Raw genomic sequence first — 56279 nt, 5'->3', positions numbered from 1 at the left:
ACGAGAATGACCATCCCACCCCGTCCGCCCGTCCCGGCCCGGTCGACCGCGCTCGCCGACGTGCCCGCCCCGCGGCAGGCGCCCGTGGGGCACTCCGCGGACGCGCGCGGGCCCGTCGAGGGCACCGTGCTCGCCGGCCTCGCGTGGATCGTCCGCGAGATCACCCACGTTCCCGGCGTCCTCCGGCTGCGCCACGGCCGCCTGAGCTTCGAGTCGACGCGCGGCGTGCTCTTCGACGCCACGGCCTCCGACCTGGGCCTCGAGCTCGGCCGCTCGCCCCGCGCCGGCATGCACGTCACCGTCGGCTCCGAGCGTCTTCGCGTCTGCGTCGTGCGGCCCCCGGGCTGTGTCGACCCGTGCCGCGACCTCGTCGAGCGTGCCGTCGACCCGGACGACGACGACGCGCCGGTGACCTCCGGCAGCCACGACGCCTGGACCTCCTGGCGTCCCCTGCTCGCCCCGCCGCCACCGGCCGTGACGCGGCCGCGGGCCCGGGTGCGCCGCGCGTTCACCTTCGCCCCGTCCTGAGCGGGGAGTTCGGGCGAACGGGGGCAGGGGCCCTACCGTCCGGCGCGGGTGCTCGAGTGCGCCGGCGCCGGAGCGCCGTCGGCGCCGTCGGCGCTCTCGTTGCCCTCGCCGACCTGACCGCCGACGTCCTCGACGTCCTCGTCGTCGGCCCAGCCGTGCCGCCGTCGGCGACCGGCCGGTGCGCCTTCGCCGTCCCGTGGTGACCACTCCTGGGTCGACGGGCCCTGGGGCGACGAGCCCTGGGACGACAGGTCCTGCGCCGACCGATCCTGCGCCGACGAGCCCTGGGGCGGCCGACCCTCCGACGGTCGGCCGTCCCGGTGGTGCCCGCCGCCCGCGGTGCCGTTTCCGGGCGGCCCGGCCGCGACGAGATCGGGCGGGAGCGGGTCGACCGGCCCGGGCGGACGCGGTACCCGCGCGCCCGGCGGCAGCACCGAGGGCATGCCGGGGGGCTGCCCGGCAGCCTGACCGGGAGGCTGACCGGGAGGCCTGCCCACGGGAGCGCCGTTCGGCGGCTGCCCCCCGGGTGGCACGCCACCAGGACCCTGGCCGGTCGGAACGGGACCGGCCGGCATCCCCGGCGGAGGACCGAACGGGCCACCGGGCATCGGCGGCGGACCGGGCCGGCGAGGCGCCATGCGGGGGTGCTGTCCGGGGTGCTGGCCGGGGTGCTGGCCCGGCGGCGGCCCGGGACGGCGGCGGACCGGCCACGGGATGCCGGCACCGATGGCGTCGACCAGCGGCCGCACCGCCTCGTGCAGGAGGCGCGCGGACTCGGCGTGCTCGGCCGCCCCGCCCTGGATCGGGTCCGGGATCGCGTCGTCCTCGGAGTCGACCGGCGCGCCCTGGCCGCGCTCCGCGAGCGCCGCGGCGACGAGGGCGTGGGCGCGCTCGCGGGGGTCGACGGGCAGCGCGGCGTGGTCGGCGGGGTCGATGCTGCCGAGCAGGCGGGCGAACTCGCGCACGGTGAACGTGCTGCGCAGAGCGCGCGGCTCCAGCTCGAGCACGGCCGAGCGGTGCGAGCGGCTGACGGTGAGGACGAGGTCGGCGAGCTCGACGTCCCGGGCCGGCAGCTGGCGGGCGCGGAAGGCGGCGACGTCGGGGTGCGTGGCCAGGGACCCGAGCTGGGCGCGGGAGAGCGGGTGCATCTCGGAGCCGACGACGGCCCCGGTGCCACCGCTGGCGACGTCGAACCACGACGCCCACCGCGGCCCGAGCCGCATCTCCAGCAGCGCGCGGGTGTGGAAGCGCGCGAACGGCGACCGGCAGATGTTCCCGGTGCAGACGAACAGGAGCCGGAAACGTCGCGGCGCCCCGTCACCCCGACCGTCCATACGTCCGATCGTCGCAGTCCGTGGCCCTCCGCGCGAGCCGTCAGATCACGCGACGTCCGTGTCGCGCGTGTCGTGCGTCGCGTCGTTTCCGGTGCGCACGCCCCTGAGGAGGGCCAGGACGGCCGCGTTCAGGGGCGTGGGCACCCCCGTCCGGAGGCCGGTCGCGACCGCCGCCCGGTGAGGTACTCGCGCTCGAGCGGGCGTCCCGCGAGGCGGTCGTAGAGCCGGGTCGGTGAGCGCACCGCCGATGCTCCCTGCTCCGACCACCGCCGTGCGCGCGCAGGCCCGATCGTGCCCGGCGGGACGGGGCCGCCCCGTCAGCGACGGCGGGTGAACGACTCCAGGTCCACCACCATCTTCGCGACGCGCAGCGACGTGACGACGCCGTCGACCTCCACCGCGGGCCCGCCGCGGTCCTCGCGGTCGAGGCGCTCGAGCAGCGCCTCCGCCGCCGTGAGGTGCGTCGCGGCGAGCTCGGACGCCCCGGTGAGCGCCTCGTCGTCGACCCGCAGCTCGGCGGACCAGCCCTCGTCGGGGATCCCGGCCGCGGCGAGCTCGACGGCGCGCACGAGCGTGCGCCGCTCCGGGGCCCGGGTGTCGTCCTCGAGGGCGGCCAGCTCGGTGACCAGCTTCTCGACGGCCTTGACGAGGTCGGCCGACGGAGCGCCGGCGCCGCGGCCGAAGACCGGCGGCGGGACGACGCCCTCGGGGCTGCGGGGCGCCGGGATCGACGGGCGCTCGGGCTCGAGGCGCGCGCGAGCCTCGCGCAGGCGGGCGGTCAGGCGTCCCCCGGAGGAGTCGACGGGCACGGCCGTCGGTCCCGCGAGGGGCCCGGCGGCGGGCCGGGCCTCGGGGGCCGGGCCGTCGTCGGCGGGGGACGCGGGGGTCGCGGCGTCGGTCGACAACTGCGCTCCTTCAGGGGCGTGGACATGTCACCGCCGGGCGCCCGTGGGCGTCGATCGGTGACACAGGGGTCACCCGGTGGATCGTCCCCGCCAGGGTGACTCGTTGCGGACCGGCGACGGAACAGCCCGTTCGGGGGATCTCCTTCACCCTATAGGCTCCCGACCAGCACGAACGGACGCCGATAGGGGCCATCGATTAGTCCGTCCGGACGCCGATGACTCAGCGCGAGTGGATCATCCCCACCGGCGTGCGGGGCTGCGCGGTCCCGACGGGACGCCGCGGTCGGTGCGCGCCATGAGTGCGCGACGGGTCTCCAGCGCGGCGCCCGCGCTCCCGCGGCGGTTGACGAACAGGACGCCGGCGACGGCCAGGCCGTTCAGCGAGCCGAGGCCGAGCATCGCGACCTCGAGCATCTGCTCGTCGTCGAACGTCCCGCCCGGGTCCGGCGCGTCGAGCTGGCCGCCGTAGGGCGCCGGCACCGCCGGGACGGGGTCCGCGGCGGACGCGGGCGCCGCGCCCAGCAGGAGACCGCCGGCGAGGAAGGTCGGCGCGAGGACGCCCAGGGTCAGGAGCAGTGCGGTGCCTCGGAGCCCGCCGAACAGACGGCCTCGGAGACCGCCGGGACGCGCCCCCTCGGTGCGACCGTCACGATCTGTTCGCTCGCCCATGTGCCGCCCCGTCCGCCCGGTGTGCCGTCGGGCGGACATCGGGGCGGTACGGCCGGGTCGTTACCGACACGAGGCCGCTTCGTGTGCGACACGCCACAACCGTGACCGGGCCGTGACACAGGAGGCGCGAGGCGTCCTGTTCGTCCGGTTTCGCAGCTCAGCGAGCCGCGAGCGCCGGACGGGCGCTCAGACCCGCTCGCCGAGGTAGTCGTCGACGGTCTGGCGGTACTCGTCGTCGCCGACCTCGCGACCGAGCAGGCTGCCCGCGAGGCGACGCGAGAGGCGCGCGACGTCGGGCTGGAGGTCCGAGCTCACCGACGAGCGCTGGGTGGCCAGCTCCTCGCGACCCTGCGCGACGAGGCGGGCGGCCTCGTCCCGGGCGTTCGCGAGGACCTCGTCGTTGCGGCGCTGGCCCTCCTCGCGAGCGGTGTCGCGGATGCGGGCGGCCTCCTCACGGGCCTCGCCGATGCGGGTGCGGTGCTCGGACTGCACGCGGCGGGCCTCGGCGCGGGCCTGCTCGGCGCGCTCGAAGCCGCCCTCGATGCGATCGTGCCGCTCGGCGTAGACCTTCTCGAGGCGGGGCAGCAGCACCTTGCTCATGACGACGTACAGCGCGCCGAACGCGATCAGCCCGATCACGATCTCGTGCCAGATCGGGGTGAGCACGAAGTAGCCGCTCGCCATGGTCATCGTCGGCTGCACCGCCTGTCGGTCGTCGTCGGGCGTCGTCGGAGGTCACCGCACCACGCGCCGACGGGGTCCGCCGGTCGGGCGCTCGCGCACAGTCTGTCCGATCTCTTCCGGGGAGGCGACCCCGGGTCGCGCGGCGCACACGCCCGGGAGCGTCCTAGGGTGCCGCCGTGGGTGACTACAAGCTGGTGGCGGTGGGCACGGACGGCTCCTCCTCGGCCACGTCGGCGGTCACGCGGGCCGCGCAGATCGCCGCGGACGCGGGCGCCAAGCTCCTCATCGTCTGCGCGTACGAGAAGTCGGGTCGCAGCAACGACCGCGACCGGGCCGAGGCCGAGCGCGCGCTCGGCGACGAGGCCTACAAGATCATCGGGGCGAACCCCGCCGAGGAGAAACTGCGCGACGCCCGCGACGTGGCCCGGCGCGCCGGCGCCGAGGAGGTCAACACCGTCGCCGTCGAGGGCGAGCCGGTGCAGGCCATCTGCGACAAGGTCGCGCTGCACCACGCCGACCTCGTCGTCGTGGGCAACAAGGGCCTGGCGAGCTTCGCGGGGCGCCTGCTCGGGTCGGTGCCCGCGGAGGTCTCCCGCCGGTCCCCCACCGACGTGCTGATCGTGCACACGACCTAGCGCGTCGGCGAGGCCTCCTCGAGGACCGGGGCGGCGGTGGCCTGCTCCGACGGCGACGACCGCCGCGGCACCGGGGTGGCGGCCGTCGGCGGGGTGGCCCACGTCCCTGGCACCGTGCAGTACGGCGCGGCGCCGTGGCGCCCGAGCAGCTCGGACAGCGGGGCGTCGGCCAGCACGTCGGCCAGCGCGTGCTCGAAGCAGCGGCGGGTTCCCCGGTCGCGGGGCCGGGCCAGGGCCTCGGCGAGCCGCCGGGTGAGCCGCTCGGAGTCGGCGAGGAAGCCGGTCAGCGAGAGGCGCCCGCGGCCGAGCTCGCGGCGGCAGCGCCCCGCGACGGTGTCGCCCTCGCCGACCACGCACACCTCGACGTCGACGTCACCCGGCTCGAGCACCGCACCGGCCGGCCCGGCGCTGTCGGGCGCCGACATGGCCGCCCGGAAGACGGCGTTGGTGACGCCGTCGGACGGATCGCGCACGAGCGCGGCCAGCAGGTTCCAGCCCCCGCGGCTCTCGAGGACGTCGCGCAGCCCGCGCACATCGACGGTCAGACGCCGCACCCGCACGTCCCCGTCCCGGGCGAGCAGCTGCTCGACGGAGTCGGGCCGCGTGCCCTCCGGCCCCTCGTCGGGGACGACGAGGTGCAGCCGCGGGACGGCCGGGCTGCCCGGGACCTGGGGGTCGATGCCGCAGACCGCGACCTCGGGCGCCGGGGCCCGGACCGCCTCGCGGCTCGGGGTGTCCAGGTACTCCATCCCCGCCATGACCTCCGGCCCGGGGACCTGCCGGCGCGTGGTGCCCGCCGCGAGTCCGGAGGTGGTGGTGGAGGCCGGCGAGGTGGTGGTCCTGCGTGTGGTGGTGGCTCGACGACGGACGAACGGGATGCGCACGGGCGTTCCGCTCCCTTGAGGTCGGGAGCCTCCAAGGATGCCAGAGGAGGGTGACGGTCGCCACGTCGCACGATTCAGCCGTGCACGTCACCCGGACCGCCTAGCGGGCCGGCTCGGTGCCGGATCCGTCGAGGATGCGCTTGAGGTCGGCGAGCGTCTGCTCGAGGCCGGCGCGGATACCCGGGCCGTCGGCACGCTCGGTGTGCAGCGTGACCGTCACCCGCGACTCGACGTCGCCGATCCCGGTCACGAACAGCTCGCCGTGGTAGCCGCTGACGTGCTCGGCACCCCAGCGCAGGCTCCGCGCCTCGGCATCGGCGTGCATCCAGGCCGTGCCCTCGTAGCGCTCGCCCTCGACGTTCGCGACCACGGCGACCTCCTCGGGCCCCGTGCTCGAGGCCTTCTCGAGGCCGCTGAAGTACTCGGGAAGGTGCGAGACGTCGGCGAGGTAGTCGAAGACCTCCTCGGGAGGACGGCGGACGTCGGCGCTGTGCTCGTAGTCACCCATGGCCGGGGCTACCCCGCTCCGCCACCTCTCAGCCCTGGGCCCTCTCAGCGCACCGCGGGCGTGATCGTCGCGCCGCCGCCGAACCCGGCCACCCCGGACGCCTCCGCGCCGAGGCCGAGATAGGCGTTGACCAGCACCGGGGCGGCGCCGGGGCGGGTGTCGCGGTCGGCGCCGGTGCGCGCGTCCAGCACGACCGGGCCGTTCACCGTCGTGCCGTAGACCGCGCCGTGCCACGCCGTCGTCAGGCGCGGGGCGACGCGGTTGGCGCCGGCGTCGGGCAGCTCCCACAGCGGGGCGGCGGTGGTCGCGTCGACGGCGAACACGCGGGTATCGCCGCCGCAGACGGTGGTGGCCGCCTCGTCCCACACGCAGCGCGGCGGTGTGTAGGAGCTCCCGACGTCCACCGTGCGCACCTCGGCGCCCCGCGCGTCGACGAAGCGCAACGACGCCGAGGGCGCGGCGAGCGTCGTCGCCGCGGTGCGCCCGGAGACGACGGCGAGCCCCGGGCCGGCGGGAGTGATCTCCGGGGCGCGCAGGACCTCGCCCCCGAGGCCGCCGGCCATTTCGGGGCGGCGCAGGCCGGTCACCGCGTCGAGGGCGACCACGGTCGACGCGGCGTAGGCGCGGCTCGCGCCCGGCGCGGTCGCCACCCCGAGTGCGGTGCCGCCCGCGGGCCCGTCGGCGAGCACGGCGTCGACCGCGACCCCGTCGGCGCTCCAGAGCACGCGCTGCGTCGTCAGGTCCACGCCGAGCGCGGACCGCTGGCTGTCGGTGCTCGCGGTCAGGACGGCGACGCCGGCGACGACCCCGGCGACGGTCATCGCGACGGCCGGCGGGCGCTCCGTCCACGGCAGGACCGTCGCCGCGTTCCACCGCAGCGCGCCCGTGCCCGCGTCGAACGCGAGGAGGTCCACCGAGAGGCCGGGCGGCGTGGTGCCGGAGCCGGGCACCACGCTGGCGCCGCCGACGAGCACGGCCCCGTCCGCGGCGGCGACGGGCCGGCCCGCGACGAAGCGGTCGGGCGGCGCGGCCGGGCCCGGGATCGCGGCGCCGGTGGAGTCGGCGTGCACGAGGCGCCCGCCGTCGGTGGCCCAGATCGTGGTGCCGACCAGCGCCGCCGGCAGGTCGTCGTCGTCGCGGCCGAACACCCGCGAGCCCGAGCCGCCGAACAGCGTCCCGGTGGGTGCCGCGAACCCGAGCGGCGGGTCGAAGGCGGGCGGTGGGGCGCTGCCGCCGGCATCCGGCTCCGCACATCCGGCGATCAGCAGGGCGGCCGCGAGAGACCCGGCCGCCGTCGCGAGCAGGCGGCGCCGGAGGGACACGGCGGCAGCGTGTCATGCGCCGGCGGTGACGGCCCCGGCACACCCCGGCGGCGGACTACTCGCTCGGGACCGCGTCCTCCGACGAGCGGCGCGGGGCGGCCACGGGCAGCGGGCCGGTCGCCTGGGCGAGGCGACGCTGGGCGCGGGAGATGCGGGCGGCGAGCTCCGCGGCCGCGGCCTGCTCGGACTTCTGCGCCTTGCGCTCGGAGCGGGAGAGGCGCCGTGCCGGGTCGGGGGCAGCGGCGGGGCCTGCGGCGGGGGCGTCGACACGGCGGCGCAGGAACGACATCGGGTTCTCCTCGATCACCTCGGAGGGAGGTCTCGCAGGAAGTGTCGTCGCGGCCACGCAGGACGTGACACTGTTCCACTCCATCGTGTCGCAGCTGTGGCCGTGTCCGGTGGAAGATCGGGATGCACCCGTCCTGACCGGCACGAATCGGTCATCCCGCTCCGTGGTCAGGGCCCCCGGGGCACCGTCCGTCAGGCACTCGATCCCGCGATGAGGTCGGCCGCGCGCTCGCCGAGCAGCAGGGCCGTGGCGGCCGGTCCGCGGCGCGGCACGGTGGGCAGCACCGAGGTGTCGACCACCCGCAGACCCGCCAGCCCGTGCACCCGCAGTTCGGGGTCGACGACGGCGCCGGGGTCGTCGGCGAGGCCGAGCCGGGTGCTGCCGCAGAGGTGCGCCGACGTCCCGAGGTGCGCGCGGATCCAGGCGTCGAGCCCCCGGTCGTCGAGCCCGCGCTCCGCGCCGAGCGTGAACCCGGCGGCCGCGAGCAGGTCGCCCCCGCGGCGCACCGCGTAGCGCATCCGGGCGCGGTCGCGCTCCGAGGCGAGGTAGCGGTGCTCGAGGCGGGGCGGCGCCGTGGGGTCGGGCCCGAACGTCATCGACCCCCGGCTCTCGGGAGCCTGGAGCGCGCACATGATGTGGCACGCGCCGCCCGGGGCGAAGGGGCGGGCGAACAGCAGGATCTCGAGGTCGCCCGCCGGGTCGTCGCCCCCGTCGAGGTGGACCGCGGCCTGGGCCGTGGGCGCCTCGGGGTGCAGGCCGCCGGTGTCGGTGGAGGTGTCGGTGAAGGCGAGGTAGACGTTCGGGTGGTCGGTGTAGCCCTGCCCGACGCCCGGGCGCTCGTGACGCACCGGCAGGCCGGCGGCGCGCAGGGCGTCGGGCGGGCCGATGCCCGAGACCGCCAGCAGCTGCGGGGTGAGCACCGAGCCGGCCGCGAGCACCACCTCGCCGGCCTCGATGCGCTCGCCGCCCACGGCCTCGACGCCGACGGCCCGGTCGCCGTCGAGCAGCACCCGGGCGACGGTGACGTCGCCGCGGACGGTGAGGTTGGGCCGCGCGAGGTGCGGGATCACGTAGGCCATCGCCGCGTTGACCCGCACGCCGCGGCGGACGTTGCCCGGCACCAGGCCCGCGCCGGGCGGCTGGTCGCCGTTCTTGTCCGGCTCGGAGGGCACCCCGATCCGGGTGGCGGCCGCGAGGAAGCGCTCGGTGACGGGCGCGCGCATCTCCCCCGCCGGCCGCACGACCGGCATCGGGCCTGCGTCGCCGTGCAGGGGCCCGCGCACGTCGTGGTCGTGCTCGCCGCGGATGTAGTACGGCAGCGTCTCGTCGTACGACCAGCCCGGCCACGAGTCGAGGTCGGCCCGCGTCGCGCGGACGTGGTTGGCCCCGTTGACCGCGCTCGACCCGCCCAGGAGCCGCCCCCGGCCGACCCGCGTGGACCGTTCCGGCGTCAGGTCGACGCCGACGTCCCAGGTGTGCGGGCCGTCGGGGTCGGCCGCGGCGAGCGAGGCGACGTCGCGGACCTCGGCCGGGAACGCGGCGGGGTCGGTGATCGCCGCCCCCGACTCGAGCAGCAGGACCCGGCGGGCCGGGTCCTCGCTCAGGCGCCCGGCCAGCGCGCAGCCGGCCGAGCCGCCGCCGACGATCACCACGTCCCAGCTCACGCGCCCACCCCCGCGCCCGTGCCGCGCCTGATTCGCCTGATCCCGGTGATCAACGCGGACTCCGTGCGCCTAGAAGCAGCAATAAGGGGAGCACGCCGATAGGCCGTTCGCTGCAACCGGGAACGTCAGCGCGGGGTGTCGGAGAGCTGCTCCTGCGGGCGGGCGGCAGCCCACTGCGGCACGGCGTCGGTGTTGACCGCGAACCACAGGTCGCGGCCCGCCCCCTCGTCGAGGTAGACGACCGACTGCCCGCCCTCGTCGCCGGTCCCGGTGACGGGCACGGTCAGGAACGAGATCGACGAGTTGCGCAGGTCGCGCATACCGAACGCGAGCTGGGCGAGGCCGGTGTTCGACAGCGAGTCGTCCACGCCGACGTGGCGGGTGACCGTGTCGACCGCCGCGTACGCGGTCGGCGGGCTGGAGAGCGTCCCGGACGAGAGGGTCTTCTGCACGAACGCGCGCAGGGCGGCCTGCTGGCGACGGACGCGGTCGAGGTCGCCCCCGGGCAGGCTCTTGCGCTCGCGGACGTATACGAGGGCCTGCTCCCCGTTGAGGTGCTGCGGGCCGGCGGGGACCACGACGCCGTCGCGCTCGGACTCCTGGCCGACGTTGACGTCGATACCGCCGACGGCGTCGGTCATCTGCGCGAAGCCCGCGAAGTCGATGACCGCGAAGTGGTCGATGTGCACACGCGAGAGCTGCTCGACGGTCTCGATGAGCAGCGGCGGCCCGCCGAAGGCGTACGCCGCGTTGATCTTGTTCTTGCCGCGCCCCGGGACGTCGACCCAGGAGTCACGGGGGATCGAGATGATGCTCGCGCTCTGGCCGTCCTCCGCGATGGTGGCCACCATGATCACGTCGCTGCGCGTGGAGCCGAAGACCGCGTCGGGCGCCGCGTCGGTGCCGGTGGTCGCCTCGGGCGAGCGGGTGTCCGTGCCCATCAGCAGGAATGTCTGCCCGGCGGCGTCCGCCGGCCGGGACGACGGGTCGATCGGCGCGAACACCGACGGATAGCGGCCGACCTGCGAGCCGAGCTGCTGGGTGACCAGCACGATCCCGGCCGCGGCCAGGAGCACCAGCACGAGCAGGGCGATGAGACCGTAGAGCAGCGCACGCAGCCCCCGCCGCTTCCGGACGGGCTCCTCGTCCTGGTCCGGACCCGGGCCCCCGGGACCCATCACGCTGCCGATGCTCATTCCCCGACCATCCCTGCTCCCGGGTCGTCACCTCCGTCGGTGGCGACCTCACTCCCGTTCTCCTCGGACGACGAGCGGCTGCCGTTACGCGACACCCGGTGTCCGCCGTCACCGTGCGGCTCAGCGTGACAGCCCGCTCACGGGCGGTTCCGGGCGGCTCGTCGCGGCGCACCTGCCGTCGCCCGCGCGAATGCCGGGGCGCGGCCCGCCGGACGGACCGGCGCCCTACCCTCGGACGGGTGACGCCCGATCGAGACACCGGCGACGCCGTCCTGGAGCGGGAGGCCGCCCGCGTGGCCCTGGGTCCCGTGCCCGCCCCGCGACCCGAGCTCCTCGAGCGGGTGCTCGAGGGCCTCCGCGACCTGCCCGCAGCCGCACACCCCACGCGCGACGACACGTCCGGCGAGGGCGGGGACCCCGGGCTGCCGCTGCCGCGCCGCCGCTCCTGAGCTCCCCGAGCACGACGGGGCTCTCGCGCGACGAGCTCGCGGCACGGCATCCCCGGCTGTTCCACATGACCGAGCCCGGCGCGTGGCCGTCGATCCGCGCCGAGGGCCGGGCGAGCGCCGCCGCGCTGGTCGAGCGCTTCGGGGCCGCGCCGGAGCTGGTCGCCGGACGCCGCCCGGCGAGCCGTGCCCGGCGAGCCCGTCCCGGGAGCTGCGCCCTGCGCGAACGGCCCGACACGACGGGGCGGGCGGGCCTACCGTGGTCGGCACGCACCGACGCCGGCGCCGACGCGCCGCCGACGGGAGGAGGCTCCAGCGATGACCGTTCCCGACCCCGGCCACCCCGACGCCCGGCCCGGAGGCCGGCGACCGAGCAGCGGCATGGACCCCATGCCGTCCTCGGTGCCCCCACCCCCGCTGGGCGACCGGCCGGACACCGACACCCCCCGCAGGCCCACGCCCGGCGACCCGGCCCCGGACGGGCGGCTCGAGCTCGTCGCGGTCGGCCGCGACGACCGTCGCCGCCACGTCGTCGACGTCGAGTCCGGCGAGCTCGGCGACCCGACGGGGCTGCGCGCGCGGTGCGGCGCCGCCGTCGAGCAGGTCGTGCCGGGGCTGCGGGCGGAGCAGGCGGACTGTCCCGGCTGCCTGCTCCCGGTGCACCGCTAGTCAGTCGTCGGGCCCCGCCCGCCGCACGCACAGCAGGCGGTCGCCGCGCTCCAGCGCGTCGACCTCCGGGGCGTCGATGGCGTGCACGGTGCCGTCGCGCACGACGCCCAGCACGATGTCGCGCAGGTGGCGCGGCGAGCCGCCGACCTCGTTCTCGGTGACCGCCCGCTCGCCCAGGCTCAGGCCCGCCTCGGGCGAGATCAGGTCCTCGACGACCGACACGACGGCCGGCGTCGTGGTGGCCATCCCGAGCAGCCGGCCCGCGGTCTCGGCGGACACGACCACCGAGTCGGCGCCGGACTGGCGCAGCAGGTGCACGTTCTCGGCCTCGCGCACGGCCGCCGTGATCGTGATCTTCGGCGCCATCTCGCGGGCGGTCAGGGTGACCATGACGGCGGTGTCGTCGCGGTTCGTGGCGACGACCAGGGCCGTGGCGTGCGGCAGCCCCGCCGTGCGCAGCACCGACGACTGGGTCGCGTCGCCGCGCACCGTCACCAGCCCGAGCGCGGACGCCGCGTCGAGCCGTCCGCGGTCGGTGTCGACGACGACGATGTGGTCGACGTCGTGCCCGTCCCCGCGCAGCGTGGTGACCGCGGCCTGGCCCTTCGTCCCGTAGCCCACGACCACGACGTGGTTGCGCACGCGGGACCTCCAGCGGTTGATGCGGAACGCCTGACGGGACCGCTCGGTGAGCAGCTCGACCGTGGTGCCGACCAGGACGATGAGGAACAGCAGCCGCAGGGGCGTGATGACGAGGATCGTCCACAGCCGCGCGGACTCGGTCACCGGCACCACGTCGCCGTAGCCGGTGGTCGAGAGCGAGACCGTCGCATAGTAGAAGGCGTCGATCAGGCCGATGCCGTCGTCGTTGTTGTTGTCGACGTAGCCGTCGCGCTGAAAGTAGACGATCAGCGCGGCGGCCGTCAGCGCACCGAGGGCCAGGAACAGGCGCCGCAGCAGCGCGACGATCGGCCCGACCCCGGTCTCGGGCATCTGCACCGACGCGCCGCCCTCGATGCGCGCCGGTGAGGCGTCCCGCGACACGCGGCCTCGCAGGACCATCTCCCGGCCCCTCCCGCGGCTCGTCGGTCACGACGGCGGGCCGCCAGGGGCGCGCGCCACGGCGAGGTTACCGGGGCACTAGGTGGGCGGGGTGCGCTGGTAGCCCGGGAAGTTGCCGAAGATGTTCTCCCCGGGCGGGCCCTCGGTGACGGCGTGGACGAGGTACTCGCCGCCCACGAACGCGCCCTTCCACGACTCGCCGCGCCCGCCGAACGCCTCGTCCTTGTCGCCGCGCGAACGCAGCTTGTTGATCCCGACCTTGAACGCCTGGACCTGCTCGGCGAGCCGCTCCGCCTTCTCGGTGTCGTCGCTCGCGATGCTCGCCACGAGCGCGCCGTTGGACGCGTTCATCTGCGCGAGCAGCTCGGCCTCGGTGTCGACGACGATGATCGAGTCGACGGGCCCGAACGGCTCCTCGTGCATCAGCCGCGACGCCCCCGGAGGGGCGAGCATCGAGACCGGGGCGTGGTACGCGGAGGTGTCCTGACCGGGCAGGAAGCGCCCGCCCGCCTTGTCGCCGCGGAAGAGCGGCACGGCCCCGTGGCGCAGGGCCTCCGCGACGCTCTCGTCGAGCTCGGCGGCCTTCGCCGCGGAGATCAGCGGGCCGAAGTCGAGGGCGGGCAGGTCGTCGACCCCGTCGCCGCCCTCCTCGACCGCGAGCGGGTGCCCGAAGCGGACGCCCTCGAGCACCGGCAGGTACGTCCCGAGGAACTGGTCGACGAGCTTGCGCTGCACGACGAAGCGCGGGTAGGCGGTGCACCGCTGCTTGGCGTACTCGAAGCCCTTCTTGAGGATCCCCGAGAACGTCTCCCAGTCGGAGAACTCCCAGACGCCCCAGGTGTTGAGGCCCTCCTGCTCGAGCATGTGCCGCTTGCCGGTGTCGGCGAGCTGCGCGGCGACCCGGCCGCCGTTGGACCGCCCGCCGACGAACGCGAGCGCCCCGATCTCGGGCGAGCGGATCAGCGCGTCCGAGAGCTCCGAGCCGTCGCCGGCCAGCAGCGTCACGGGCAGCCCCTCGCGGGCCATGAGCGCGTGGGCGACGGTCAGCGTCATCCAGCCGCCCTGGGTGGGCGTCTTCGCGACGACGCCGTTGCCCGCCAGCAGCTGCACCAGCTCGGCGTGCACCTGCACGCTCATCGGGTAGTTCCAGCTCGCGATGTTCGAGACCGGTCCCTCGAGCGGTGCGCGCTTCGCCGGCGCCCCCTCGACGTCGCGGGAGAGCATCCCCTCGATCTCGTCGACGTACCAGCGCACGCCCGAGATGCACCGGTCGACGTCGGCGCACGCCATCGCCCACGGCTTGCCGATCTCCCAGGACAGCAGCAGCGCGAGGTCGTCGCGGGCGCTCTCCATCGCGTCGAGGGAGGCCGACACGCGGCGCCGGCGCTCGTCGAGGTCGACGTCGCCCCACGAGCGGTGTGTCGCGGCCGCGCGCTGCACCGCGTCCGAGGCGGTCGCCGCATCGACCTTGAGCATCGTGCCCAGCGACGAGCCGTCGACGGGGCTCGTCTGCTCGCTCGGCGTCCCGACCGCCTTCCACTCGCCGTCGATGAGGTTCGCGGGCCCGTCGTCGGCGAAGGCCTCGCCGACGAGATCGCGCACCCGGCCCGTGACGGCCGACCAGCTGACGCTGTCGGGGACGTGGAGCCGGACGGTGCCGTCGGCTGCGTCGCTCATGATCGTGGTCTCCCGGTCGCTCGGGGTCGGGACCCGACGACCATAGGCACCCCGGGCGCCCCACGGGAACCGTTCGGCGGACGAGTCGTGCCCTGCCCGTGGCCGGACGATCACCCCGAGTGATCCGCAGTCAGCGGGTCGCGGTGACGAAGTCCGCCCGCCCGTTGAGCCGCCGGGTCAAGGGATCGAACGTGCGGCCCCAGCCCGCCGCGACGTCCGTGGCGTTGACACGCTGGACCGTCCAGCCGCGCGCCGCGAGCTGCTCCCCCCGGTCGGGGCGGTCGTCGCTGTGGAGCAGCTCCGACATGTCGACGCCGATCCCGTCGGCCACCCGCCGGAAGGCCGGGTCCTGCAGCTGCCTCGCGATGTCGGTGAAGTCCTCGAGTGCGATCCGCGAGCCCGGGGCGGAGCGCTCGTCGACGGCCCCGAGCAGGGCCTCCTGCGCCTCCGCGGGCAGGTACGGGAGCAGGCCCTCGGCGAGCCAGACGGTGGGCGCGGACGGGTCGAAGCCGGCGCCGTCGAGGGCGCCGGTCCAGTCGTCGCGCAGGTCGACCGCGACGGTGCGCCGGTCGCACCGCGGCCGGCCGCCGCCGGGCGCCTCGCCCAGCACCTCGTCCTTGAACGCCAGCACCGCGGGCTGGTCGACCTCGAAGAGCGTGGTGCCCGGCGCCCACTCCAGGCGCTGGGCCCGCGCGTCGAGCCCGGCGGCGAGGATGACCGCCTGGCGGACCCCGTCCCGGCCCGCGGCGTCGAAGAACTCGTCGAAGAAGCGGGTCCGCACGCCCATGTAGCCCGACATCATCTGCCAGAGCTCGTCCTCGGAGTCGCTGCGCGGTGTGACGGGACGCGTGGGCAACGGCGTCGGGGGTTCCGCGGCCGCGACGAAGCGCTCGGCGTAGGGATCGGAGATCAGCCCGTCCCCACGGTGGGTGTCGACCGAGCGCCCGGCCGCCACGACGAGGGCCGTCAGGCCGACGCTCGACACGATGTCCCACTGCTCGTACCGGTTCACGAGACGGCCTCCCGCATAGATGTTAGTTCGCCTAACAATCTATCTGTGATCGCTTGTATGCAACGGGGCGTGACGGGGCGAACACTGAATGTCACGCTGTGCGTCGGCGCAGGAGACGTATCGCCGAGCGGTCCCCCCGCACGGGTGAATAGTTGAAAGCTTGAATCAGGAGTTGGGCACTCTCCCGTCACCACTCGTGACAGCGGCTCCACGCCGGCGCCTCCCGTCCCCCGACGGTGGCGCCGGACGCGGGCGCCGGACCGGGACGGCATGGACCCCCTCGTGCCGGAACGCGGAGGAGAGAGACCGATGGAGAACGAGGCCCGGTGTCCCGCACGCCTGGACCCCGCCGAGCCCACCGTCGAGCCGACCGTCGAGCCGACCGTCGAGCCGACCGCCGAGCCGACCGGTGGCCGTCCCGACGCCGACCCCGCGAAGGCCGCCCCGATCGGCCGGGTACCGCGGGTGGACTGGCTGACCGCGCAGGCGGAGCTCGACGAGTGCGACGGATACATCGTGCTCGCCGTGGATCCGCAGACCGGCGAGGTCGACGCGCACGGCCCGTACCCCGGGTTCGATGCCCTCGAGGTCGCGGAGTCGCTGCGCAGGACCCTCGACCACGAGGAGCTCGACGACGTCGTCGTGCGCGTCGTGCGGTGGCACCAGGAGTCGACGGGAGCGGCCTGAGATCTCAGCCGGAGATCTCGGCCTGGCCCCTCAGCCGCCCAGCGTCTGCAGGATGCCCGCGGCGATGCCGTCGGCGTAGCGCTGGCGACCTGCGGGATCGGTGAGCACGGCGGCCTCGCCGGGGTTGCGCATGTTCGCGCACTCGACCAGCGCGGCGGGCACGCGGGCGAGGTTGAGCCCCGCGAGGTCGGGGCGCGGGTCGAGCCCGCCCTCGCCCCGGTAGGTCGACGGCGCGAACCCCTGACCCTCGAGACCCTCGACCAGCGCGCGGGCGAGCTCGAGCGACGGCCCGCGCTGCGAGGGGGCGAGCGCGGGGTCCGCGACGGCGACGTGGAACCCGCGGTCCTCCGTGGCGGGCGCGGAGTCCGCGTGGATCGAGACCGTCAGCGCGGCCCGTGCCTCGTTCGCGGCCGCGGCCCGCTGATCGACGCAGGGGCCGACGCCGGCGTCGTCGGAGCGGGTGGAGCGCACGACCACCCCGCGCTCGGTCAGCACGCGCGTGACCCGCCGGGCGACGTCGAAGGCGAAGGCGTGCTCGGCGTAGCCGGCCGCGGTCCCTCTGCCCGACGTCCCTCGGCCCGACGTCGCGGTGCCGGTGGTGTTGCAGGGCTTCGTGCCGCCGCGGCCGTCGGGCACCTCGCGCGCGATCGTCCCCGCGGCCCGGGCGTTGCCGCCGTTGTGGCCCGGGTCGAGGACGACGACGGGCGCCCCCGGTGCCGCCCTGGCCCGCGCGTCCGGGCCGCCCGCCCGGGTCAGCGGGGGCGCGTCCGGGGCCCGACTCGGCGCGGTCGTGGGCGGGGTGGGGGTCGTGGGCGGGGTGGGGATCGTGCCGCACGCGGCGAGCAGGGCCAGCAGGAGGACCAGGACCGCGCGGCCGATCATCGCCATGCGCGCTCCGACGACCTGCGCGCCACCCACTGGGCGGGCGGGTCCTCCACGGGCGTCCCGATGCGGTCGACGCGCAGCGAGGGTCGACTCGGCGAGGTAGTCGTCGGTGACGCGTCGACGGGTCCCGCCGGGGCGTCGCGCAGGCCGGAGAACCGGTCCCAGAGCCGGCCGGCGCAGTTGGCGATGCGGACCGGACGGTCACTCACGCGGGCTCCCGGAGGGGTGATCGGGACGGTCGGGCGGCGCGGAGTCTCCCCGTTCGCCTCGGCGCCCGCCGAGTGACGCAGGTCACTTCACGATGAGAGCAACCTGAGCGCCAGCCACCCGTACGGCTCAGTGAACGTCCGGACCGTCGCTCTACGGTGAGCACGTGCCGGTCACCGACCGGACAGAACGGGCCCGGGCGAAGCGGGCCCTCCTGGGGGGGAACCACATGAAGACGATCGCGCTCGCTCTCGGCGGCCTCACCGCCGCATGGCTGGCCGCACCGACGGTCGTGATGACCGCCCGTGGCACCCTCGATCAGCGGGCCCGCGCCGGCTGGCGCGCCCTCGCGCCTGTGCCCGCGCCGCGGTCCCTGGCGACGATCCCGGCCCCGCGCCGCGGCGACCTGGACGACCGCGTCTCGGCCTGACCTGCGGTTCCGGCTCTGCCGGTCCGGCCGGCGACGTTCCTCAGGCCGCGACGACGGGCCGCGGCAGCGGCTCGAACAGCGAGCCCCCGAAGATCCCGCGGCCGGTGCCGACGCTGGCGAGCAGCGCGTCCTGGCAGCGCCGGGCGAGCCGGGCCACGGCCGCGCCGTCGTCCACCCCGCGGGCCCGGGCGATCTCGTCGAGCACGTGCTGCGGCCAGCCCGTGAGGTCCGCCCGACCGGCCTCGCAGGCCGCCACGACCTCGGCCCACCGCGCCGCGTCGACGTCGCCGCGACCCCGGTCGAGGAACATCGTGCCGAGGTGCTCGCTCACCGCGAGGACGTTGTGGGACGTCGTCGGGAAGCCTGCGCGCAGGAGGATCGCCTCCGCGAGGTCGGGCGAGAGCCGCGGCCCGGGCGTGACGCCGGGCCGGTGGCGCAGCGCCGCCACGACGGTGAACGCGAAGACGACGAGCAGCGCGACGGTGCCGACCACGGTGTCCACGACGAGGCCCTCTCTCGACCCGCTCCAGGTGGCGGGATGCCTCGGGAGTCGTCCGTCGAGACCTGATCGTTACGGGGCCGATGCGCCCGTTCCGCCGCCGTCCGTTCGGACGTGCTGCACCTGCCCGTGGGTGAGTCGGTATACAGCGGGCATGCGCACCCTCGAGGTCACGAAGCTGCGGGACCTGACCGGTCCGGGGCACACCGACGAGTACGGGATCGGCGGGACCGACCTCGGTGCGGCCGCCACCGCCCCCGACGGCCGGATCGTCGCCGTGTTCGGCGACACCTTCGAGAGCAAGGAGGCCGGCGGCCCGGGCTGGCGCTCGCCGGTGATCCTCTTCGGCGACCCGGACTCGGTGCGCTCCGGGCTGAGGTGGACGGGCGCGGCCGGGCCCTCGCGCGGCTACGCGGACCAGGTCGTCAGCTACCGGCACAACGCCCGGATCGGCGGCCGCTTCGGCGGGCTGATCGGCGGCACCAGGATCACGACCCAGCTCCCCACGGACCTGATCACCGTCGGGGGCACGATGTACCTCCACGTCATGGCCTGCGAGGGCCTCGGCAACGTGCACTGGACGGAAATCCACCGCTCCCGCGACAACGGCGTGAGCTGGGAGTCGACGGGCCTGTCCTGGCCGGGCGGACATCTCGGCGGGCACTTCCAGATGCTCACCTGGGAGCTCGGCCCCGACGGCTACGTCTACGCGCTGACGACGGGGTTCCAGCGGGACAAGGGCCTGCTGCTGCAGCGCGTCCCCGCCGACCACCTGCTCGACGCCGCCGCGTGGGAGGGCTGGGGGTTCGCGGGCGGCGGGTGGGCCTGGGGGAACGCGCCGACGCCCGTGCTGCCCGGGGCGTTCGGCGAGCTCTCGCTGCGCCGCGTCGGCGACACGTGGTGGCTCTGCGCGTTCGACGCCGGGAACTACCGCATCGACCTCATCCCGATGCCCGGTGGACCGACGACCGACCTCACCACCGCCGAGCGCCTCACGGTCGTCTCGGGCTGCGGGTGGGGCGAGGAGGATCACGGCTGCGGGCGCGTGGCCCAGCTCTACGGCGGCTACGTCCTGCCGGGGTCGACGCCCGAGGAGATGCACCTCGTCGTCAGCCAGTGGCACACGAACGAGAACTGGCCGTACCGGGCGATGCACTTCCGCGCCCGCATCGCCGTCTGATCACGACACCTCGCGCGCGAAGACCACGGTGTTGTCGCGGTACGAGCCGGCGCCGGAGTCGAAGCTGCCGCCGCAGGTGATCAGCCGCAGCTCCGGACCGGTCGTCGGGCCGTAGACGCGGTCGGTGGGGAAGGCGTCCTTCGGGTAGACGGCCACCTCGGTGACCTCGAACGTCACCGTCACGCCGTCGGCGCGCACCACCTCGGCGCGCTCGCCCGGCCGCAGGCGCCCCAGCTCGAAGAACACCGAGGGACCGGCCTCCGCCGAGTCCACGTGCCCGATGATCACCGACGGTCCCCGCCGGCCCGGGGTGACCGAGTAACGGAACCAGGCGGCGTGGTCGTAGCCGGGCGTGCCCTCGCCGGGCACCTCCATCGTGCGGTCCGGGTTCAGCCCGACCTGGTCGACCGGTGAGTCCACCCGGATCGCCGGGATCCGCAACGTGGCCGGGGGCGACGACGTCGCGATCGGCCCCGCCTCGGCAGCCCGGCCGGGCGGTGGCGGTGGGCCGGCGGCGGCCGCCGGGGTGGCGGACGGGGCGGGCGGCGCGCCGGTCTGGTCCGCGAGCGCGTACCCGAGCAGCGCGACGCCGAGCACCGCGAGCGCCACCGCGCCGGCGACGAGCGCCCGGCGGACGGGGTCGGGGCGGGCGGGGGCGGCGGGCTCGGGCTCCGCGGCGTCCGCGCACTCGGCGTCGGCGGCCTCGGCGTCCGCGTCCGCGGCGTCCGCGAGCTCGGCGTCGTCCTGCTCGGTGCTCACCGCCCGCCCCCCTGCCGCCCGACGACTGCTCGAACCCTGCCCGCGACCGCCGCGAGGGGCACGTTGCGCATGATCGACAGGTCTGCGCGCCTGCCGAACGTGCCCCTCGCGAGGACGGGGTGCCCCGGCAGGTGGCGACCCCGCCCGGCGTGCGGGGCCGCCGGGTCCTGCCTGAGTCCCGGTCCTCGTCTCAGTCCTCGCGACGGCGCCGGGCCGCGGTCGCGCCCAGCGCGCCGGCACCCGCCAGCGCGAGCGCGCCGACGCCGATCAGGCCGGCGTGCTCGACGTCCGAGGTCGAGCCGCCCCCGGTGGCGACACCACCGGACGGGGTCTGGCTGGCGCCGCCACCCGCACCCCCGGCGCCACCCTCGCTCCCGGAGCCGTCGGAGGCCGACCCGCCGGGCGCGCCGGTGCCCCCGGCACCGCCACCCCCGGGCTGCGTGCCCGCCTCGCCGCCGGCTCCGGGCTGGCCCGGCGCGCCGGCACCGGGCTGCCCCGGGGCCGGCTGACCAGCGGCGTTGCTCGGCTGTCCCTGGCCGGGCACCGGCGGCGGCGGTCCCTGCGGCTCCGGCGCCTGCGAGCAGCCCGTCAGGATGCCGAGTCCGATGGCGCCCGCCAGCGCCGGCGCTGCGAGCCGACGTGCCCTGTTGCTCGAGATCACGCGTTCTCCCCGATCGTCGTCTGCACACCCGCCCCGTCCGGGACGTGCGCGGTCCCCGCCACCGTTCCCTGGCGTCCCACCGGCGACACGCGTTCGGCGGTGAGCATTGCGACGAACGGCGCGCATCCGAGTGGCGAACGGCGGTCACGATCGACATCGTCGCTCGCACTACCGTTCCCGCGTGCTCGGCATCGTGCGGCCCTGCCGTCACCACCTACCCCCCGCGCTGCACCGTCGCTGGGCGGCCCACCTGTGCGGCACCTGCCTGGCCCTGCGCGACGGTCACGGTCAGCTCGCGCGGGCCGCGACCAACGTCGACGCGCTGCTCGTCTCCGTGCTCACCACGGCGCAGACCCCGGTCCCCGGATCTACCGATGACCGTCTCGCCGGCCCCTGCCCCGCCCGCGGGATGCGCACCGCCACCGTGGCCACCGGCGACGGCGCCCGGCTGGCGGCGAACGCCGCGCTGCTGCTGGCCGCCGGCCACGTCGCCGACCACGCCGACGACCGCCAGGGCGCCTTCCGGCACGCGCCGGTCGCGGCGGTGGGCCGCCGGCTGGCCGACCGCTGGAGCGACCGGGCGCGCGCCACCGCTCCGGCGGGCTTCGACCCGGCGACGCTGCTCGCGGTCCCGGCGCGCCAGCACGCGATCGAGCACGGCGGGACGGCGACGCTCGAGGAGGCCACGGCGCCGACCGCCGACGCCGTGTCGGCGGCGTTCGCGCACACGGCGGTCCTCGCCCGGCGGCCGGACAACGCGGCGCCGCTGGCCGTCACGGGCGCCGCCTTCGGTCGCCTCGCGCACCTCCTCGACGCGCTGGACGACCTCGAGGACGACCGCCGCGCCGGCCGCTGGAACCCCGTCGACGCGACCGGGGCCGGCGTCGAGGCCACCCGCGGGCTCGCCCGTACCCAGGTCGCGATCCTCGCCGCGACCCTGCCCACCGTCGAGCTCGCGGGCCCCGAGCTCGACGCGCGCCTCGCCCACCGCCTCCTGGTCCACGAGACCGAGCGGGCGTGGCAGCGCACGCACGCCCGAACGGAGCAGCCGCCCACCGACCAGCCCCCGCACCCTGGCGACGGGGCGGGGGGACGCCCGCCCCGTGGCGTCGTCGCGGGCTGCGTGGCGGCCGCCGGGCTCTGCTGCACCGGCCAGCTCTGCTGCGCCGACGAGTTCCCGGGGCCGTGGAGCGGCCGGCCGCGCAGCAACCCCTGCGCGAACTGCTGCGACTGCACCGAGTGCAGCTGCGACTGCTGTGACTGCTGCGGCTCCGACGGCTGCTGTTGCGACGGTTGCGCCTGCGGCGACTGAGGGCACAGGACCCGACGAACGGGCGAACTCGCGCGCCGAAGGGGCGACCCGCCGTTCCCCACCCGGTCCCGACCCGTTGGACCCGACCGGGTGATGCTGGCGCGGATCGCGGCGGCCCGCCGTCGCGACCCCGTCGTCGCGGCGGGGCCACGAGGCCAGCAGCGGGTGACAGAGCGGAGGCACGGAGCGCATGTCGCAGGCGACGGTGGTGGCCGGCCGCTACCAGCTCGGCCCGACCCTGGGCCGCGGTGGGATGGCCGACGTGCACTCGGGCCTCGACGTGCGCCTGGGGCGCGAGGTCGCGATCAAGGTGCTGCGCTCCGACCTCGCGCGCGACCCCTCGTTCCGGCTGCGGTTCGAGCGCGAGGCGCAGAACGTGGCCGGGCTCAACCACCCCGGGATCGTCGCGGTCTACGACACCGGCGAGGTGCCCGGCGAGCAGGTCGGACTGCCGTACATCGTCATGGAGTACGTCAGCGGGTCGACGCTGCGCGATCTGCTGCGCGCCCACGGTCCGATGCCGCCCGAGCACGCCTGCGCGGTGATGGCGGACGTGTGCGCGGCGCTGGGCTACAGCCACGAGCACGGCGTCGTCCACCGCGACGTCAAGCCGGCGAACATCATGATCACGCCGGGCGACGTCGTGAAGGTGATGGACTTCGGCATCGCCCGGGCCCTCACCGAGACCGGGCCGGGCCTCACCGGCGACATGGTCATCGGCACCGCCCAGTACCTCTCCCCCGAGCAGGGGCTCGGGCAGGACGTGGACGCCCGCGCCGACGTGTACGCCGCGGGCTGCGTGCTCTTCGAGCTGCTGACCGGCGAGCCGCCCTTCAGCGCCGACAGCCCGGTGGCGATCGTCTACCAGCACGTCCGCGAGGACCCGCCGATGCTGGCGACGCTCGCGCCGCCCGGCGTGGTGATCGACCCCTCGCTCGAGGCGGTCGTCCGGCAGGCGATGGCCAAGAACCCGGACAACCGCTACGCCACCGCCGCCGAGATGCGCACCGACCTGCTGCGCGTGCTGGCCGGCGAGCGCCCGGACGCGCCCGCCGTCCTCGCCGAGTACGACCGCGTCACCGGCCCCGAGGACCCCACCGACCCCGGGCGTCGGGGTGCGGCCGTCGAGACCACCGGCGAGATGAGCCTGACGCAGGAGGTCACGCGCGGGAGCCGGCGGCGCGGCGCCGTCGAGCTCGACCACGGACCCCGCACCGGCGCCCATGCGGCGGCGCGGACCAGCGGCTCGCGGTGGCGGCTCGGGGCGGCGGTGATCGGCCTCGTGGCGCTGCTCGTGCTCGGCGTCGTCTGGGTCGCGAGCCCGTCGGACAGCGAGGTGCCGCGCCTGGTGGGCCTCTCGCGCGACGAGGCCGTCCGCGCGCTCGCCGACGCCGGGCTCTCCCCGATCGTCGTACCGACGGCGTCGCCGCCCGAGCAGGTCGACCGGGTGATCGGCGCGTCCCCGGACGTCGGGGTGCGCGTCGACGAGGAGTCGGCCGTGACGCTGCGGATCGGGCGCGGGCCCGGGCTGGTCCAGGTCCCACTGCTCGTCGGTCGCAGCCCCGAGGCCGCCCGCGTCGCCGCCGAGGCCGCGGGCCTCGTGCTCACCCCGGTGCCGCGCCAGCGCGAGACGTCCGACCCCACGGAGATCGGCCAGGTCGTCGGCCAGGACCCGGTGCCCGGCTCGCTGCGCCCCGCCGGGGGCGCGATCGAGCTCATCGTGGGCCAGCGACGGGCCACCCTGCAGGTCCCCGACCTCGCGGGGCGCTCCCGCGACTCGGCGGAGTCCACGCTCGAGGGCATCGGTCTCGAGGTCTCGTTCCGCGAGGTCGACGGCGGCGCGGCGGGCACGGTGGCGGGGACGGTCGTCGGGATGCGACCGAGCGCCGGCACGGCGGTGCCGCGGGGCAGCACGGTCACCGTCGACGTCGCGCGGGGCTCGGGCTCGGCGCCGACCTCCGCGGCGCCGTCCGGGGACACGGGCAGCGGTTCGGAAGGCTCGGAGACCGGCGACTCGGGCGGGGCCACGGAGGGCGGCGACGGCACCGGGGACGGCTCGAGCGGGTCCGAGGGCGACGACGGGTTCTTCGACCTGTTCTGAGCGGCTGCCTGCGGCGGTGTACTCCGTCCGTGATCCACCGGACGGCGCATCAAGGACAGCCGTGTGGCGCTCGATGACAAGGGTGACAGTACGTCGGCCGTTCACCCAGGGACGTGATCCACGATGTTCCGCCGCTCCTCGAGCACCGCCACCTCCAGCTCCTCCCTCGCCGGGTCCCACCGTCGCCGCGCCGTCCGGCGGGCCCGTCAGCGCGAGGTCGTCGACGACGCCGCCCTGCGCGCGCGCCTGGACCGGATGAACCGCCGGCTCGCCGAGGTCAGCTCCGTGCAGGTCACTGCGCGTGCCCAGGGGATCGACAACGACACCGCCCGCCGCGACCCGCTGACGCGCCCGTTCTCGGCCCCCGTCGACGGTCCGGTGCCGCCGCGCCGGGTCGACACCGCGGAGATGGCGCGGCCCGCCTGAGAGGCGCCCGGACCGACTCGTCCCGCGTTCATCACACCGAGTGATACTGCGGCGCGATTATCGCGAACCCCCTGGCAGCCACTCCGCCTGCGAACACACACTGTCACCGTCTCGGCCACACCACTGCGCCGGGAAGGTGACAGTGGCGTGTGAGGGGCCGGGTCTCGGGCCGGCCCGCGAGGAGGTCGGCCGTGCACCCCGTGGAACCCGTGCCCCGGCCTGCGGGGGGACGGCGACCCGCCCGCGGCCGGCCGCTCACGGCTCCGCAGCTCGAACTCACGCACGGTGACCGCCGGCTCGTGGTCCCGCCGGGCCGGCCGGTCACGATCGGCCGCGACGAGGCGGCCGGGTTCCAGGTGGTGCACCCGCTCGTCTCCCGCATCCACGTCGAGCTGCGGCCGCTGCCGACGGGGTGGGAGCTGATCGACCACAGCCGCAACGGGGTGTTCGTCGCCGGGGAGCGCCTCCAGCAGCTGCGGCTCTCGCCCGGGGCGACGCCGCGGCTCACGCTCGCGCTCGGGCACGGCGGGCCCGAGGTGCAGGTCGCGCTCCGGGCGGTCGGCGCCGACCCCGGCGCCCCGCCGGTGCCGATGGCCGCACCCCTCGTCCCGCCCGCGGCCCGCCCCGCCGGGCCCGACTCCCGTCCGGTCCCCGCCCCGCCCGGCTCCCCGCCCCGCCCCCGGCACGACCCGCTCGCCGGCCCGTCCCCCGACGACGTCGGTGCCGGCGGGCCGAGCCGCCAGGGGCGCCTCTCCGCGGTGCACCGGCTGCCGCCGGCCGCTCCGTCCGGAGTCCCGGCCGCTGCTGCCGACCCCGAGCCGGCGCCCACCGCGCGCATCTCGACCGCCACCCCGGCAGCCACCCCCGGGGGCCCCGCCACGCGCATCCGGATCGGGCGCGAGACCGACAACGACGTCGTCGTCGGCGACCTCCTGGTCTCGCGCCACCACGCCGAGCTGCGCTCCGACGGCGCCGGCGGCTGGGAGCTGATCGACCTCGGCAGCCCCAACGGCACCTACGTCGACGGCCGGCGCATCCACCGCGTGCCGCTGCGCCCCGGCATGCTCGTGGGCATCGGGCACGCGCTGTTCCACCTCGACGGCGCCGAGGGCGGGGTGCTCGTCGAGCGCGAGGACGCCGGCGCGATCGCGTTCCGCGCCGAGGACCTGGTGGTCCGCACCTCGAAGGGCCGGACGCTGCTCGACCGGGTCGGGTTCGCGCTCGAGGAGAAGAGCCTGCTCGCCGTCGTCGGCCCGTCCGGGGCCGGGAAGTCGACGCTGCTGCGCGCGCTCACCGGGTTCCGGCCCGCCGACGAGGGCACCGTCACCTACGCCGACCGCGACCTCTACGCCGACTACGACGAGCTGCGCCAGCGCATCGGGCTCGTGCCGCAGGACGACATCCTGCACCCGCAGCTGACGGTGCGACGCGCGCTGGCCTACGCCGCCCGCCTGCGCTTCCCGTCGGACACCACGGAGGCCGAGCGCGACCACCGCATCGACGAGGTGATCGGCGAGCTCGGGCTCACCGGCCAGGCCGAGCAGCGCATCGACTCGCTCTCCGGGGGCCAGCGCAAGCGCACCTCGGTCGCCCTCGAGCTGCTCACCCGTCCCTCGCTGCTGTTCCTCGACGAACCCACGTCCGGCCTCGATCCGGGGCTGGACAAGTCCGTCATGCGCACCCTGCGCGGACTGGCCGACGACGGCCGCACCGTCGTCGTCGTCACCCACAACGTCGCCAACCTCGACGTGTGCGACCGCCTGCTGCTCCTCGCCCCCGGCGGGACCGTCGCCTACTTCGGCCCGCCCCAGGAGGCCCTCGCCTACTTCGGCGTCCCGGACGTCGCCGACCTCTTCCTGCTCCTCGAGCGGGAGTCCGGCGCCGATTGGGGCGAGCGGTTCCGCCGCTCGGCCGTGGCCGAGCGCTACATCGGCACGCCGCCGCCGACGCGGGCGCCCGGCCCGTACGGCGCCCCCACCCCGGCTCCCACGACGGCCGCGCCGCCGCGGCAGCAGTCGACGTTCGCGCAGTTCGGCGTCCTCGCCCGGCGCTACCTGGCGGTGATCGGCGCCGACCGCCAGTACACGATCTTCATGGTGGCCCTGCCGCTGCTGCTGGCGGCGCTGTCGCACGCCCTGCCCGTCGACACCGGCCTGTCGCTGGCCGAGCAGCTGCGCGGCGTCCCGGGCGCGCCGCAGAGCCTGCTCATGGTGTTCGTCGTCGGCGCCGCCCTGATGGGGTCGGCGGCCTCGATCCGGGAGCTGGTCAAGGAGCGCGAGATCTACCGCCGCGAGCGCGCGATCGGGCTCTCGCGCGGCGCCTACCTGCTCTCCAAGGTCGTCGTGCTCGGGGTGATCACCGGACTGCAGGGCCTGGTGCTCGGGGTGCTCGGCACGCTGGGCCGGCCGGGTCCCGACGAGGCCGTCGTCCTCGGCGACCCGCGCGTGGAGATCCTCGTCGCGATCGCTGCCACGACGATCGCCAGCATGGCCGTCGGGCTCGCCGTGTCGGCGTGGATCGACAACGCCGACCGCGGCATGCCGCTGCTGGTGCTGCTCGCGATGCTGCAGTTCATCCTGTCCAGCGCGCTGCTCCAGATCCAGGACAGCCCGGTCCTCGCCCAGCTGTCGTGGCTCGTGCCCGCCCGCTGGGGCTGCGCGCTCGGCGCCTCGACCATCGGCGTGCGCAGCGGCCCGGGCGTCCCGCCGCCCTACACCGCGGCCGAGCCCCTGTGGGACCACGACGCCGCCACGTGGCTGTTCGACCTCGGCGCCCTCGCCGGCGTCACGGTGCTGTTCGTCGTCGTCACCGCGCTGCTGCTGCGCCGTCTCGACCCACGCGCCCGGAGGGTCGGATGAGCATCACCCTGCCGCCGCGGCAGCCTGCCACCGACGTCGAGTGCTTCGGCCCGTACCGGCTCGAGGAGCGCCTCGGCGCCGGGGGCACGGGGGAGGTGTTCCGCGCCTACGACACGGTCCGCGAGCGCACCGTCGCCCTCAAGCGCCTGCGCCCCGACCTCTCCGACGACGAGGGGTACGCCGAGCACGTCCGCCGGGCCACCCGCGTGGCCGCCCGGCTCGCGTCGCCGCACGTGATCCCGATCCACGACGTCGGCACGATCGACGGCGCGCTGTTCGTCGACATGGCGCTGGTGGGGGGCGTCGACCTCGCCCGGGAGATCGCCGAGCACGGCCCGCTCGGGACGGCGCGCGCCGCGGCCGTCGTGCGCCGGGTGGCGGACGCGCTGGACGACGCGCACGCCGACGGACTCGTGCACGGCGCCGTGACGGCGTCGAACGTCCTGCTCTCGCACCACTACGGGCGCGACGTCGTCCACCTCGCCGACTTCGGCGTCGCCGGGCCCGGCGGCACCCGCGCCGACGACGTCCACGCGCTCGGCTGTCTGCTCGTCGAGGCCCTCACCGGGTGCCCGGCCTTCCCCGACGACGACCCGTGGGCCACGGCGGGGCGCCGGTACGACGAGCCGCCGCGGGTCACCGGCCGGCGTCGGGGGCTCCCGGCCGACGTGGACGCGGTGATCGCCCGCGCGCTGGCCCCGTCGCCCGCGGACCGGTACGCCTCGGCCGGCGAGCTCGCCGACGCCGCGCACACCGCGCTGACAAGCTCCCGGACCGCGGGCGACCGCCTCGACCCCGGTCGCGGGATCACCGGCCCCGCCACCGCACCCCCGACCGGCGGGCGGCGGTCGGGCGGTGGGCAGACGGGCGGCACGCCGGCCGCGCGCTACGTCCCGGCACCGGTGGGACCGGCGGCGTGGCCCCTCACCTCGGTGCCTGCCCCGCGAGGGGCCGCCTCGCCGGCGCGGGCGCCGGAGCAAGCGGGTCCGCCGACGGGCCCTGCCGCCCCCGCACCTCTCCCCGCGGCACCGCGCCGGTCCCGCCGGCCGTGGTGGGTCGCGCTCGGCGCCGTGCTGCTGGTGCTCGTCGCCGTGCTCGTCGCGGTGATCGCGTCGTGGGCCCTGCTCGCGGGCAGCGACACGGCCCCGGCCCCCGCGCCGCCCGTCGAGGCCCCGGTGACGAGCCGGCTCGCCGCCGCGTTCCCGGACGTCGCGGCCGCACCATCCGGACCGGGCGGCCGCTGCACGTCCTACCCCGCCGGCGACGGCGAGTACGTGACGTCCACCGGCGCGCGGGCCCTGTCGGTGATCCGCTGTGACTACGGCGCGGCCGTGCCGGGCGGGTACGTCTACTACACGGAGTGGCCGACCGCGGCCGACGCCGGCCGGTGGCAGGCGGACCAGGCGAGCCGGGGCTCGGCGCTCGACGGCGTCACGCAGTGGCACGACGGTGCCGGTGCGCCGCAGGGCCCGGTGCACACCCACGCCTCGCCCGACGGCACCGTCTACGCCACCGCCGCGTACGCCGAACGGCCCTACAGCTTCGACGTCGTCACCCGATCGCTGGAGGAAACGCACCGCATGCTCCCGGCGATGCGCCTCCTGCCCGCTGCGCAGGTCCCGGCCTGACGACTCCCCCGTCCGGGCGCGGAGCCGGCGTCGAACGACGGCGGGTCTCACGTCGAGTAAGGGAACTCTGCGAAAAGTGTGAGTCCACTGGCCCACCACGAGGCGATCCCGCATACTCTCGGTGACTTTCATTCGGGGGGAAGGTCTCCCCGGATTCCCCGACGCAGGAGAGCGCCCCATGAGCACCGAGGCCCCGGGCCACTCGCCCTCGCCGTCCGCCGGCGACCCGGTGGAGATGTTCGGGCCCTACCGTCTCGAGGAGCGCATCGGGCGCGGCGGGATGGGCGAGGTGTTCCGCGCGTTCGACACCTCCCGCCAGCGCACCGTCGCCGTCAAGCGACTGCACGGCGGGCTCGCCGACGACGGCGACTACCAGGAGCGCTTCCGGCGCGAGTCGCGCACCGCCGCCAGGCTCTCGTCGCCGCACGTCATCCCGATCCACGACTTCGGCACCATCGACGGCCGTCTCTACATCGACATGCGACTCGTCTCCGGTCTCGACCTGGCCGACGAGATCGAGCGCCACGGCCGGCTCGACCCACGTCGCGCGGCGGAGATCGTCCGCCAGACCGCCGACGCCCTCGACGCCGCGCACGACGACGGCCTCATCCACCGCGACGTCAAGCCGTCCAACGTGCTGATCACCCAGCACCGCGGGCGCGACTTCGTCTACCTCGTCGACTTCGGCATCGTGCGCGCGATGGGCGGCGACACCAAGAGCTCGCTCACCGGCACCGGCTCGGCGATCGGCACGCTCGCCTACATGGCCCCGGAGCTGTTCCTCGGCCGCGAGATGGACCGTCGCGTCGACGTCTACGCGCTCGGGTGCCTGCTGTTCGAGGCCATCGCGGGGCGTCCGCCGTTCCTCTCCGAGGGCCCCGGGCTCATGTACGACCACCTGAACGAGACCCCGCCGCGCCTCTCCGAGGTCGCACCCGGTTCGCCGCCCGCGCTCGACGCGGTGCTCGCGACGGCGATGGCCAAGGACCCCGCCCAGCGCTACGCCACCGCCGGCGACTTCGCCGACGCCGCCCTGCAGGCCGTCGGCGGCGAGGCGCCCACCGGCGAGACCAGCGCGCCGGACGACGGGACCGCCCGCCACGGTGCGGGCGGCGCGTTCGCTGCCGGGGCGGCCGGCGCCGGCCTCGGCGCCGCGGCCGCGGCCGGCCCGCGGTCGTCCGGCCCGCAGGGCGTCACCCCCACGTACGTGCCCGGGCCCCGACCGAGCTCCGGCCCGCAGGCCCAGCCGTGGACGCCGGGCGGCCCGATGCAGGGACCCTCGCCGTTCGGCACGCCGCAGGGTTCGGGACCCCAGCCCGGCGTCGGGTCCGGCCCGCAGCCCGGCTACGGCACGCAGGGCTACACCGGCGGCCAGCCCGGGTTCCCCGGCGGCACGCAGGGCTACGGGCAGCCGGGCTACGGCACCGGCCCGTACCCGCCGCCCCCGGGCGGCCCGCAGGCCGGGTGGTACGGCCAGCCCCCGCAGCCGCCCAAGAGCGGCAAGGGCAAGGTCATCGCGATCGTCGCCGGCATCGCCGCGGTCCTGCTGCTCGTCGCGGTGGGCGCGGTCGTGCTGCTCAACCAGGACTCGGCGCCCCCGATCGCCCAGCCGACCCCGGGGACGACCGCGGGTCCGTCGTCGCAGGCCGCACCCACCTCGCCGACGACGCCCACGCCGCCCGCCGGCCAGCCCGCGCTCTCGCAGGTCTTCCCGGACGTGACGAGCTCCAACTGCCAGCTGATGGACCCCGCCACGGCTCCCCTGCGGGCCCAGAACGGCGCGACGTCCATCGAGTCCTACTCGTGCGACTACTCGAGCGTCGTCCCGGGCGCCACCGTGTACTTCGCACGGTGGTCGGACGCGGCGGGCGCCCGGGCCTGGTACGACGACACCGCCGCGCTCGGCCCGCGCATCGAGAACTTCGACGTCTGGCAGGCCGGCGGCGTCCAGCAGGGCCCGCTGTACACGGCGCAGTCCAGCACCGGCGTGATCTCCACCGGCATCTACGAGGGCCTGAACTACAGCTGGGAGATCCGCACCACCAACCTCGAGCAGTCCAACCAGGTGTTCCAGGCGCTCCGCTTCCGCGCCAAGTCGACCTTCGGCGGCTGACGCCCCTCCGGACACGACGGGCCCGGCCGAGAACTGGATCGTCGAGGACTGGACGGACGAGTGACCGACGGCGAGACGCTCTCGGGTGGGCACTACCGGCTCGGGCCGTCACTGACCGGCGACGGAGCGGGGCGGGTGACAGTCCGGGCGGCGCGTGACGAGTGGGGCGATCGTGACGTGGTGGCGGTGGCGCTCGCTCCGGACGGCCTCGCACCGGACGGCCTCGCACCGGACGGGCGGGACGGGCCTCCCGCCCCCGACGCGCTGACCCGCGTCGCCCGCGACATCCGCCGTCTCGCCGCGGCGGCGCACCCCGGCCTCGCGCCGGCGGACGACGTCGCGGCGGGCGCGGACCGCGGGCTGTGGCTGGTGCACGATCTGCCCGCCGGCGTGCGCGGTCTCGCCGACGACGGTCCCGTCGCGCCGGCGGCGGCGCTGCGGCGCGCGGTGGTGCTGGCCGGGGCGCTGGGGGCGGCCCACGCGGCGCGGGTGGTGCACGGCCGGGTCGGCGCGGACCTCGTCCTGGTCGGCGGGGACGACGCCGTGTGGCTCGTGGGCGCGCCGTCCGGGGTGCGCCCGACGGACCGGCCCGGCGCCGAGGACGACGACACCCGCGCCCTCGCCGCGACGCTCCTGGACGCCGGCACGGACGACAGTGAGCCGGCGCTCGCGGCGCGCCTGGCGGACGTCCTCGAGCGCGCGGTGCACGCGACGCCCGAGGTGCCCGGGGACCTCGGCGCGAGGCTGCGCCGCGATCTCGGCGAGGTCGGCAGGCCGGAGGAGGCCCCGCCCGTCCGGCTCACCGAGGTGATCCCGACGGCGACGGCCACCGGGGCCTGGTCGCCGACCCGCCCGGTGCCCGTCGGGTCCTCGGGCCCGGGCCACCCGCACGAGCGCACCACGACCCCCGTCCTCGTGTCGCCGCACGGGCCGGGTCCGGCAACGCCGGTCCTCCCCCGCCCGGCGCCGGGGATGCCCGCGCGGCGGCCCGTCGCGGTGGCCCCACCCCGTCCCTCGGGCCCGATGCCGGCGCGTCCCGCCGGTCCGGGGGCGCCGCCTCAGCGGCCGGGCCCGGTCGACGACCCCTCGGGCCCGGGGCGTCCCCCGACCCGCACGGGCCTGGTCGTCGTGGCCGTCGCGGTCGTCGTGCTCCTGCTCGCCGGGGCCGTCGCCGCGGTGCTCGTCCTGGGGACCGATGCGGCACCGGCCGGGCCGAGCGACCGCGTCGTCCCCGCGGCCATCGGCGACCCGCGCACCGTCGACCCCTGCGGCCTCGTCGACCCCGCGGCCCTCGCGGCGCGCACCGGCGGCGAGGCCCGGGTCGTCCCCGACCTCGGCGGCCCCGCCACGTGCGTCGTCGACGTCGCGGCGCCGGGCGGGGACGTCGCGGTGATCGCGACCCTCGAGCCCGTCGCCACCGCCGTGAGCGCCGCGCGGGAGGAGCGCGTCGGGGCCCTGCTGGTGCGCCGGGTGGCGCCGCAGGCCGGCTCCTGCACCCGCACCGTCGTGACCACCGAGGGCGTCCAGGTCTCGCTCGACGCGATCGCCCCCGCCGGCTCGGGCGCCGACCTCTGCGCCGTAGCCGACACCGCGACCGACGCGACGCTGCGGGTGCTGCAGCAGGGCACGACGTTGCCGAGCCGCGCGACCGAGGACCCGCCGACGGCCCTGACCTCCGTCGACACCTGCAGCCTGCTCACGCGGACCGACCTCGGCCCGGTGCCGGGCCTCGACCCGGCCTCGGTCGCCCCCGGTGTGGGCGGCTGGTCGTGCCGGTGGGGCACCGGCACGGGCGGCGTCGTCGACGTGGGTGTCGAACGCCGCCGGGCCTTCGCGCCGACCGCGGCCGTCGCGGGCCGACAGGCCGCGGTCACCCCGCAGCGGTCCTCGTGCGACGTCGCCCTCGCCCAGCGCGCCTACACCGCCGCGGACGGGACCCCGCGCGTCGAGCTCCTCGAGGTGACGGTGTTCGGGACACGACCCGCCGACGCCCTCTGCGCCGACGCGACCCGCCTCGCCGCCGCCACCGTGCCCCGTCTGCCCCCGCCGTGATCCCGGCCGTGATCCCAGCCGTGAGCTGTCCGGTCCCGGGAGGGTGGGCGAGGGGATGCGCGTCCGCGTGGGATGTCCGACACTGCCCCGGCCGGCGGTAACGCCCGCCACCGATCATCCCGATACTGCGGCGTCACGATCTGGCGTATCGCCATCCGGGGCATCACGATCCCGAGGCCGATCGAGGAGGCCGACATGACCAGCGACCACCCGACCCTCGCGCGGAGCGCGGCGTCATGGCGGTGACCGCTCCCGCCGTCGGCGCCGGGCGCGGACCCTGGATCGCCAGCGCCGCCCTCGCCGTCGCGATCGTCGTGGCCGCCGGGCTGGCGGTCCTGACCCTGGTGTCCGCGCCGTCGTCGACCGCGTCGCAGCCAGAAGCCGTGGCCCCCGCCCCGGCGGCGCCCGCCGCCCCGGCGTCGCCGGCCGCCGTCCCGCCGCCCGCCGGCGCCCCGGCCACCGCCGACACCGCCGGGCGCGCGCTGCCCGCCGCCGTCGCGACGGGCACCGGGGAGCTCTACACCGCGCTCGGCGCCGGCGACCTCCCGGCCGTCCAGGCCCGGTACCGCCCGTCGGCCGCGTTCGACGCCGCCCCGTGGGCGCGGGTGGCGCCGCTGCTGGCCGAGCCGGCCAACCGGGAGGCGCTCCTCGCCGCCCTGCGCGAGCCCCCGCAGCGCCGTTCCGGCATCTACCGGTTCGCCGCCGGCGGCGCCGTGGTGGGCGTGGACGCCCAGGGCCGGATGGGCTTCCTGCTCCTGCCCTGACAGCCCCTACCAGCACCGCCGGACGAAGAAGGTCGCGTCCATGGCGTACGAGCCCGGGCGCGCGGGCGCCCGTCCCGGGATGTCCGGGGCGGCGCCGCTCGTGGTCCGCGCGGCCGGTGACCGTCGCACGCTGCGACCCGGCGAGACGCTGGTCGTCGGCCGCGACGAGGCGTCGGACCTGCAGCTCGTCGGCCCCGGGTCTCGCGCGAGCACCTGCTGATCCGGTCCAGCCGGACGGCTGGGAGCTCTTCGACCGCAGCCGCAACGGGTCGTTCGGCGGCGGCCGCCCGTTCCGGGAGCTGACGGTCGGCGCGCCGGTCACCGTGCGGCTCGGGGCGCCCGGGCGGGCCCCGAGCTGTCGGGCGCGACGCTCACCCCGCCGCCCGGAAGGGCCCGACCGTCGCGGCCAGTGCCCTCGCCGCCCGTCCCCGGGCCGACGACGCCGCGGGCGTCCGACGCCACGGTCTCCGCCCCTGCCGCCGCGCGCTCCTCCGCCGCGGCCGGCGCCGGACGAGGCGGTGCTCCTCGGCTCCGGGCGAGCACGGGGCTCGCGCTCGTCGGGCTCACGGTGCTCTTCGCGATCGCCACCGCCGTGCTCCTGCGGCGCGTCGAGCCGATCCGCGGGGGCTGCCGGCGCTGAGGGGCGTCTGCCAGCGTTCCCTCAGGAACATCGCCGACCGCACCCGCCGTCAGAGGGTCGACAGCGATCGCGGCCTCGGCGAGGAGCACCATGAGCGAGCCCGGCACGGCCGACAGCGCCTACACCGCCGACGACGCACCACCTGCGGCCCGGACGGCGGGCTGATCTCCTTTCCTGCCGACACGCCGACCATGACCTCCTTCGACGGCGACCACGACGGCTACTACGAGACGTCGGCCACCGACGCCGACGGTGACGGCTACGCCGAGACGGCCTCGGCCGATGAGGACCGCGACGGCTACGACGAGTTCGCGCTCTCCGACCACGACCGCAACGGTGCCGTCGAGAGGTCGTCGTCGACACCGATGCCGACGGCTGGGGGAACGCCGCCATCACCGACGGCGCGCCCTACGGCGCGGCCGGGACGGTCGCCGTGGCCGATACCGACAACGACGGCTACGCGGACCTCGTCGTCCCGGGCCTCTGACACCGGCGCTCCGCAGTTCCCGGGGGACGACCATGAACGACGTCAGGCACCGGTCGCACCCGGCCGACCGGAGTGGCGCGCTCCCGGGTGGCCCCGCTGCCGAGCCGCCGTTCGGGTCGCCGCCCTACGGCATCCCTCCTTCCGGCGCCCCAGCGGGATTCGGCCGCTCGCCGTACCCGTACGGGCCGGCTCCCTCCGTGCGCCCGCAGCACACGGCGCGGTTCGGGAGCCCGTACCCCGGCACCGCGCCGTACCCCGTGCCGTACCCCGCCCGCACACCCGGCGCGTCTCCGCGATGGGGGTGGCGGCCTGCCCACAGCCGTGATCGCGGGGATCACGGCCCTCGTGCTCGCCGGCGTGGTGACGCTGGTCGTGCTGATCTCCCACGCGAGGCCCGGCGCGGCCCCGGCCACGCCGGGGCCGATGGCGGGCGATCGCCAGGTGACCACCACGCCGGTCGACGACGACACCTCCACGCTCGACACCGACACCTGAGCGCGGGGCGACGCGGTGCTCGCCACGAGCCGGTTCCGGCCGTGATCCAGGTCGCCCACTGACGCGACGTGGGTCAGATGACGGCGGCTGATCGTCCGCCGGGTCTGGGTTGTCGTTCGGGGTCGATCCAGGGTGGTGGGGTGAACCAGGGGAGCCCGTCGATCATGTCGATCCGCCAGTGCCCGTGGTGGATCACCTGGTGGTGATGCCGGCAGAGCAGCGTGAGGTTGTCGAGGCAGGTCGGTCCGCCCTCGCCCCAGTGGTCGATGTGGTGGGCGTGGCAACGCCTCGGTCGGCGCGTGCAGCCGGGGAAGGTGCAGCCGCCGTCGCGGAAGGTCAGCGCCCGACGCATCGCATCCGGGATCAGCCGAGATCGACGCCCGATGTCCAGCGGCTCGGACTTCGAGCCGAGGACGAGGGGGACGATGTCGGCGTCGCAGGCCCACCGGCGGACGGTGGCCGGGTCGGACAGGGCCCCGGAGTCCAGGGTGCCGTGCCCGATCGCGAGCTGGAGCCAGCGGTGGTCCATGGTGATCGTCAACAGCGCCCGCCCCGGCCCGCGATTGGTCTCCGGTGCCGGCGCTGGTGCTGGCGCTGCTGCCGGCTCGGGCTCGGGGCGGCGGGGTGCGGGGATCAGCGCGTCCTCGAGCGGCGCGTCCTCGCCGGCGTCCACGGCATCGGGCTCGTCGGCGGCCGCGTCGTCGGCTTCCGTGTCGTCGGCTTCCGCGTCGGCGGCGGCGGCGGCGTCAGCTCCCGAGTTGTCGGCTTCGTTGTGGCGGGTGTCGGTGACCAGCCCGTTCGGACCGAGAGCGTCGGCGAACACTTCTTTGAACGCGCACGCCTGCCGGTTCCCCAACGACCGGTGATCATCCGAGCCGGTCGGGGTGGCCAGCACCCCGATGCCCTCGCGGATCGACTCGGCGTCGACCGCGTCGTGGGATCCGGATCCGCATCTCCAGGGTGCCGTCTGGCCCGAGGTCATCGTCAGGTCGTCGAACAGGTCGGCGTCCTCGTCCGGCGCCGCACCATCGGGGTCCAGCTTGGCCAGCAGCGCCTCGGCGAGCCGCCGCAGCGTCGCCGGCGGGAACAGCGTCGCCTTCTCCGCCAGATACGCATCCGCCGCCGGGACCTCGGCCGGGTCGACGTGCTCCATCCTGTCAATCTTCTTCATGGTGCGGCGGATGATCGCCACGTGCTCCGGGGAGATCTCCCCCGACGCCAGCACCGTCGCGGTGCACGGCAGCCGCGGCGGCACCGGCTGACCGTGCAGCGTCATCCGCGGAGCGAGGTCCTCGGCCTCGTCGCACCACCGACCCGCCGTCGCCGGATCGACCCGCCAGTTCTCCTGCAGCAACCGCGCGGTGCTGCGGTCCCCCGTCACGTGAGCGACGCCGAGCCGGTCGAGGTGAGCGATCCGCTCCAGGCGCCGGTAGTAGGCCTGGTGGGCCGCGGTCTGCTCCGCGCGGGCAGCGTCGAGCGCCTCCCGCTCGACCAGCCCGACACCACCTTCGCTCATGTGTTCGATCCTAGAACCGACCCCCGACAACGAGGGGCCGGTTCAGGAAGAACGCCCGGAACCGCGCCGATCGGGTCGGAACGATCAGGTCATCCGCCCGTCGCCTCTAGGATGCCGGGCGTGAGCTCGCCGTGGGAATCGCACCGCGACCGGTCGTCCGAGCCCGGCGACGGGCCGTCCTCCGGGTCGGGGTCGCAGGACGGCCCGATGCCGTACTCCCCACCGACGCCCTACCCGGAGCCGTCGGCGCCCGACTCGCTCGGGCTGGCGCCCTACAGCGACCCGTACCAGTCGGACCCGTACTCCTCCGGCTCCGAGCCGTACTCCTCGAGTGCCTACGGCCCCAGCCCGTACGGGCCGCCCACGCCGTACCCCTCCGGCAACCAGGGCCAGGCGCCCTACGGCCAGGCCCCGTACGGCCAGGGGCAGTACGGGCAGAACCAGTACAACCAGTACGGCCAGAACCAGTACGGCCAGAACCAGTACGGCCAGAACCAGTACGGCCAGCCCTACGGAGCCGGCCCCTACGCCCAGGCCTACCCGACCCGACCGGTGTCCGGGCTGGCGATCGCGGCGCTGGTCTGCGGCATCGTCGGGTTCTTCACCGCCGGCCTCGCCTCCATCCCCGCCGTCATCTGCGGGCACATGGCCTGGCGCGAGACGAGCAGCGGCACCCACTCCGGCCACGGGATGGCGATCGCGGGGCTCGCCCTGGGCTACCTGCAGATCCTCGGGTGGGCCCTGTTCTGGCTCATCCTCATCGGCAGCGTCGCGACCGTCTGAACCGGGACCTGGCCCCGTGCTCTTCGCCCTGCGCTTCGCCGAGCCGGTCGCGCGCGGCGAGGTGGACCTGACGTTCCGCCGCTGGAAGCGCGCGCAGGTCCGGCCCGGGCGGCCGTACCGCACGCCGGTCGGCCGGCTCCAGGTCGACGAGGTCGACGTCGTGTCCCCCGGCGAGCTGCAGGATGCCGACGCCCGGCGCGCCGGATTCGATTCGGTCGAGGCGATGCTGGCCGAGGCCGACAAGCACGCCGCGCCGGACGCCGAGCTCTACCGCGTCCGCTTCCACAAGCTCGACGAGCCCGACCCGCGCTCGGAGCTCGCGGCGAGCGTGCCCGACGCCGACGACCTCACCGCGGTCCGTCGACGCCTCGACGCCATGGACGCGCGCAGCGCGCACGGGCCGTGGGCCTGGGCGACGCTCGCGGCGATCGCCGAGCGCCCCGCCGTGCGCGCCCCCGACCTCGCCGCGTCGTTCGGTCGCGAGACCGCGCCGTTCAAGGCCGACGTCCGTCGGCTCAAGGCGCTGGGTCTGACGCACTCGCTGCCCGTGGGCTACGAGCTCTCCCCGCGCGGCCGGGCCGTGCTCGACTCTCGCAGCTAGCGCGCCCACGCCGGGTGCACCGTGCGCACCACGGCGATGCCGTCGAGGTCGGTGCCCGGGCGGCACGGAACCACCGCGCCCGCGGGTGACGACGACGAGATCTCGTCGCCGACCGACCGCCGGGTGACCCCGCCCGAGGCCCACGTCGCCACGGCCGGCGGGGCACCGTCGAGAGCGCGAAGGTCGACCACCGGATCCCGCGGGCTGGCGGCGAGCACCGCGGCCTCGAGCGACCCGTCCGGCGCGGCGGACAGGCGTTGGACCTTGGACGTCCGCGACACCCCGAGCAGCCGCCGCCGCAACGCGCGCGTCCTCCCCTCGCCCGCCGAGAGCACCAGCGGGCGGTACGCGTCGCCGAGGCGTGCACGCAGATGGGAGCCCGCGCTCGGTGGGTCCTCCCGCGCGACGACGTGGTCGGCCTGCGCCCAGAGGACCACCCGGCCGTCGGGGCCCGCCGCGTCGAGGGCCTCGAGCACGCCCTCGGCCATCAGCCGCTCGGCGACGGCGTCCGCGCCCTCGGGCGGCGCGGCGGCGAGCTCCGCGGCGCGGGCGAGGAACCCGGCGTGCCGGACGGCCTCGGCGTGCTGCTCGGGCGAGGTGGCGGCGACGAGCGCCGGCACGTCCTGGTCGAGCCGCGCCCGCACCCGGTCGACCGCGGTGCGTTCGGAGTCGTCGGCGTGCCCGAGTGCGAGGTCGGCGAGGGCGTCGGCGACGGTCGCGAGCAGGTCCGGGTCCACGATGCGCAGGTAGGCGCCGACGACGCTGACGCCCGTCGCCGGCCGGCGGGGGTCGACGCCGACGACCCGGACGTGCGCCCCCGACAGTCCGCGCACGAGCTCGAGCACCTCACGAGTGTTCCAGCTCCAGGACCCGAGCGACTCGAGCGCCTCGCCGGCCGACCCCGTCCCCTCACGGAGGTGCTCGTCGAGCACCGTGGTGCCCGCGTCGCTCGCCTGCAGCGCGAGGGTGCGGACGCCGGCGTCGCGCACGAGGCCCTCGATCAGCCGGTGGGCGAGCTGCGCCAGCTCACGGGTGCCGACCACCGCAGGGCCGAGCGCGAGGACCCGCGCGTCGGCGGCGGCGTCGATCCAGGCCGCGACGCCGTCCTCGACGGCCGCCCCGTCCTCGAGGTCGTCCGGCACCGCGATCGGTCGCGCGTGCGCGGCGAGCCACTGCGTCACCTCGGTGTCGGTCACGGCGTGCACCCTGGCAGGCACCGTCACGCCGACAGCGGGAGGGCCGCAGACACCTCGCCGATCTCTCGGGAGTGTCATCAGCGCACTCCGCACCGGTGACACTCCCGAGAGATCGAACCGGAGAGGTCCGGAGACCCGTCGGCGTCCCGGGCAGGGGTCGACACGGCCCGGCCGGCGACGCAGGGTGCAGGGGTGACTGCGACCGACAGCCCCCCGGACGCGGGCTCCCTGGACGCGACGGCCCTGGCCGCCCGCGTCGAGGAGTTCCTCGCCGCCCACGACCCGTCGACCACCGAGCCCGGCGAGTTCCTCCGCGAACGCTTCGCCGCCGGCCTCGCGTGGGTGCACTACCCCGCGGGGCTGGGCGGTCTCGGCGCCGAGAACGGCCTGCAGGCCGCCGTCGACGCCGCGTTCGCCGCGGCGGGATCACCCGAGAACCGGCCGCGCCTCAACGTCATCGGCCTGGGCATGGCCGCGCCGACGATCGTGCGCTTCGGCGACGACGCCCAGAAGGAGCGCTGGCTCCCGTCGCTGTGGACGGGCGAGGACATCTGGTGCCAGCTCTTCAGCGAGCCCGGCGCGGGGTCCGACCTCGCGGGCGTCGGCACCAGCGCGGTGTGGGACGGCGACGCCTGGGTGCTCAACGGGCAGAAGGTGTGGACCTCGATGGCCCACCACGCCCGCTGGGGCATCCTCCTCGCCCGCACCGACCCCGAGGCGGTCAAGCACCGGGGCCTGTCCTACTTCGTGGTCGACATGACCGCACCCGGGGTGGAGGTCCGCGGGCTGCGGCAGATCACCGGCGAGGCCGAGTTCAACGAGGTCTTCCTGACCGACGTCCGCGTCCCCGACGACCAGCGCCTCGGCGAGGTCGGGCAGGGCTGGGCCGTCGCGCAGTACACGCTGATGAACGAGCGCGTCGCGATCGGCGGCGGCACGCTGCCGCGCGAGAGCGGTGCCGTCGGGTCCCTGGCCGCGCGGTGGCGCGAGCACCCCGAGGCGCACACCCCCGGCCTGCACGACCGCATGCTGCGGCTGTGGGTCGAGGCCGAGGCCGCCCGCCTCACCGCGGAGCGCCTCGGGCAGCAGCAGGCCGCGGGCCAGCCGGGACCCGAGGGCTCCGGCGTCAAGATCACCTACGCCCGCCTGAACCAGGAGTGCTCCAGCCTGGAGCTCGAGCTGCGCGGCGAGGACGGCCTGCGCTACGCCGACTACACCGAGCGCCGCCCCGAGGTCGAGGACTACGCGTCCCGCGACGCGGGCTGGCGCTACCTGCGCTTCCGCGCCAACTCCATCGAGGGCGGCACGTCGGAGATCCTGCGCAACGTCATCGCCGAGCGCGTGCTCGGCCTGCCCGCCGAGGCCCGTGCCGACAAGGACGTCCCGTGGAAGGACCTACCGCGATGAGCGCCCCCAGTACGCCCACCACCGGCGACCTCCTCTACTCCGACATCGAGGACGACCTGCGGGCGAGCATCCGCGCGCTCGTCGACAAGCAGGCGCCCTGGGACGCCGTCCTCGCCCGGACGGACACCGACGACTCGGTCGACACCGACCTCTGGAAGCGGCTCACGCAGGAGATCGGCGTGGCGGGCCTGCCCGTGCCCGAGGAGCGCGGCGGCGCGGGCGCCTCGTGGCGCGAGGTCGCCGTCGTCGCCGAGGAGCTGGGCCGCGCCGTGGCGCCCGTCCCGTTCCTCGGCACCGCCGTCGCGACGGCCCTGCTGCTCGAGACCGGCGAGGACGAGCTCCTCGCCGCCGTCGCCGCCGGGGAGCGCACCGCCGCCCTGGCCGTCGGGGCCACGCGGGGGGCGGGACGCCCGGTGCCGGTGACGGTCGAGCGCCAGGGGGCCGGTGACCTCCTGCAGGGCACCATCAGTGCCGTGGTGGACGCGGTCACCGCCGACGTGCTGCTCGTGCCCGTCGAGGGGGGCCTCGCGATCGTGGAGACCGGAGAGGACGGGGGCGGCGACGGGGTCACGCGCACGACGGCCGAGTCGCTCGACATGACCCGCCGCCTCACCGACGTCGCGTTCGACGGGGCGCCGGCGCGGATCGTCGCGGGTGCCGACGTCGATCGCGCGCTGCGGATCGGCGCCGCGGTCCTCGCCTCCGAGCAGCTCGGGCTCGCGGAGCGCTGCCTCGCCGACACCGTCGCCTACCTGCGCGACCGCCACCAGTTCGGTCGCCAGCTGGCGTCGTACCAGGCCCTCAAGCACCGTCTCGCCGACCTGTGGGTGGCGATCACCCAGGCGCGCGCGACGGCCCGCTACGCCGCCCGGTGCGCCGCGGACGACTCCCCCGACCTCCCGATCGCGGCCGCCGTCGCCGCGGCGCACTGCTCCGAGGTGGCCCTGCTGGCCGCCGAGGAGGGCCTGCAGCTCCACGGCGGCATCGGCTTCACGTGGGAGCACCCGGCGCACCTGTTCCTCAAGCGCGCCCGCGCCGACGCCCTGCTCCTAGGCTCGGCGGACCACCACCGGTCGGTGCTGGCCGACCTGTGCGCGCTGCCCTCGTGAGCTCAGGTCACGGCTCGACCATCCCCTCGGCGGCGAGCTCCGAGAGGTAGACCCACACCACGTCCGCGGAGACGTCCGTCGCCGCGACCACCGCCTCGCGGACCGCGGCCGCGAGGGCCTTCGTCGTGGCCTCCTCACCACCGGCGGGCAGGTGCCCGCGCACGAACACCGACCCCACCGGTGCCGTGCGACCCCCGACGAAGTGGTCGCGACCCTGCAGGTCCTCGATGATCACCTGGACCGAGGACGAGGAGCCGCCCGTCAGTCGGGTGTGCGTGTCGGTCAGCTGCTCGGCGAGCCGCGCTCGCCGTCCCGGTCCCAGCGTGTCGGTGCGCGCACGCACGAGGTAGGTCGGCACGTCGGGCTCCCTCTGATCGTCGGTGACGCGACGAGCCTTGTCCGAGACCGGCCCCTCGTCCAGCCCCGGCTTCATCCGGATTTCACCCGCGGACGGCCGGGCCCGCGTGCGACCGGCGCGCTGTCCCTCGTGCTCTCGCCCGGCGGACGGCAGACTCGCCCCATGGCCGGACGGCGGGGCTTGCGATGGCTCCTGCGCCAGGACCCGGGGCTCGCCGCGAGCCGGCGCGCGGCCCGTGTCGCCGTCGTCGCGACGGTCGCCTTCATGGTGACCCGCTACGGCCTCGGGAGCCCGACGATCGCGGTCTACGCGGTGTTCGGGGCGATCGGGTTCGGCGTGCTCTCCCAGGTGGTCGGCACGCCGCGGGAGCGCACGCACACGCTCGCGGCCTGCTTCGTCGCCGGGACGGTGCTGGTGACGATCGGGACGCTGCTCGCCGGGAGCACGGCGGCCGCGACGACCGGGATGCTGGTGATCGGCGTCGTCATCGCGTTCCTGCCCACCGGCGGACCGCGCGCCGCCGGCGTGGCCAGCGGCCTGCAGCTGCTCTACATCCTGCCGTCGTTCCCGCCCTACGCCCCGGAGACGCTGCCCGGGCGCCTTCTCGGGCTGGCGATCGGGATGGGGCTCCTCGCGATCGCCGACCGCGTCCTCTGGCCGCCCCGGCCGATCGAGAGCTACGCCTGCCGCGCGGCCGCCGCGGCCCGGGCGGTCGCGGATCTCGTGGACGCCGCGACCACCGGCGTCGGCGACCTCCCCACCCGTCGGGCCGTCGCGGAGCACGCCGACGGGCGTCTCAAGCTGCTCGCCACGCCGTGGGAGGAGCGACCGACCGGTCCGGGGGCCGAGGACCGCGGGCTCGCCCACCTCGGGGCCGCGCTGCGGGCGGTGCGCGGCCGTGTCGAGGCGCTCATCGCGGGTGACACCGAGAGCGCGGGCGACGCGCCCGCCGAGTGCGTCAACCCCGACGTCCGGGCGCCGCTGGCCGCGACCGCGGCGTCCCTGCGCCGCACGGCCGACGCCCTGCTCGGCCACGGTCCGCCGCCCGAGGTCGCGGACGTCGACGCCGCCCGCGCGGCGTACACCGCCCACCGCCTGGCCGCGCTCGCCACGATCGCCGACGGCGAGGAGGCCATCGCCCGCGCCCGGGCGGCCGTGGCCGTCGGGCAGATCCTGTCGTCCGCGCGGGTCGCGGTGCAGGCCGCGCGCATCGTCGTCGACCCGCGGGGACGCACCCGGACGCCGGCCCCGGGCGACCTCGCGTGGTGGACGACCGCGTCCACCCCGCTCTTGTGGTGGCGGCGGATCCGCGCCCACCTCTCGCCGCGGTCGGTGTACCTGCAGAACGCGGTGCGCCTCGGTCTCGGGCTCGCGCTCGCCCGGTTCGTGGCGGGCGAGCTCGACCTCTCGCACGGGCTTTGGGTCCTGCTGGCGACCCTGACGCTGATGCGGACGTCGGTGATGACGACGCGCGCGACCCTGCTCCCCGCCATCGTCGGGACGACGGCGGGTGCGGTGCTCGCGGCCGGCCTGCTCGCGCTCGTCGGGCAGCAGACCGTGGTCTACGCGGTGCTCTTCCCCGTCCTGTGCGTCGCCGCCGTGGGCGCGGGCCAGGTGCTCGGGGTGATCGCGGGGCAGGCGTCGTTCACCCTGCTCGTCGCGGTCCTGTTCGCCCAGCTCGCGCCCGCGGGCCCGTCGCTGGCGGGCGCCCGCCTGCTCGACGTCGTCGTCGGGGCGGTGATCGGGATCGGGGTGGGCGCGGCGGTGTGGCCGGCGGGCGGCCACGGCGAGATGCGCCGGGACGCGTCCCGGTGCCTGATCGCGAGCGCGGACCTCATCACCGCGATGGCCGCCTGGCTCTCCGGAGTGGGCGCACGGGACGAGGTCGCGCGCCGCCTCGCGTCCGCCGACCACCGGATGTTGCTCTTCGAGGCGACGTTCCTGCAGTACCGGGCCGAGCGCCGCGGGCGGTACGAGGACGACGTCGACTGGTTCACGGTGCTCGGTGTGGTGCACCGCGCCGTCCGGGCGGCACGCTCCGCGCTCGACGACCCCGCCGAGCCCGACACCGTGTCCCCCTGGCCCGACCTCGTCGAGCAGCTCCACCGCGATGCCGGCGTCCTGGCCGACGGGTACCGCGGGGTCGCGCGGGCGCTGCAGGCGGACCGGGATCCGGCCACCGACCCGGCTGCCCTCCTCGGACTGCCGTCGGACTTCCTCGACCGCGCCCTGGGGGCGATCACCGACGCCCCGGGACGGCGCGAGCACCCGCGCGAGGCGCTCTGGCTCGTGTACGCCTGGGGCCGGCTGGGCTGGCTCGCCGACGACCTCGCCGTCCTCGGCGCGGTCCTCGCGCCCGCGCCGAGCAGGACGCCGACGCCGGCCTGACGACCCCGAAGTGTGGCGCCGGTCACATCGGGGCACTCCGTCGGTGTCAGCGAGAACCGTCCGAGGAGGCCCCATCCCATGTCCGACAGCGTCTATCGCGTCACCCAGCTCATCGGCACCAGCACCGAGTCGTGGGAGAAGGCCGCGCAGACCGCGATCCAGACCGCCGCGAGCTCCGTGCGCGACCTCCGGATCGCGGAGCTCGACAAGTCCGACCTCGTGATCGAGAACGGGCAGATCACGCACTACCGCGTGCGGCTGTCCGTGTCCTTCAAGTACGAGAGCGAGAGCTGACCGGCGGGACGGCCCCGATCTCGAGGCGATCCTTCGGTTTCCGAAGCATCTCTGGAATCGCCGGCGGACCAGGTCGGCGGGCGGCAGGAACTCCCGGCGCACGTCGTCCTGGGTCTGGCTCGTCGCGCCGACCTCGGGATCGCTCTGCGCGTCAGGTGATGTGCGCCGCGGGCTCCTGGCGCGGCAGGCAGTACAGCGCGTCGTAACCCGCGAGGACGTCGACCGGGATGTGGGTCGTCGCGTGGCGGATGCTCGTCGGGCCCGGCGTGCCGCGGGCCGCGCGCAGGTCGAGCAGCACCGGCTCCGCACCCAGCCCCGCGTCGAGGACGGCCTGCTCGACGCTCCCGGGCTCCGGGTCCGCCAGCGGGTCGGTGTGCAGCGCGATGCCGTGGCGCTCGGCGTCGTCGAGCGTGAAGCCCGGCGTGGCGCCGGTGAGCGCGGTCAGCCCGACGACGACGTAACCGTCGCCGTGGGCCTGCGCGAGGGCCGTCCCGGCCGACGGCGCGCTCACGCCGGGCATGAAGGCGAACGGCACGCGCTGGACGTGTCCGTTGTGCGCGAGCACCACGACGCGCTCGCCGGTCTCCTCGCGCAGGAGGCGGACCGTCTCGGCCATGTGGACGTCCCGCGACGAGACCACCCGCGCCGGCGGGTCGGGCGCGAACAGCTCCGCGAACTCGCGCAGCTGCTCGTCGAGACGCAGCGCGCCGAGCGCGAGGTGCCGGGCGACGCGGTGCTCCGGCCCCAGCGCCTCGACGCGCAGGAGCAGCCGCACCAGGGCCGCGGTCGCGGCGTCGCGGGCCGGGGCGTCGAGCGCGGCGTACCGCGCCGGTGCCGCCCCGTTGTTCGCCGCGACGTAGGGGCGGGTGGCCTCCAGGGCGGCGTCGACGAGGGGCACGGCGTCGGAGGCGTGGGCGGCGAGGTGCTCCCGGACGAGGCGCAGCGCGGGCTCCGGCGAGCCGCCCGACCCCGGGATGTCGAGGCCAGCGAAACGGACCCGCCCGCCCGCCTCCCGGTGCTCCCGCAGGCCCGTGACCAGCGCCTGCATCTCCGGGGCGTCGCCCGCGCGGAACGTGAAGCCGTCCCGTGCGAGGTCCTCCACCGCGCCGGGACCGCCCCGGACCCAGGCGTCGACCAGGAAGCCCTCCGCGTACCCCGACTCCACTGCGACGACCCCGAAGCCGAGCTCGCGCACGAGGTGGCGCACCAGGCGCTCGCGCAGGGCGCCGAACTCGCGGACGCCGTGGTCGTTCTCGCCGATCGCGACCACGGGCGCGTCGCCGACGAGGTCCGCGAGCGCCGACGGGTCGTCGGCGGGCAGGGGGCGCACCGACGCGGGGAGTCCGACCACGGCCGTCATGGTCCGGCAGCGCGCCCCGCTCCGGCGAACGAGTTCCCGACCGACCGCCCGGATGTTCGATCGTCAACCGAACGGGTGGCGTGGCGCACGGCCCGTTAACGACGGAGGGCTGCGCTACGAGAACCAGGCAACACGTTCCATCGGGGGAGCGTCGGGGGATTCATCGGGGGATGTCATGGGTGTTCTGGCCATCGTGGGTGTCGTCGGTGCCGCGGGTGCGGGGGCGGGTGCGTGGATGGTCACGCCGCTCGTGTCGACGGCGCGCAAGGGCACCGAGGACCAGCAGACGGTGGCGGGCTGGCGCGTCGAGGCCGACCGCGCGGCCGCCGTGGTCCGCGCCCGTCGCCGCGCCGCGGTCATCGCGACCATCCCGTCGCCGCGGACCGCCGCGCACGACCAGCTCCGCTCGCCGCTCTCCGGCTGAGCCGCCCGTCGGCGCTGGTGGGGGCGGCTGTTAGCCTCCTGCGCCCGTACGGGGGCCGTGACGTCCGCGGCCGCCGGCGACCCGGGGGGTTCGCGATGGGAGCAGGCCGGAAGACCGTGCGGCAGGGCTTGGTGGCCGCCGCGCTCGCGGCGGTCGCCGTCACCGGGTGCGGCTCGCCGCCGCCCACGGCCCCGCCCGCACCCAGCGAGACACCGGTCGCCACGGCACGCGACGCGTCCGCGGCCGCCGACCCGGCCGGTCCCGTCCTCACCTTCGCGGACGCGCGCCTGGCCGCCACGGCCGACGGGCTCGCGCCGCCCACCTACCCGGTGCGCACCAACCCGGACGGCACCTGGCTGACCAAGGACGCCGAGGACTGGACCGCCGGGTTCCTGCCGGCGGCACTCTGGCGGGTCTTCGAGCGCACCCAGGACCCGGTGTGGCGCGACCGCGCCGAGCGCTGGCAGGCGCCGCTGACGTCGGAGACGACGCACGACGACACCGACCTCGGCTTCAAGATGTTCATGACCTTCGCGGTGGACCACCAGCTCACCGGCGACGAGTCCGCCAAGCAGACGGCCCTGGCCGCCGCGGACACCCTCGCCGCACGCTTCAACCCGACCGTCGGGCTGATCCGCGTCTGGGACGACCGCGACGACGCGGAGAAGTACCAGGTCAACATCGACGCGATGATGAACCTGGAGCTCCTGTACTGGGCCGGGCAGAACGGGCGACCGCAGTACACCGACATCGCCGACCGGCACGCGCAGCGCACCATCACCGACCTCGTGCGCCCCGACGGCAGCACGTCGATGTTCGGCGGCTACGACCAGCACACCGGCGCGCTCCAGCGCACCTACACGATGCAGGGCTTCAAGGACGACTCCACGTGGGCCCGCGGGCAGGCGTGGGCGATCTACGGCCTCGCGACGGCGTACCGCTACACCCAGGACCCGCGCTACCTCGAGACCGCGCACCGCACCGCCGACTGGTTCGTCGGCCACCTGCCGCCCGACCGCGTGCCCTACTGGGACTTCGACGTCCCGCAGGCGCCGCCGCAGCCGCGGGACACCTCCGCGGCCGCCATCGCCTCGAGCGCCCTGCTCGAGCTCAGCCAGCTCGACCCCGGACGCGCCGCCGGTGACGTCGACGCCGCGCGCGGGATGCTCGCGTCGCTGTCGTCGCCGGAGTACCTGTCGCGGAACACCCCGTTCCGCTCGATCCTGATCCACGGCACCCAGAACCTGCCCGAGGGGCAGCAGGACTCGGGGATCATGTTCGGCGACTACTACTTCGTCGAGGCGCTGAACCGCTGGGAGCGCCAGGTCGGGCCGTCGGCACAGCTGACGCAGGGCTAGAAGTTGCCCTTCACCGACCACCCGCCGTCCACCGGGTAGGTCAGGCCGGTGAGGAAGGCGCCCTCACGGAAGAAGTACGCCACCATCGACGCGATCTCCTCCGGGCGCCCGAGCCGGCGGATGAGGTGCGCGTCGGCGTTGGCCTGCTTCATCTCGGGCGTGATGTCGGCGAGGATCGGGGTGTCGATCGTCCCCGGCGCAATCGCGTTGATCAGCACGTTCCGGCTCGCGTACTCGAACGCCGCCTGCCGGGTCAGCGCCGCGACCCCACCCTTCGCCGCCGAATAGGACGCCAGGTTCGGCAGACCCCGCAGCGCGGCGAGCGACGAGATGTTGACGATCCGCCCGCCGCCGCGCTCGATCATGCCCGGGATCACCGCGCGCATCCCGAGCCACGGTCCCTTGAGGTCGGTCGCGATCACCTCGTCCCAGGCCTCCTCGATGAGCCCGGTGACGGTGTCCTCGCTCTGCAGGTTGACGACGCCCGCCACGTTGGCGAGCAGGTCGACACGGCCGAACGCGCCCTCGACGTCGGCGACGGCGTCGCGCCACGCGTCCCCGCGACGCACGTCCACCCGGACGGCGCGGGCGGTACCCCCGTCGGCCTCGATCTGCTTGACGGTGTCGGCGGTGTCCTGGATGTCGGCGCACGCGACGTGCGCGCCCTCGGCGCCCAGGCGCAGGGCGGTGGCGCGTCCGATGCCCTGGGCGGCGCCGGTCACGAGGGCGACGGAGCCGACGAGGGACGCGGTACGCGGATCGGGGACGGAGCTCGAGGTCACGGATACCTCCAGATGTGGGGCGACCACTGCAGTCGACCCGCGCCCCCGCCCCGTCGACAGGGCCGCCCCGCCCCACGGTTGTCGACCGCCACAACCTCAGGCGGCGTCGCGGAACCACCCGGCGAGCTCGAGGATCTGGAAGGCCACGCGAGCGATGAGCAGCGTGTCCAGGGCCGCGGGGTCCTTGCCGGTGATCTCCCTGATGCGTCCGAGGCGGTAGCGCACGGTGTTCTCGTGGACGCCGAGGTCCGACGCCGCGCGCTGCACGCGCGCCTCGGCGGCCAGGAACGCCCGCCACGTCAGGAACAACGCCCCGTCGGCGCCGTCGTGGTCGCGCACCGGGCGCACCAGCTCGTCGGCGAAGCGCACGGCCTCCTTGACCCGCCCGCTGGACACCACCACGCGGAACAGGCCCAGCTCGTCGACCGTCACGACGCGGCGCGACCAGCCGAACGACCGCGCCAGATCCTCGATCTCGCGCAGCTCGCGGTGGGCGCGCGGGAACTCCTCGGGCTCGCGGCACACCGCCGAGACCACCCCGCCGAGGATGCGCACCCGCGGCACCAGGGCATCGGCGACCGCCGCGATGTGCGCGCGGACCTCATCCGGGGTCGATAGCCCGGTCCCGCTCCCGATGGGCACGAGCAGCACGACCGCTCCGGGCAGCGTGGTCGCCGGGGGCTCGTCGGTGCCCAGGCGCCGGGCGAGGTCGTCGACGACCAGGCGGCGGGCGACCGACGCGTGCGGGTGGCCCTCCCCGCTCTCCACCGTGAGGCGTACGAGGACGTGCGGCTCGGTGAGGTCGACCCCGAACGGCAGGCCCCGACGCGCGAGCTGAGTGACGTCGCGGTGGTTGTTGAGCAGGTCGGAGAGGAAGTCGTCGCGGGCCTGACCCTCGGCCTCGATCTGCCGCCGCTCGGAGAGCACCTGCAGCGCGAGGACGGTGGCCCCGCGTTCGGCGAGCTTGGTATCGAGGTCACCGAGCGCGCGCCCGGCCTCGACCACGGCGAGGTAACCGCTGGGGCGGCCCTCCACGATCAGCCGGCAGATGACGTGACGGCGGCCCAGCCCGGTCAGCGACGAGGGCTCGAGCACCGTGCTGGGCCGCGCCGCGGAGAGCTCGCCGAGCGCCGTGCGCAGCGCCGGGCGGTCGCGGGCGCGCTCGCCGACGACCGGCGGGCTCGCGCGCAACGCGCTCGGCGCGGTCCAGGTCAGCACGGCGAAGTCCTCGTCGAGCAGCGCGACCGGGGCGCGTGCGAGGTCGCTCAGCAGCTCGACGACGGCGCGGATGTCGGCCCCCTCGAGGACCGCGCCGGTGAGCTTGGCGTGCACGTCGGCGAGGAACTCGAGCATGCGCTTCTGCCGGTCGAGCTCCTCGGCCTGCGCCGCGAGCCGCGACGCCTGCAGTGCCTGGCGGATGACGAGCGCCGCGAGGCCCCCGAACAGTTCGCCGAGGGAGATCTCGTCGTCGGTGTAGGTGTGGTCGCGGGCGACGTTGTCGACGAAGATCAGCCCGATGACGTCGCCGTCGAACACCAGCGGCACGCCGAGCATCGCCCGCACTCCCCAGTGCTCCATCGTGCGCCGGTGCGGCCGGGGGTCGTTGGCGACGTCGGTGATCAGGACCGGGGCGGCGCTGCGGATGACCTCGCGGCTGAAAGCGTCGCCCGGGATGCCGGCTTCCTGGGCCTGCACCGCCGCGCTGATGTTGCCGTCGTCGCCGCACCAGCCGGCGGCGCCGCGGAAGCGGCCGTCGGCCTGGCGCAGGTAGACCGAGCAGCGTCGGACACCGAGCAGGAGGCACAGCTTCTGCCCGACCAGGGCGAGCAGGTCCTCGAGCCGGGTGGCCGTGATGGCCTCGGTGGTGATGTCGGCAAAGGCGGCGATGACCCCGCGTTCGCGCGGGCCGGACCCGCCGTCGACAGCAGGGTCCGGGCGCGCGACGGCGAGACCACCCATCCCGGTACCGCCTCCCCGTCGACGCGTCCGCAGGCCGAGTGTGCCCTGCGGGACGCGTCGAACGGGAGGGGTCACGCCCACGTCAGATGACGGTCAGACCGCCGCCGGGGTCTTCGTGCGCATCTTGTGCAGTTCGGGCACCACCTTCTCGCCGAACAGCTTCATGCTCGCGTGCACCTTGTCGTAGGGCAGACCCGCGTAGGAGAAGGCGAGGTTGGCCATGAAGTCGCCGACGGCGTCGCGGCGCTCCTCGTAACGGCCGATGATCTGCTCGGGCGTGCCGTGGACGTTGGCGTCGACGTACGCGGTCGCCGCGGTCTCCATGCCGGCCTCGCGGATCATGTCCGCACCGACCTGGTACGCCTCGTAGCCCGGGGTCTCCCGCCAGTGCGAGCCGGCGAAGTCGTAGTGCTTGATCACCGACAGGAAGTACCGCGAGATGTACTCGTGGGCGACCGCCTTCGCCTCGTCGGGGTCCTCGTGGCAGTACGTGAAGTCCTGCAGCAGCGGCGGGCCGGGCTCCGTGCCGTGGTGCTCGCGGTGCAGGCCCCGCCAGCGGTCGATCGCCTGCGCGTGGGTACCGATGTCGTACTGCATGAACGTCATCATCTGCACGGGCAGCGTCGCGATCGCCGGGATCGAGTCGGGCGACATCGCCACGCCGAACAGGCGCCCGTCCAGCGAGCGGCTCGGTCCGGGCCTGACGGCGGTCCGCGGCTGGTGGTAGTGGGTCCCGTCGTGCTCGACGATGCCTTCCTCCAGCCCCTTGATGATCATCGGGGCGGCCTCGTCGAAGCGTCCGCGGGCCTCGCCCATGTCGACCCGGAAGGCCTCGTACTCCATCTTGGCCAGTCCGCGGCCCATCCCGAACAGCACGCGGCCGTTGGACAGGTGATCGAGCATGATCACCTTCTCGATCACCCGCAACGGGTCGTTCCACGGCAGGATCACCGCGCCGGTGCCGAGCTTGATCCGCTCGGTGCGCCCGGCCAGGTACGACATGATCTGCAGGTTGTCCGGGCACATCGAGTAGTCGTCGAAGTGGTGCTCGGCCGACCACACCGAGTCGAACCCGTACTGCTCGGCGAGCACCCCGAGCTCGGCGTCGCCGCGGAACACCTCTTCGTCGGTCTTGTCGGAGAACCAGTTCTGGAAGACGAGCAGGACGCCGACGTCCATGGAAGTACCTCCTGATGGGGAAGAAGGGCTGGTCAGCCCAGGAAGACTGCGCGGGTGTGCTCGGTGTCGAGGTACTCCTTGACGCGGCGGATCCGCCCGTCGGAGAGCTCGAAGACGAAGTGGTAGAGGTTGTTGTAGACGCGGCCGTTGGTCATCTCGGCGTACGACTCGGTCTCCGCCGCGACCCGATCGCCCTCGGCGGTCAGGGCCTTCGGCGTCAGGGCGATCGCGCCCGCGGTCGTCAGGGTCGAGAGGCCGCCGAGCATCTCGCCGAAGGCCGCCTTGTCCTTCTCTCCCGAGATGCCCTCGATCGCGCCCGCCACCCACCAGGTGGCGTCGTCGGTGAGGAAGCCGAGGATCGCGTCGACGTCGCCGCGGGAGAACACCTCCATGAACTCGGTGACGACGGCCTTGTTGGCCTCTTCCTCGGTGCGGGCGGCAGCCTCGGTGCTCATGGGGCGGACGTTAGGAACGATGGTCGGGCGACGGAACGTCACGGCCTCGTCACCGTTGGAGGTCCGCACAAGTCTGCTCATCCGGTCCCGCCGAACGTCGCCATCAACCCGCCGTCGACGGGCACGACGGCGCCGGTCATGTAGCTCGCGCCGGCCACCGCCACGACGACGTCCGCGATCTCCTCGGCGGTGCCGGTCCGGCCGGCGGGGATCGCGGCCACGATCCGGTTGCGGGCCGACGGCGAGAGCCCCGCGGTCATCGCGGTGTCGACGAATCCCGGGACGACGAGATTGACCCGCACCCCCGTCGGCGCCAGCTCGACGGCCAGTGACCGGGTCAGGCCCGCGAGGCCCGCCTTCGCCGCGGCGTAGGCGCTGTCGCCGGGGAAGCCGCGGAAGCCGACGACCGCCCCCACGTTGACGATCGCGGCGCCCTCGGCGAGGTGGGGCACGGCGGCGCGGCACACCTCGTAGGCGCCGGTGAGATTCGTTGCCAGGACCTCGTCCCACCGTTGCCGCGCCAGCTCGGTGATGCGCCCGCCGCGATGCACCCCGGCGCAGTTGACGACGACGTGGACGCCGCCGAGGTGCTCGCGCGCTCGGGCGAGCGCGGCGTCGACCGCCGCTCCGTCCGTGACATCGGTCGGGATCTCCAGGACCTCGTCCGACGCGTAGGGCTCATCGGCCGGGGCGCGGGCGAGGACGGCGACGGCTCCGCCCGCCTTCGCGACGTGGTCGACGACCGCGCGACCGATGCCCCTGGTGCCCCCCGTGACCAGCCACCCCGAGCGCACGATCACTAGCCCGTCTGGTCGCCCGTGGAAGACAGGAAGGTCCGTAGCTCGGCGAGGTAGGCGTCGCGCTCCTCGAGGTGCGGGGCGTGGCCGCTGGCGTCGAACGGGACCAGCCGCGCGTCGGGGTAGAGACCGACCGCGGCCTCGGCCCCGGAGAACGCGACGAAGCCGTCGTTGCGGCCGTGCAGGATCAGGACCGGCACCTCGAGCGTGCCGATCGTCTTGCGCTGGTCGAGGGACGCGAGGTCGCGGATGGAGTCATCGCCGCGCGGGCCCATCTCGAGGAACATCCCCCACATCCAGTCGACGAGGTCGCTGCTCACCGGCACCGCGCACACCGCCTGGGCCACGCCCTTGAACGTCGTCGCGCGGTCGGAGGCGGCGCCCGCGAGCACCGCCTCGACGTCGTCGGGGGTGCCGCCGTGCGGCCAGTCCGACGCCGAGGTGTAGCGCGGGGTCGCACCGCCGGTGAGGACGAGCCCGCCCGCGGCCGAGCCCAGCCGGGCGACGGCGTCGACCGCCACCGCACCGCCGAGCGACCATCCGTTGACCACGGGGCGCTGCAGCCCGAGGTGCTCGCACAGGCGCGCCACGTCGGCGCCCATCGCGGCGATCGAGACGTCGGCGAAGTCCTTGTCGGAGCGCCCGCACGCGCGCAGGTCGAGCAGGACGACCTCGTGCCCGTCCGCGCGCAGGACCGGCGCCACCGTGTCCCACGACCGCGCCGTCACCCCCCACCCGTGCACCAGCACCACCGGCTGGCGCGCGCCGGCGTGGTGCTCGAAGTAGATCCGCCGACCGTTCTCGACCTCGAGGTGTCCCACGTCGTCCTCCTGCTGCTGGTCGTGTGCTCGCTGGAACCTAGGAAGGGTTCGCGGGCACCCGGGAGCCGCCGGCGTCCGCGACGTTGTGGGTTCCTCCAAGCCGTTCGCGCAGCCCGCGCTTGTCGACCTTCCCGACACTGGTGCGGGGCAGGGCGTCGACGACCTCGACGCGGTCGGGGCGCCACCACCGCGGCACCCGACCCTCGAGCGCCGCGAGCACCGCGTCCGGGTCGACGCCGCCCGGGGTGTCGGGGTCCGGCACCACGACGGCGACCGGCCGCTCCTGCCACCGCTCGTGCGGCACGGCGACCACGGCCACGTCGGCGACGCCCGGTGCCTCGAGCAGGGCCGCCTCGAGTGCCAGCGAGCTGATCCACTCCCCGCCGCTCTTGATGAGGTCCTTGGTGCGGTCGACCACGCGCAGGCGCCCCTCGGGGTCGATCGTCGCGACGTCGCCCGTGCGCAGCCAGCCGTCGACGAACGCCTCGGGGCGCTCGCCGCGGTAGTAGCCGGTCGCGACCCACGGCCCGCGCAGCAGCAGCTCCCCGCGCGCGACGCCGTCGTGCGGGACCACCGCGCCGTCCTCGTCGACCAGACGCCATTCCAGGCCGGGCAGCAGGCGCCCCTGGGTCCGGACCGCGTCGTAGCGCTCGTCCGGGGTCATGCCGGGCTCGGGGCTCGAGAACGTCGCCATCGGTGAGGTCTCGGTCATCCCCCAGCCCTGGAAGGCGGGGACGCCGAGGTCCTCCTCGATCGCCCGGATCAGCTCGCGGCTCGGGGTGGAGCCGCCGAGCACCAGCGCGCGCAGGCTGCGCAGGTCGGCGCCGGTGCGCCGTGCGTGCGCGACGAGGTCGACCGCGAGTGTCGGGACCATGCCGAGGTAGGTCGCGCGCTCCCGTTCGATGATCGTCACCACGTCGGCGACCCGTGGCTGCGGGCCCGGCAGGATCTGGTCGGCGCCCGCCATCAGCGCGGCGAACGGGACGCCCCAGGCGTTGGCGTGGAACATCGCGACGAGGTGCACGACCCGGTCGCGGCGACTGATCGCGTGTCCGTCGGCGAGCCCCGCGGCCACGGTGTGCAGGTAGAGCGCCTTGTGCGAGTAGCCGACGCCCTTGGGCGCGCCGGTGGTGCCGGTCGTGTAGCAGAGGGCGGCGAGGTCGTCCTCCTCGCGCGGCGGCGGGCCGTCGAGGGGGTCACCGCCGGCGACGAGGTCCTCGTACCGCATCTCCCCCGGCTCCGGGTCGCCGTCGAGGACCACGACGCCCATGCCCGGGCGCGCTGTGCGGGCGGGCGCGGCGGCGGGGCGGAGTGCGGCGTCGAGGAACAGCAGGGAGTCCTCGGCGTGCCCGACGACGTAGGCGATCTCGTCGGGGCCCAGGCGCAGGTTCACCGTGTGCAGCACCGCTCCGGCCAGGGGCACGGCGAGGTAGAGCTCGAGGTGGCGGTGGTGGTTGCCCGCGAGCGTCGCGACCCTGTCCCCGGGGCGGACGCCGAGCGCTCGGAGTGCGCCGGCGAGGCGACGCACCCGCGCGTCGTACTCGCGGTAGGTGCTGCGGCGCACGCAGGTGCCCTCGACGTAGTCGACGATCTCCCGGTCCGGCGCGTGGTCGCGGACGCGGTCGAGGAACGCGGTGACGAGCAGGCTCACGCCTGGGCCACCGGTGTCGCCAGCCGCTGCCGCACCGCCGGCGCCACCCGGGTCGCCAGCAGCTCGACGCGCCGCGACCCGTGGTCGACCGACTCGCCGGGCAGCTGCGCCCAGAAGTGCACGTCGCGAATCTGCGGGCGGGCGGTGAGCAGCGCGGTGAGCTCGTCGACGGC

The 56279-nt window shown here is 75.7% G+C and carries 56 protein-coding genes and 1 pseudogene (1 of these 57 cut by a window edge); 27 read left to right on the top strand and 30 right to left on the bottom strand.

Translation table 11 applies throughout. The features are described from left to right. Positions 1-6: 6 nt before the first annotated feature. Positions 7-528: a hypothetical protein gene (locus tag OG774_RS26540; RefSeq protein WP_328305329.1), complete on the top strand. Its 522-nt coding sequence runs from the start codon at positions 7-9 to the stop codon at positions 526-528. Positions 529-560: 32 nt separating this feature from the next. Here the strand turns inward: OG774_RS26540 and OG774_RS26535 are convergent, their stop codons facing one another. The 4 genes from OG774_RS26535 to atpF all read right to left on the bottom strand — a co-directional run bounded on the left by OG774_RS26535 (position 561) and on the right by atpF (position 4126). After that, entirely contained in the window at positions 561-1862 is a 1302-nt protein-coding gene (locus OG774_RS26535; protein WP_328305328.1) for an arsenate reductase/protein-tyrosine-phosphatase family protein, read from the bottom strand. Positions 1863-2179: 317 nt separating this feature from the next. Further along, positions 2180-2767: a hypothetical protein gene (locus OG774_RS26530; RefSeq protein ID WP_328305327.1), complete on the bottom strand. Its 588-nt coding sequence runs from the start codon at positions 2765-2767 to the stop codon at positions 2180-2182. Between the two features lie 234 nt (positions 2768-3001). Then, positions 3002-3475 (bottom strand): hypothetical protein, encoded by a 474-nt coding sequence (locus OG774_RS26525; protein ID WP_328305326.1) that lies wholly within the window; start codon positions 3473-3475, stop codon positions 3002-3004. Positions 3476-3622: 147 nt separating this feature from the next. Beyond that, a complete protein-coding gene (atpF, locus tag OG774_RS26520) occupies positions 3623-4126 on the bottom strand; it encodes a F0F1 ATP synthase subunit B (protein WP_328305325.1) in 504 nt (167 codons plus the stop codon). Between the two features lie 170 nt (positions 4127-4296). On the opposite strand from atpF, the gene OG774_RS26515 reads away from it, so the two are divergent. Then, on the top strand, positions 4297-4755 hold the full coding sequence (locus OG774_RS26515) for a universal stress protein (RefSeq protein WP_328305324.1): 459 nt from the start codon (positions 4297-4299) through the stop codon (positions 4753-4755). Here OG774_RS26515 and OG774_RS26510 read toward each other — a convergent pair. From OG774_RS26510 to OG774_RS26485, 6 genes are all read right to left on the bottom strand, one after another. After that, positions 4752-5639, bottom strand: a complete 888-nt coding sequence (locus tag OG774_RS26510; protein WP_328305323.1) for a hypothetical protein — start codon at positions 5637-5639, stop codon at positions 4752-4754. The genes OG774_RS26515 and OG774_RS26510 overlap by 4 nt on opposite strands. Positions 5640-5739: 100 nt before the next feature. Further along, the gene (locus OG774_RS26505; RefSeq protein WP_328305322.1) at positions 5740-6147 is read right to left on the bottom strand and encodes an SRPBCC family protein; all 408 of its coding nucleotides are present in this window, start codon (positions 6145-6147) and stop codon (positions 5740-5742) included. 44 nt (positions 6148-6191) lie between these two features. Continuing rightward, positions 6192-7469 carry a hypothetical protein gene (locus OG774_RS26500; protein ID WP_328305321.1) on the bottom strand — a complete coding sequence of 426 codons (1278 nt, stop codon included), beginning with the start codon at positions 7467-7469 and terminating at the stop codon, positions 6192-6194. A 55-nt stretch (positions 7470-7524) separates the two neighbouring features. After that, entirely contained in the window at positions 7525-7758 is a 234-nt protein-coding gene (locus tag OG774_RS26495) for a hypothetical protein (protein ID WP_328305320.1), read from the bottom strand. 191 nt (positions 7759-7949) lie between these two features. Further along, positions 7950-9422: a mycofactocin dehydrogenase MftG gene (gene mftG / locus OG774_RS26490; protein WP_328305319.1), complete on the bottom strand. Its 1473-nt coding sequence runs from the start codon at positions 9420-9422 to the stop codon at positions 7950-7952. 125 nt (positions 9423-9547) lie between these two features. Next, positions 9548-10618 (bottom strand): LCP family protein, encoded by a 1071-nt coding sequence (locus tag OG774_RS26485; RefSeq protein WP_328305318.1) that lies wholly within the window; start codon positions 10616-10618, stop codon positions 9548-9550. Between the two features lie 239 nt (positions 10619-10857). Between OG774_RS26485 and OG774_RS26480 the strand changes: the two genes are divergently transcribed. The 3 genes and pseudogenes from OG774_RS26480 (at position 10858) to OG774_RS26475 (ending at position 11733) form a co-directional block, all read left to right on the top strand. Continuing rightward, the gene (locus OG774_RS26480; protein ID WP_328305317.1) at positions 10858-11067 is read left to right on the top strand and encodes a hypothetical protein; all 210 of its coding nucleotides are present in this window, start codon (positions 10858-10860) and stop codon (positions 11065-11067) included. After that, positions 11064-11249: pseudogene (locus OG774_RS29925) on the top strand (DUF7002 family protein); the annotation flags it as partial. The gene OG774_RS26480 and the pseudogene OG774_RS29925, both read left to right, overlap by 4 nt. A 133-nt stretch (positions 11250-11382) precedes the next feature. After that, a complete protein-coding gene (locus OG774_RS26475; RefSeq protein ID WP_328305316.1) occupies positions 11383-11733 on the top strand; it encodes a hypothetical protein in 351 nt (116 codons plus the stop codon). Here OG774_RS26475 and OG774_RS26470 read toward each other — a convergent pair whose 3' ends face one another. From OG774_RS26470 to OG774_RS26460, 3 genes are all read right to left on the bottom strand, one after another. After that, positions 11734-12726: a potassium channel family protein gene (locus OG774_RS26470; RefSeq protein ID WP_328311162.1), complete on the bottom strand. Its 993-nt coding sequence runs from the start codon at positions 12724-12726 to the stop codon at positions 11734-11736. It abuts the gene before it with no gap. Positions 12727-12873: 147 nt separating this feature from the next. Beyond that, positions 12874-14472, bottom strand: coding sequence for an aldehyde dehydrogenase family protein (locus tag OG774_RS26465; RefSeq protein ID WP_328305315.1), 1599 nt, complete (start codon positions 14470-14472; stop codon positions 12874-12876). A gap of 130 nt (positions 14473-14602) precedes the next feature. After that, positions 14603-15484: an SAM-dependent methyltransferase gene (locus OG774_RS26460; protein ID WP_328305314.1), complete on the bottom strand. Its 882-nt coding sequence runs from the start codon at positions 15482-15484 to the stop codon at positions 14603-14605. A 309-nt stretch (positions 15485-15793) separates the two neighbouring features. Here OG774_RS26460 and OG774_RS26455 point away from each other — a divergent pair, with 309 nt between their 5' ends. Further along, a complete protein-coding gene (locus OG774_RS26455) occupies positions 15794-16171 on the top strand; it encodes a hypothetical protein (RefSeq protein ID WP_328305313.1) in 378 nt (125 codons plus the stop codon). Between the two features lie 30 nt (positions 16172-16201). Here OG774_RS26455 and OG774_RS26450 read toward each other — a convergent pair whose 3' ends face one another. Next, positions 16202-17059, bottom strand: a complete 858-nt coding sequence (locus OG774_RS26450; RefSeq protein ID WP_328305312.1) for an N-acetylmuramoyl-L-alanine amidase — start codon at positions 17057-17059, stop codon at positions 16202-16204. Then, entirely contained in the window at positions 17050-17265 is a 216-nt protein-coding gene (locus OG774_RS26445) for a hypothetical protein (protein ID WP_328305311.1), read from the bottom strand. Before OG774_RS26445 ends, OG774_RS26450 begins: the two co-directional genes overlap by 10 nt. A gap of 164 nt (positions 17266-17429) precedes the next feature. Here OG774_RS26445 and OG774_RS26440 point away from each other — a divergent pair, with 164 nt between their 5' ends. Next, positions 17430-17693, top strand: a complete 264-nt coding sequence (locus OG774_RS26440) for a hypothetical protein (protein ID WP_328305310.1) — start codon at positions 17430-17432, stop codon at positions 17691-17693. 40 nt (positions 17694-17733) lie between these two features. Here OG774_RS26440 and OG774_RS26435 read toward each other — a convergent pair whose 3' ends face one another. Then, positions 17734-18195 carry a hypothetical protein gene (locus tag OG774_RS26435; protein WP_328305309.1) on the bottom strand — a complete coding sequence of 154 codons (462 nt, stop codon included), beginning with the start codon at positions 18193-18195 and terminating at the stop codon, positions 17734-17736. Between the two features lie 151 nt (positions 18196-18346). Between OG774_RS26435 and OG774_RS26430 the strand changes: the two genes are divergently transcribed. Continuing rightward, positions 18347-19372, top strand: coding sequence for a DUF4185 domain-containing protein (locus OG774_RS26430; protein ID WP_328305308.1), 1026 nt, complete (start codon positions 18347-18349; stop codon positions 19370-19372). Here OG774_RS26430 and OG774_RS26425 read toward each other — a convergent pair whose 3' ends face one another. Both OG774_RS26425 and OG774_RS26420 read right to left on the bottom strand, forming a co-directional pair. Beyond that, a complete protein-coding gene (locus OG774_RS26425) occupies positions 19373-20131 on the bottom strand; it encodes a class F sortase (protein ID WP_328305307.1) in 759 nt (252 codons plus the stop codon). A 190-nt stretch (positions 20132-20321) separates the two neighbouring features. Beyond that, positions 20322-20792, bottom strand: coding sequence for a hypothetical protein (locus OG774_RS26420; RefSeq protein WP_328305306.1), 471 nt, complete (start codon positions 20790-20792; stop codon positions 20322-20324). Between the two features lie 181 nt (positions 20793-20973). On the opposite strand from OG774_RS26420, the gene OG774_RS26415 reads away from it, so the two are divergent. The 11 genes from OG774_RS26415 to OG774_RS26365 all read left to right on the top strand — a co-directional run bounded on the left by OG774_RS26415 (position 20974) and on the right by OG774_RS26365 (position 35668). After that, positions 20974-22104: a DUF5685 family protein gene (locus tag OG774_RS26415; protein WP_328305305.1), complete on the top strand. Its 1131-nt coding sequence runs from the start codon at positions 20974-20976 to the stop codon at positions 22102-22104. Between the two features lie 190 nt (positions 22105-22294). Then, entirely contained in the window at positions 22295-24205 is a 1911-nt protein-coding gene (pknB, locus tag OG774_RS26410; protein WP_328305304.1) for a Stk1 family PASTA domain-containing Ser/Thr kinase, read from the top strand. Positions 24206-24328: 123 nt separating this feature from the next. Next, complete coding sequence (locus tag OG774_RS26405; protein ID WP_328305303.1) at positions 24329-24631, top strand: hypothetical protein; 303 nt, start codon at positions 24329-24331, stop codon at positions 24629-24631. A gap of 191 nt (positions 24632-24822) precedes the next feature. After that, positions 24823-27489, top strand: a complete 2667-nt coding sequence (locus OG774_RS26400; RefSeq protein ID WP_328305302.1) for an FHA domain-containing protein — start codon at positions 24823-24825, stop codon at positions 27487-27489. After that, positions 27486-29117, top strand: a complete 1632-nt coding sequence (locus OG774_RS26395; RefSeq protein ID WP_328305301.1) for a serine/threonine-protein kinase — start codon at positions 27486-27488, stop codon at positions 29115-29117. Before OG774_RS26400 ends, OG774_RS26395 begins: the two co-directional genes overlap by 4 nt. A 178-nt stretch (positions 29118-29295) precedes the next feature. Continuing rightward, complete coding sequence (locus tag OG774_RS26390; protein ID WP_328305300.1) at positions 29296-31230, top strand: serine/threonine-protein kinase; 1935 nt, start codon at positions 29296-29298, stop codon at positions 31228-31230. A 60-nt stretch (positions 31231-31290) separates the two neighbouring features. Then, on the top strand, positions 31291-33282 hold the full coding sequence (locus tag OG774_RS26385; RefSeq protein WP_328305299.1) for a hypothetical protein: 1992 nt from the start codon (positions 31291-31293) through the stop codon (positions 33280-33282). 236 nt (positions 33283-33518) lie between these two features. Then, complete coding sequence (locus OG774_RS26380) at positions 33519-34046, top strand: hypothetical protein (protein WP_328305298.1); 528 nt, start codon at positions 33519-33521, stop codon at positions 34044-34046. 40 nt (positions 34047-34086) lie between these two features. Beyond that, entirely contained in the window at positions 34087-34266 is a 180-nt protein-coding gene (locus tag OG774_RS26375; protein WP_328305297.1) for a hypothetical protein, read from the top strand. Between the two features lie 189 nt (positions 34267-34455). Continuing rightward, positions 34456-34686, top strand: a complete 231-nt coding sequence (locus tag OG774_RS26370; RefSeq protein ID WP_328305296.1) for a hypothetical protein — start codon at positions 34456-34458, stop codon at positions 34684-34686. 808 nt (positions 34687-35494) lie between these two features. After that, the gene (locus OG774_RS26365; protein ID WP_328305295.1) at positions 35495-35668 is read left to right on the top strand and encodes a hypothetical protein; all 174 of its coding nucleotides are present in this window, start codon (positions 35495-35497) and stop codon (positions 35666-35668) included. A gap of 73 nt (positions 35669-35741) precedes the next feature. Here the strand turns inward: OG774_RS26365 and OG774_RS26360 are convergent, their stop codons facing one another. After that, positions 35742-37184 (bottom strand): HNH endonuclease signature motif containing protein, encoded by a 1443-nt coding sequence (locus tag OG774_RS26360; RefSeq protein ID WP_328305294.1) that lies wholly within the window; start codon positions 37182-37184, stop codon positions 35742-35744. Positions 37185-37304: 120 nt separating this feature from the next. Between OG774_RS26360 and OG774_RS26355 the strand changes: the two genes are divergently transcribed. Together OG774_RS26355 and OG774_RS26350 are read left to right on the top strand one after the other, a co-directional pair. Then, complete coding sequence (locus OG774_RS26355) at positions 37305-37967, top strand: DUF4190 domain-containing protein (RefSeq protein ID WP_328305293.1); 663 nt, start codon at positions 37305-37307, stop codon at positions 37965-37967. Between the two features lie 16 nt (positions 37968-37983). Beyond that, a complete protein-coding gene (locus OG774_RS26350) occupies positions 37984-38568 on the top strand; it encodes a hypothetical protein (protein WP_328305292.1) in 585 nt (194 codons plus the stop codon). Here OG774_RS26350 and OG774_RS26345 read toward each other — a convergent pair. Continuing rightward, positions 38565-39764 carry an erythromycin esterase family protein gene (locus OG774_RS26345; RefSeq protein ID WP_328305291.1) on the bottom strand — a complete coding sequence of 400 codons (1200 nt, stop codon included), beginning with the start codon at positions 39762-39764 and terminating at the stop codon, positions 38565-38567. The two genes, OG774_RS26350 and OG774_RS26345, sit on opposite strands and share 4 nt — an antisense overlap. Before the next feature lie 192 nt (positions 39765-39956). Between OG774_RS26345 and OG774_RS26340 the strand changes: the two genes are divergently transcribed. Together OG774_RS26340 and OG774_RS26335 are read left to right on the top strand one after the other, a co-directional pair. Next, positions 39957-41171, top strand: coding sequence for an acyl-CoA dehydrogenase family protein (locus OG774_RS26340; protein ID WP_328305290.1), 1215 nt, complete (start codon positions 39957-39959; stop codon positions 41169-41171). After that, on the top strand, positions 41168-42280 hold the full coding sequence (locus OG774_RS26335) for an acyl-CoA dehydrogenase family protein (protein ID WP_328305289.1): 1113 nt from the start codon (positions 41168-41170) through the stop codon (positions 42278-42280). The genes OG774_RS26340 and OG774_RS26335 overlap by 4 nt, the downstream gene beginning before the upstream one ends. A 7-nt stretch (positions 42281-42287) precedes the next feature. Here the strand turns inward: OG774_RS26335 and OG774_RS26330 are convergent, their stop codons facing one another. Next, complete coding sequence (locus OG774_RS26330) at positions 42288-42713, bottom strand: tautomerase family protein (protein ID WP_328305288.1); 426 nt, start codon at positions 42711-42713, stop codon at positions 42288-42290. Between the two features lie 87 nt (positions 42714-42800). On the opposite strand from OG774_RS26330, the gene OG774_RS26325 reads away from it, so the two are divergent. Both OG774_RS26325 and OG774_RS26320 read left to right on the top strand, forming a co-directional pair. Then, on the top strand, positions 42801-45026 hold the full coding sequence (locus OG774_RS26325) for an FUSC family protein (protein WP_328305287.1): 2226 nt from the start codon (positions 42801-42803) through the stop codon (positions 45024-45026). Positions 45027-45104: 78 nt separating this feature from the next. Next, positions 45105-45320 carry a dodecin family protein gene (locus tag OG774_RS26320; RefSeq protein ID WP_328305286.1) on the top strand — a complete coding sequence of 72 codons (216 nt, stop codon included), beginning with the start codon at positions 45105-45107 and terminating at the stop codon, positions 45318-45320. 151 nt (positions 45321-45471) lie between these two features. Here OG774_RS26320 and OG774_RS26315 read toward each other — a convergent pair whose 3' ends face one another. Next, positions 45472-46671 carry an erythromycin esterase family protein gene (locus OG774_RS26315; RefSeq protein ID WP_328305285.1) on the bottom strand — a complete coding sequence of 400 codons (1200 nt, stop codon included), beginning with the start codon at positions 46669-46671 and terminating at the stop codon, positions 45472-45474. 184 nt (positions 46672-46855) lie between these two features. Here OG774_RS26315 and OG774_RS26310 point away from each other — a divergent pair, with 184 nt between their 5' ends. Together OG774_RS26310 and OG774_RS26305 are read left to right on the top strand one after the other, a co-directional pair. Then, positions 46856-47104, top strand: coding sequence for a hypothetical protein (locus OG774_RS26310; RefSeq protein ID WP_328305284.1), 249 nt, complete (start codon positions 46856-46858; stop codon positions 47102-47104). Between the two features lie 116 nt (positions 47105-47220). Then, entirely contained in the window at positions 47221-48462 is a 1242-nt protein-coding gene (locus OG774_RS26305; RefSeq protein WP_328305283.1) for a glycoside hydrolase family 88 protein, read from the top strand. Here the strand turns inward: OG774_RS26305 and OG774_RS26300 are convergent. From OG774_RS26300 to OG774_RS26265, 8 genes are all read right to left on the bottom strand, one after another. Continuing rightward, positions 48459-49244, bottom strand: coding sequence for an SDR family NAD(P)-dependent oxidoreductase (locus tag OG774_RS26300; RefSeq protein ID WP_328305282.1), 786 nt, complete (start codon positions 49242-49244; stop codon positions 48459-48461). The two genes, OG774_RS26305 and OG774_RS26300, sit on opposite strands and share 4 nt — an antisense overlap. A 96-nt stretch (positions 49245-49340) precedes the next feature. After that, positions 49341-51203, bottom strand: a complete 1863-nt coding sequence (locus OG774_RS26295; RefSeq protein ID WP_328305281.1) for a GAF domain-containing protein — start codon at positions 51201-51203, stop codon at positions 49341-49343. 93 nt (positions 51204-51296) lie between these two features. Beyond that, positions 51297-52382 carry an LLM class flavin-dependent oxidoreductase gene (locus OG774_RS26290; RefSeq protein ID WP_328305280.1) on the bottom strand — a complete coding sequence of 362 codons (1086 nt, stop codon included), beginning with the start codon at positions 52380-52382 and terminating at the stop codon, positions 51297-51299. A gap of 32 nt (positions 52383-52414) precedes the next feature. Further along, a complete protein-coding gene (locus OG774_RS26285) occupies positions 52415-52837 on the bottom strand; it encodes a nuclear transport factor 2 family protein (RefSeq protein WP_328305279.1) in 423 nt (140 codons plus the stop codon). Between the two features lie 77 nt (positions 52838-52914). After that, the gene (locus OG774_RS26280) at positions 52915-53637 is read right to left on the bottom strand and encodes an SDR family NAD(P)-dependent oxidoreductase (RefSeq protein WP_328305278.1); all 723 of its coding nucleotides are present in this window, start codon (positions 53635-53637) and stop codon (positions 52915-52917) included. Then, positions 53637-54455: an alpha/beta fold hydrolase gene (locus OG774_RS26275; RefSeq protein WP_328305277.1), complete on the bottom strand. Its 819-nt coding sequence runs from the start codon at positions 54453-54455 to the stop codon at positions 53637-53639. The genes OG774_RS26280 and OG774_RS26275 overlap by 1 nt, the downstream gene beginning before the upstream one ends. A 37-nt stretch (positions 54456-54492) precedes the next feature. Next, entirely contained in the window at positions 54493-56106 is a 1614-nt protein-coding gene (locus OG774_RS26270; RefSeq protein WP_328305276.1) for a long-chain-fatty-acid--CoA ligase, read from the bottom strand. Then, positions 56103-56279: the final stretch of an LLM class flavin-dependent oxidoreductase gene (locus OG774_RS26265; protein WP_328305275.1), read on the bottom strand. It continues 852 nt past the right edge of the window; 177 of the gene's 1029 nt are visible here — the last part of the coding sequence; its start codon lies off the right edge, out of view — the gene reads right to left on this strand; its stop codon occupies positions 56103-56105. The genes OG774_RS26270 and OG774_RS26265 overlap by 4 nt, the downstream gene beginning before the upstream one ends.

It is taken from the genome of Actinomycetospora sp. NBC_00405, from assembly GCF_036044095.1.
Classification (GTDB): domain Bacteria; phylum Actinomycetota; class Actinomycetes; order Mycobacteriales; family Pseudonocardiaceae; genus Actinomycetospora; species Actinomycetospora callitridis.
The sequence above is the reverse complement of the archived record's forward strand: the minus strand, read 5'-3'. Positions and strand labels throughout refer to the sequence as shown.

Excerpts from the sequence above, each read along its gene's own strand:
- OG774_RS26485 (WP_328305318.1), bottom strand. The coding sequence starts at position 10,618 with ATGAGCATCGGCAGCGTGATGGGTCCCGGGGGCCCGGGTCCGGACCAG.
- OG774_RS26285 (WP_328305279.1), bottom strand. The coding sequence starts at position 52,837 with ATGAGCACCGAGGCTGCCGCCCGCACCGAGGAAGAGGCCAACAAGGCC.
- OG774_RS26290 (WP_328305280.1), bottom strand. The coding sequence starts at position 52,382 with ATGGACGTCGGCGTCCTGCTCGTCTTCCAGAACTGGTTCTCCGACAAG.
- OG774_RS26465 (WP_328305315.1), bottom strand. The coding sequence starts at position 14,472 with ATGAGCGACGCAGCCGACGGCACCGTCCGGCTCCACGTCCCCGACAGC.
- OG774_RS26390 (WP_328305300.1), top strand. The coding sequence starts at position 29,296 with ATGAGCACCGAGGCCCCGGGCCACTCGCCCTCGCCGTCCGCCGGCGAC.
- OG774_RS26495 (WP_328305320.1), bottom strand. The coding sequence starts at position 7,758 with ATGTCGTTCCTGCGCCGCCGTGTCGACGCCCCCGCCGCAGGCCCCGCC.
- OG774_RS26335 (WP_328305289.1), top strand. The coding sequence starts at position 41,168 with ATGAGCGCCCCCAGTACGCCCACCACCGGCGACCTCCTCTACTCCGAC.
- OG774_RS26320 (WP_328305286.1), top strand. The coding sequence starts at position 45,105 with ATGTCCGACAGCGTCTATCGCGTCACCCAGCTCATCGGCACCAGCACC.
- OG774_RS26430 (WP_328305308.1), top strand. The coding sequence starts at position 18,347 with ATGCGCACCCTCGAGGTCACGAAGCTGCGGGACCTGACCGGTCCGGGG.
- pknB (WP_328305304.1), top strand. The coding sequence starts at position 22,295 with ATGTCGCAGGCGACGGTGGTGGCCGGCCGCTACCAGCTCGGCCCGACC.
- OG774_RS26475 (WP_328305316.1), top strand. The coding sequence starts at position 11,383 with ATGACCGTTCCCGACCCCGGCCACCCCGACGCCCGGCCCGGAGGCCGG.
- OG774_RS26395 (WP_328305301.1), top strand. The coding sequence starts at position 27,486 with ATGAGCATCACCCTGCCGCCGCGGCAGCCTGCCACCGACGTCGAGTGC.
- OG774_RS26375 (WP_328305297.1), top strand. The coding sequence starts at position 34,087 with ATGGCGTACGAGCCCGGGCGCGCGGGCGCCCGTCCCGGGATGTCCGGG.
- OG774_RS26330 (WP_328305288.1), bottom strand. The coding sequence starts at position 42,713 with ATGAAGCCGGGGCTGGACGAGGGGCCGGTCTCGGACAAGGCTCGTCGC.
- OG774_RS26295 (WP_328305281.1), bottom strand. The coding sequence starts at position 51,203 with ATGGGTGGTCTCGCCGTCGCGCGCCCGGACCCTGCTGTCGACGGCGGG.
- OG774_RS26470 (WP_328311162.1), bottom strand. The coding sequence starts at position 12,726 with ATGCCCGAGACCGGGGTCGGGCCGATCGTCGCGCTGCTGCGGCGCCTG.
- OG774_RS26325 (WP_328305287.1), top strand. The coding sequence starts at position 42,801 with ATGGCCGGACGGCGGGGCTTGCGATGGCTCCTGCGCCAGGACCCGGGG.
- OG774_RS26535 (WP_328305328.1), bottom strand. The coding sequence starts at position 1,862 with ATGGACGGTCGGGGTGACGGGGCGCCGCGACGTTTCCGGCTCCTGTTC.
- OG774_RS26525 (WP_328305326.1), bottom strand. The coding sequence starts at position 3,475 with ATGTCCGCCCGACGGCACACCGGGCGGACGGGGCGGCACATGGGCGAG.
- OG774_RS26505 (WP_328305322.1), bottom strand. The coding sequence starts at position 6,147 with ATGGGTGACTACGAGCACAGCGCCGACGTCCGCCGTCCTCCCGAGGAG.
- OG774_RS26540 (WP_328305329.1), top strand. The coding sequence starts at position 7 with ATGACCATCCCACCCCGTCCGCCCGTCCCGGCCCGGTCGACCGCGCTC.
- atpF (WP_328305325.1), bottom strand. The coding sequence starts at position 4,126 with ATGACCATGGCGAGCGGCTACTTCGTGCTCACCCCGATCTGGCACGAG.
- OG774_RS26380 (WP_328305298.1), top strand. The coding sequence starts at position 33,519 with ATGGCGGTGACCGCTCCCGCCGTCGGCGCCGGGCGCGGACCCTGGATC.
- OG774_RS26405 (WP_328305303.1), top strand. The coding sequence starts at position 24,329 with ATGTTCCGCCGCTCCTCGAGCACCGCCACCTCCAGCTCCTCCCTCGCC.
- OG774_RS26455 (WP_328305313.1), top strand. The coding sequence starts at position 15,794 with ATGGAGAACGAGGCCCGGTGTCCCGCACGCCTGGACCCCGCCGAGCCC.
- OG774_RS26360 (WP_328305294.1), bottom strand. The coding sequence starts at position 37,184 with ATGAGCGAAGGTGGTGTCGGGCTGGTCGAGCGGGAGGCGCTCGACGCT.
- OG774_RS26310 (WP_328305284.1), top strand. The coding sequence starts at position 46,856 with ATGGGTGTTCTGGCCATCGTGGGTGTCGTCGGTGCCGCGGGTGCGGGG.
- OG774_RS26450 (WP_328305312.1), bottom strand. The coding sequence starts at position 17,059 with ATGGCGATGATCGGCCGCGCGGTCCTGGTCCTCCTGCTGGCCCTGCTC.